Below are 56725 nucleotides of genomic sequence, written 5' to 3'. Positions count from 1 at the left end.
AGGGCGGGCTGATCTTCAACAGCCGGGATGTCACCGAGCGGGTCCGGCTCCAGGCCCAGCTCCAGCACAACGCCGAGCACGACGCGCTCACCGAGCTGCCCAACCGGGCCCTGTTCACCCGGCGGGTGCGCGGAGCCCTGGGCGGCCGCCGGGCCGGGGACGCGGGCACCGCGGTGCTCTTCATCGACCTCGACGGCTTCAAGGGCGTCAACGACCGGCTCGGCCACCAGGCCGGCGACGAACTGCTGATCCAGGCCGCCCGCCGGCTCCAGGAGTCCGTCCGCGCCGGGGACACCGCGGCCCGGCTCGGCGGCGACGAGTTCGCCGCGCTGATCCTCGGCGGCGCCGGACACGACGAAGCCGACCGGGAGCTGCTGGTCGCCGAGATCGCCGAACGGCTGCGGCACACCCTCTCCCGCCCCTACGAGGTGGACGGCGGCCGGGAGGTGCGGGTCGCCGCCTCCATCGGCGTCGCCTTCGCCGAGCCCGGGATCTCCTCCGCCGAGCTGCTGCGCAACGCCGACCTGGCGATGTACCGGGCCAAGGCCGGCGGCAAGAACCGCGTCGAGCTCTACGGACCGCACCTCGGCGACGCTGTTCCGCAGGCCGCCGCTGGGAGTGCGCGCCGGGCCCCGGTCCCGGCCGGTGCTCCTCGGCACACCGCGGCCGCCGCCCACGCGCCCACCCCGCACGCGGGCGCCCCGGTGCATTCGGGGGGCGCACCGGCGCGTACCGCCGCACCCGTACACCCCGATGCGCCCCCGCCCCTCACCACCACCCCGGTGCCCGCGGCCATCAGCACCACCGCCCTCCCCGCGGCGATCACCACCACCTCCGGGCCACCCCTCTCCACGGCACCGCACCCGGGCGCCCCGCCGGCCTCAGCCGCCCGGCCCGGCCGCACCGGGCCGGGCCGGACGACCGACGGCGGTCCCGGTCATCCGCGGGGCGGCATCCCGCGCTCGGCCGCCCGCCGCGGCGACGGCGGCCCCCGGCCGTACCAGGTCACCCAGGACCTGTCCTTCGCCCTGCTGCATCAGCCGGTGGTGGACCTCGCCACCGGGCGGATCACCGCCGTGGCCGCCCAGCCCCGGCACCGCTCGGCCCAGGGCATCCTGCTCACCCCCACCGAGTTCCTCCGGGTCACCGACCTGGCCGAGCTCGCCGAACTGGCCACCGAGGCCGCCGAGCGCGCCGCTCCACCCGCGCCCGGGCGCCCCGCCCCCGGCACGGCCGACCGCGCGACCGGGCGCCCCACCCTGTCCCCGCGCCCGGCCGGCGGCGACGATCCGGCCGCCGCCGAACGGCCCGGCGCCGCCCTGCTGGAACGGGCCGTCGCCCAGGCTGCCGAGCGGGCCGCGCTCGGCCACCTCACCCCCGTATCGGTCCGGCTGCCGGCCCGCGGACTGCTCGCCGCGGCCCTGCCGGCTGGCACCGTCGAGAAGCTGCTCACCCGCTACGGACTGCCCTCCGGATCGCTGGTCATCGAGCTGTCCGACAGCGACCCCAGACTCTCCTTCGAGGAGCTGGAACGGCGGCTCAGCACCCTGCGCCGGCTCGGCGTACGGATCGCGCTGGACGGCTTCGGCAGCGGCTACGCCGCCATCAACGCGCTGCGCAGGCTCCCGGTGGACATACTGAAACTGGACCGGGGACTGGTCGACAACGTGGTCGAGTCCGCCCGGCTGCACAAGATCACCAGCGGTCTGCTGCGCATCGCCTGCGACCTCGGCATGCAGTCCGTCGCCGACGGGGTGGACGAGCCCGAGCAGATCCACGTACTGCGCGCGATGGGATGCACCCATGGCCAGGGCGCGGTCTTCTCCGGCCCGCTGGACGAGCACCGGCTGCGCCGGGCGCTCACCCGGGGCCAGTACCCGCTGCCGCTCGGCGCCGGACTGCCCGTCCTCAGCGGCGGAACCCTGCCCGCCATGCGCTCCTACCTCACCCTTCGACCACATGATGAGACGCGTATCCCACCCACTTGACACTGACGGTGCGCCGGGGGGAGGGTCAGTGCCATGCGCACCCGAATTCTCGTACTTGGAAAGCGCGTCGGCTGAGCAGGGCCTCGACACGGCCCTGCTGACTCCCCCCGACGCGCTCCCCTCGCTTGCCTCACGGCACGAGGGGTTTTTTGTTGCACCGGCACGTGCCAGAACCGCCCGAACCCTCGCAAAACTCAGCTCAAACTCCCAGCTCAAACTCTCAGCACACACCCTCAGCGCGAAACCCTCAGCTTCGAGAAGAGAATGCCGATGACCGAGCAGGCCTCCGGGTCCCACCATCCGCAGCCGCGGGCCCGTGGCGGCGGGCAGTCCGCCACCGTCGAACACGTCACGGGTGCGCAGTCCCTCATCCGCTCCCTGGAGGAGGTGGGCGCCGACACGGTCTTCGGCATTCCCGGCGGTGCGATCCTCCCCGCCTACGACCCGATGATGGACTCGGCCCGGGTGCGGCACGTGCTGGTCCGCCACGAGCAGGGCGCCGGGCACGCGGCCACCGGCTACGCCCAGGCCACCGGACGCGTCGGGGTCTGTATGGCCACCTCCGGACCGGGCGCCACCAACCTGGTCACCCCGATCGCCGACGCCCATATGGACTCCGTCCCCATGGTCGCGATCACCGGGCAGGTCGCCTCCAAGGCCATCGGCACGGACGCCTTCCAGGAGGCGGACATCTGCGGCATCACCATGCCGATCACCAAGCACAACTTCCTGGTCACCAAGGCCGAGGACATCCCGCGCACCATCGCCGAGGCGTTCCACATCGCCTCCACCGGCCGCCCCGGCCCGGTCCTGGTCGACATCGCCAAGGACGCCCTCCAGGCCCAGACCGTCTTCAGCTGGCCGCCGCAGCTGGACCTGCCCGGCTACCGCCCGGTGACCAAGCCGCACGCCAAGCAGATCCGCGAGGCCGCCAAGCTGATCACCCAGGCCAAGCGGCCCGTCCTCTACGTCGGCGGCGGCGTCCTGAAGGCCGGCGCCACCACCGAGCTGAGGGTCCTCGCCGAGCTGACCGGCGCCCCGGTCACCACCACCCTGATGGCCCTCGGCGCCTTCCCCGACAGCCACCCGCTGCACGTCGGCATGCCCGGGATGCACGGCGCGGTCACCGCGGTCACCGCCCTGCAGAAGGCCGACCTGATCGTCGCCCTCGGCGCCCGCTTCGACGACCGGGTCACCGGCAAGCTGGACAGCTTCGCCCCGTTCGCCAAAATCGTCCACGCCGACATCGACCCGGCCGAGATCGGCAAGAACCGCGCCGCCGACGTGCCGATCGTCGGTGACGCCCGCGAGGTCATCGCCGACCTGGTCCAGGCCGTCCAGGCCGAGCACACCGACGGCAACACCGGGGATTACAGCGCCTGGTGGCGCGACCTCAGCCGCTGGCGGGACACCTACCCGCTCGGCTACGACCAGCCCGAGGACGGCAGCCTCTCCCCGCAGCAGGTCATCCAGCGCATCGGGCAGCTCGCCCCCGAGGACACCATCTACGCGGCTGGCGTCGGCCAGCACCAGATGTGGGCCGCCCACTTCATCGACTACGAGCGCCCCGCCACCTGGCTCAACTCCGGCGGCGCCGGAACCATGGGGTACGCGGTCCCGGCCGCCATGGGCGCCAAGGCCGGCATGCCCGACCGCACCGTCTGGGCCATCGACGGCGACGGCTGCTTCCAGATGACCAACCAGGAACTGGTCACCTGCGCCCTCAACGGCATCCCGATCAAGGTCGCCATCATCAACAACGGCGCCCTCGGCATGGTCCGCCAGTGGCAGACCCTCTTCTACAACCAGCGCTATTCCAACACCGTGCTGCACGCCGGCCCGGGCCAGGAGACCCCGCCCAACAAGGGCACCCGCGTCCCGGACTTCGTCAAGCTGTCCGAGGCCATGGGCTGCGTGGCGCTGCGCTGCGAGCGCCCCGAGGACCTGGACAAGGTCATCGCCGAGGCCAACGCCATCAACGACCGCCCGGTGGTCGTGGACTTCATCGTCCACGAGGACGCCATGGTCTGGCCGATGGTCGCCGCCGGCACCTCCAACGACGAGGTCATGGCCGCCCGCGGGGTCCGCCCCGACTTCGGCGACGGCGAAGACGACTGAGGACCTCCGAGACCTCCGGACCCTCCGAGAACTCTGAGAACTTCGAGGAAGCAGAGAAGCAGCCATGTCCAAGCACACGCTCTCCGTCCTGGTGGAGAACACCCCCGGCATCCTGGCCCGGATCGCCGCCCTGTTCTCCCGGCGCGGCTTCAACATCGACTCGCTCGCGGTCGGTGTCACCGAGCACCCGGAGATCTCCCGGATCACCATCGTGGTCAACGTGGAGGACCTTCCGCTGGAGCAGGTCACCAAGCAGCTCAACAAGCTGGTCAACGTCCTGAAGATCGTGGAGCTGGAGTCCAGCGCCGCCATCGCCCGGGAACTCGTCCTGGTGAAGGTCCGCGCCGACAACGAGACCCGCAGCCAGATCGTGGAGATCGTCCAGCTGTTCCGCGCCAAGACCGTCGACGTCTCCCCGGAGGCCGTCACCATCGAGGCCACCGGTTCGAGTGACAAGCTCAGTGCCATGCTGAAGATGCTGGAGCAGTTCGGCATCAAGGAACTCGTCCAGTCCGGCACCATCGCCATAGGGCGCGGCGCCCGCTCGATCACCGACCGCAGCCTGCGCGCGCTCGACCGTTCCGCGTAGACCCGCGGCCCGCCCGGTCCGTCGCACGGCGGTCCGTCCCGGGTGGCGAGACCCCCCGACCTCCCCGCACCCTCCCCCCGTACGGTGGGACGCACCACCAGAGAACCAAGGAGAAAAGAACGTGGCCGAGCTCTTCTACGACGCCGACGCCGACCTGTCGATCATCCAGGGCCGCAAGGTCGCGGTGATCGGCTACGGCAGCCAGGGCCACGCCCACGCCCTGTCGCTGCGCGACTCGGGTGTGGACGTCCGCGTCGGTCTGCACGAGGGTTCGAAGTCCAAGGCGAAGGCCGAGGAGCAGGGCCTGCGCGTGGTCACGCCGTCCGAGGCCGCCGCCGAGGCCGACGTCATCATGGTCCTGGTCCCGGACCCGATCCAGGCCAAGGTCTACGAGGAGACCATCGCCCCGAACCTCAAGGCGGGCGACGCCCTCTTCTTCGGCCACGGCCTCAACATCCGCTTCGGCTTCATCAAGCCGCCGGCCGACGTGGACGTCGCCATGGTCGCCCCCAAGGGCCCGGGCCACCTGGTCCGCCGCCAGTACGAGGAGGGGCGCGGCGTGCCGTGCATCGCCGCCGTCGAGCAGGACGCCACCGGCAACGCCTTCGCGCTGGCCCTCTCGTACGCCAAGGGCATCGGCGGCACCCGCGCCGGCGTCATCAAGACCACCTTCACCGAGGAGACCGAGACCGACCTCTTCGGCGAGCAGGCGGTCCTCTGCGGCGGCGCCTCCGCGCTGGTCAAGGCGGGCTTCGAGACCCTGGTCGAGGCCGGCTACCAGCCGGAGATCGCGTACTTCGAGTGCCTCCACGAGCTGAAGCTGATCGTGGACCTGATGTACGAGGGCGGCCTGGAGAAGATGCGCTGGTCGGTCTCCGAGACCGCCGAGTGGGGCGACTACGTCACCGGCCCCCGGATCATCACCGACCAGACCAAGGCCGAGATGAAGAAGGTCCTCGCCGAGATCCAGGACGGCACCTTCGCCAAGAACTGGATGGACGAGTACCACGGCGGTCTGAAGAAGTACAACGAGTACAAGACGCAGGACTCCGAGCACAAGCTGGAGACCACCGGCAAGGAGCTGCGCAAGCTCATGAGCTGGGTGAACGACGAGGAGGCGTAAGCCCCCGCACCGCGGCGGACCGGGACCCTCCCCGGTCCGCCGCGGTGTTTCCCCGCCCGGTGCGCCCGGTGCGCCCGGTCCGCCGCGGTGTTCGCCCGCAGGCGGGCCCCGCGCCGCCGGTTGGACCGGATGTCCAACCACGGACGGGTGATCCTTCCGCCGCGGAGGAAACGGCGGGCGCCCCCGCCACTACACTTCAAAGCCATACGCGTCAGGCCCACAGCGTCGTGCGTCTTCCACGCGGCAAGCCCCCTCCACCGCCTGCGGCCGTCGGGACGGCCGTCCGCACTGGACTTGTGAGGACCCACGTGAGCTCGTACCCCAGTCGAAAAGCCACGGTACTGATCGCCGAAGAGCTGTCGCCCGCCACGGTGGACGCGCTCGGTCCGGACTTCGAGATCCGCCACTGCAACGGCGCCGACCGCGCCGAGCTGCTGCCCGCCATCGCGGACGTGGACGCGATCCTGGTGCGCTCCGCCACCAAGGTGGACGCCGAGGCCATCGCCGCCGCCAAGCGGCTCAAGGTCGTCGCCCGCGCCGGAGTCGGCCTGGACAACGTGGACGTGCCCGCCGCCACCAAGGCCGGCGTGATGGTCGTCAACGCCCCGACCTCCAACATCGTCACCGCCGCCGAGCTGGCCTGCGGCCTGCTGGTCGCCTCCGCCCGCAACATCCCGCAGGCCAACACCGCGCTGAAGAACGGCGAGTGGAAGCGGAGCAAGTACACCGGCGTCGAGCTCAGCGAGAAGACCCTCGGCGTGGTCGGCCTCGGCCGCATCGGCGTGCTGGTCGCCCAGCGGATGTCCGCCTTCGGGATGAAGATCGTCGCCTACGACCCCTACGTCCAGCCGGCCCGCGCCGCGCAGATGGGCGTCAAGCTCCTCACCCTGGACGAGCTGCTGGAGGTCGCCGACTTCATCACCGTCCACCTGCCGAAGACCCCCGAGACCCTCGGGCTCATCGGCGACGAGGCGCTGCACAAGGTCAAGCCCTCGGTGCGGATCGTCAACGCCGCGCGCGGCGGGATCGTCGACGAGGCGGCGCTGTACTCGGCGCTGAAGGAGGGCCGGGTCGCCGGCGCCGGTCTCGACGTGTACGCCAAGGAGCCGTGCACCGACTCCCCGCTCTTCGAGCTGGACCAGGTGGTCTGCACCCCGCACCTGGGCGCCTCCACCGACGAGGCCCAGGAGAAGGCCGGTGTCGCGGTCGCCCGCTCGGTGCGCCTGGCGCTCGCCGGAGAGCTGGTCCCGGACGCGGTCAACGTCCAGGGCGGCGTCATCGCCGAGGACGTCAAGCCGGGTCTGCCGCTCGCCGAGCGCCTGGGCCGGATCTTCACCGCGCTGGCCGGCGAGGTCGCCGTCCGGCTCGATGTCGAGGTCTACGGCGAGATCACCCAGCACGATGTCAAGGTGCTCGAACTCTCCGCGCTCAAGGGCGTGTTCGAGGACGTGGTGGACGAGACGGTGTCCTACGTCAACGCCCCGCTGTTCGCCCAGGAGCGCGGCGTCGAGGTGCGGCTGACCACCAGCTCCGAGTCGCCCGACCACCGCAACGTCGTCACCGTCCGCGGCACCCTCTCCGGCGGCGAGGAGGTGTCGGTCTCCGGCACCCTGGCGGGCCCCAAGCACCTCCAGAAGGTCGTCGCGGTCGGCGACTACGACGTGGACCTGGCGCTCGCCGACCACATGGTGGTGCTCCGCTACGAGGACCGCCCGGGTGTCGTCGGCACGGTCGGCCGCATCCTCGGCGAGGCCGGGCTGAACATCGCCGGTATGCAGGTCTCCCGGCTGGTCGAGGGCGGCCAGGCGCTGGCCGTGCTCACCGTGGACGACACCGTCCCGCCGGCGGTGCTCACCGAGCTGGCCGAGGAGGTCGGCGCGACCTCGGCGCGCTCGATCAACCTGGTCTGAGACTCGTACAGACCCCTGAGGGCCCCGGAGCCGGTTGCTCCGGGGCCCTCGGCCGTCTCAGGTGGCGGCCGGGCGGTCCATCAGGTGGTCCGCCGGGCGGTCCGCCGGTACGGGGACGGGCTGTCCGCCGCCGTCCGGTGCGGGTCGCCCGCAGTCCGGGGCGCACCGCCCGTCCCGCAGCCACCAGGCCGCCAGCACCGCGCCCGTCACCAGCAGCGCCGCTCCGCCCACGGCCGCGGCCTGCATCCCGTGCACAAACGCCTCCCGGGCCGCCGACAGCAGGGCCTCGCCCGTCGTACCCGGCAGCTCCCGAGCCACCGCGATCGCCCCGCCGAGCGTCTCCCGGGCCGCGTCCAGCGCCTCGGGCGGTACGGCGGACCCCTCCTCCACCTCCCGCCGGTAGACGGCGGTGCCCAGCGAGCCCAGCAGGGCCATCCCCAGCGCCCCGCCGAACTCCTGACCGGTCTCCAGCACGGACGCGGCCGAGCCCGCCTTGTGCACCGGCGCCTCCGACAGCGCCAGGTCGGACACCAGGGCCGCGACCGCGACGATGCCCATCCCGATCACCGCGGCCCCCGTCAGCACGACCACCAGGGAGTCGGTGCCGGCCGGCAGCAGCAGCCCGAACCCGGCCGCGGCGACCAGGAATCCGGTGGTGATCACGGGACGCCGGCCGAACCGCCCCGCGGCGGCGGTCGCGGTGGGCGCGGCCACCCCGACGGCCAGCGAAGGCGCCACGCTCCACAGCGCGGCCTCCATCGAGCCCATGCCCAGCACGGACTGGAGGTACTGGGTGGTGAAGTAGGCGGAGCCCATCATGGCGCACATGGCGATGCAGTTGAGGGCCACGCCCGCCCGGTAGCCGCGACTGCGGAACAGCTCCGGGCTGACCAGCGCGTCCCCGCGGCCGCGCTGCCGGCGGACGAAGACCACCCCGACCGCCGCCCCGCCGATGACGGTGAGGGCCGGAACGGTGGCGAACCCGGAGGCGGCGAACTCCTTCAGCCCGTAGACCACCGGCAGTACCGCCGCCAGGGAGAGCACCACGCTCGGCAGATCGAACCGGCCCGGCGCGGGGTCCTTGGACTCCGGCAGCAGGAACGGCCCGAGGAGCAGCAGGAGCAGCATCGCGGGCACGTTCACCAGGAAGACCGAGCCCCACCAGAAGTGCTCCAGCAGCACCCCGCCCATCACCGAGCCCAGCGCGATCCCGCCCGCCATCGCCGCGGACCAGATGCCGATGGCCTTCGTCCGCTGGACGCCGTCCCGGAACATGGTGCGCACCAGCGCCATGGTGGACGGCATCAGGGTGGCGCCGCCGACACCGAGCAGGGCGCGGGCGGCGATCAGCATCCCGGCGCTCTCGGCGTAGGCGGCGGCGACCGAGGCGAGCCCGAACGCGGCCGCCCCCGCCAGCAGCAGCCGCCGGCGCCCGATCCGGTCGCCGAGCGCCCCCATGGTCATCAGCAGCCCGGCGAGGGCGAAGGCGTAGACGTCGAAGATCCACAGCTGCTCGGTGCTGGTGGGGGCGAGCTCGCGGCTGATGGCCGGGATCGCGAAGTAGAGGACGGAGACGTCCATCGAGACCAGGAGGAGCGGCAGGAGCAGGACGGCGAAGGCGGTCCACTCCCGTCGGCCGGCCCGTGGCGCGGCGGTCGGGGTCGGTGTCATGACCGGCAATGTACACATGTTTAAAACGCCTGTATAGGACGGATGTATAGATCCCTGAGGGGAGATGTTCGTGCAGGACAGGCGTCCGGAACGGCCGTAGGGACCCGCGGGTACGCTGCCCGGCATGGGACATCGTGAGGACCTGCTGGAAGGCGCCAAGCGCTGCCTGCTGCGGAAGGGGTTCGTCGGCACCACGGCGCGCGAGATCGTCAAGGAGTCCGGGACCAACCTGGCGTCGATCGGCTACCACTACGGTTCCAAGGACGCCCTGCTCGCCCAGGCGTATGTGGCCCTCGTGGGCGAGGTGTCCGAGGACTTCGACGGCGGGGCGGGTCAGAAGCTCACCGCCCCGCCCGGGTCGATCGAGCGGTTCGAGGAGGTGTACGCCAACATGGTGCGCACCATGCAGGACCCTGACTCGATCTGGCGGCTCAGCATGGAGGTCGTCGTGATGGGCGACCGGATCCCCGCGGTGCGCGACCATCTGGCGGCGGCGCAGCGGGAGGCGATGTCCGGCATCATCCCGATGTTCCTGGGCGGGGAGGAACCGGCCCTGGACAGCGAACTCACCGGTACCGCCGGCAAGTTCTATCTGACCCTGATGATGGGTCTGATCGCCCAGTGGCGGCTCGACCCGGAGACGGCCACCCGCGCCGAGGAGCTGACCGCCGGGCTGCGCCGGGTCATCGCCGCGGCCGGGGAGAACACGGAGAACACGGAGAACACGTAGGGCCGGTACGGGGTCAGGCGGGCGAGGGGACCTCGGGCCCCGGGCGGGCACCGGCCCGGGTGGCGCCCACCCCGGCGGCGACCACCAGGACGACCCCCGCCGCGGGGGCGAGCCCGGGCACCTGGCCCAGCACCGCCATCCCGGCCAGCACCGCCACCGCCGGCTCCAGGCACATCAGGGTGCCGAACGCCGAGACGGTCAGCCGGCGCAGCGCCAGGAACTCCAGGGTGAACGCCAGCAGCGGGCTGAGCAGCGCCAGCCCCAGCACCACCAGCAGCGCCGTCCCGTCCAGCCGGCCCCACAGCGACGGGGCGCCCACCAGCAGGCCCACGATCCCGGCCACCGGCATGGAGACGGCCAGCCCGCCCAGCCCGGTGACCCGGTCGCCCACCCGCTGGGTCAGCAGGATGTACGCGGCCCAGCAGCAGGCCGCCGCCAGCGCGTACGCCACACCCACCAGGTCCGCCCCACCCGCGTGCCAGGGCTCGGTGAGCAGCAGCACCCCGCCCGCCGCCAGGATCGTCCACACCCCCCGGCCCCGGCCGGGCCCGAACAGGGACACCGCCAGCGGGCCCAGGAACTCCAGCGCGCTCGCCGTGCCCAGCGGCAGATGGGCGATGGCCAGCATGAAGAAGACCATCATCCCGGCGGTGGCCAGCCCCAGCGCCGCGCACCAACCGAGGTCCCGCCGGGCGAGCCTGCCCCGCCAGGGGCGTACCGCGACGAAGAGCAGCAGCCCGGCCCAGGCCAGCCGCAGCCCGGCCGTGCCCAGCGCGCCGAGCCGGTCGAAGAGCGGTACCGCCAGCGCGGAGCTGAGCTGGACGGCGGACATGGCCACCACCGCCATCGCCAGACCCGCCGGAGGCCCGCCCGGGGTGGCGGGTCCGCTACGGGACAGGTCGGGGGAGGTGTTCGCGGTGGTGCCGGTGCTCATGGGCCCAGTCAATGCGGCGCCTACCGTCCGTGTCCACGTGCCGATCACGAACGTACCGTCCGGGAAATACGGACGGACGATGGAATGATGGCGGCCATGGAGACACGACGGTTGCACCTGCTGCTGGAGCTGTCCCGGCTGGGGTCGATGCGCGCGGTCGCCGAGGCCGTGGGCACCAGCACCTCGACCGTCTCGCAGCAGCTCGCCGTACTGGCCAGGGAGACCGGGGCCGCGCTGATCGAGCCGCATGGGCGCCTGGTGCGGCTCACCCCGGCCGGGCGGCGGCTGGCCGAGCACGCGGAGTCCATCCTGGCGGCGGTGGAGGCGGCGCGGCTGGACCTCGCCCCCGGGGCGGAGCCCGGCGGCACCCTGCGGGTGGCCGGCTTCGCCACCGCCATCCGGGAGCATCTGCTGCCCGTGGTCACCGAGTTGGCCGATGCCCACCCCGGGGTGCGGATCCTGGTCAGCGAGCACGAACCGGTGGAGGCGCTGCAGCTGCTCGCCGAGGACGAGACCGATCTCGCCCTGGTCTACGACTACGACCTCGCCCCGGCCGCCTTCGGCCCCGCCCTGCACGCCACCCCGCTGTGGACGGCCCCCTGGGGGCTGGGGGTGCCCGCGGCGGCCGAGGAGCCCGGCCGGCCGGCCACCTCCGCCGAGGTGTTCGCCCGCTTCCGGACGTACGACTGGATCGTGAACTCGCGCAACACGGCGGACGAGACGGTGGTGCGCACCCTCGCCTCGCTGGCGGGCTTCACCCCGAGGGTCACCCACCGGGCGGACAGCCTCGACCTGGTGCAGGGCATGATCACCGCCGGGCTGGGGGTCGGGCTGCTGCCGGCCGGCGCCCCGCTCTCGCCGGGGGTGCGGCTGGTCCCGCTCACCGGCCCGGGAGCCACCCTGCGCGCCTACGCCCTGGCCCGGCGCGGCCGGCTGGACTGGCCGCCGCTCGCCCTGGTGACGGACCTGCTGGTGCGCCGGGCGGCGGGGGAGGGGCGCTGATCGGGCGGACCGAAGCCTGGCGGAGCCGGACAGCCTGCGCCGGCGCTGCGGGATCCGGAGGAGCGGGCCGGGGACGGACCCGGTCAGGCAGGCGGAGGCGGGAGGTAGAGCGTGCGTACCGGGGTGAGGACGACAAGGGCGTCCGTGCGGCCGTTCCAGACGTGGGCATGGCCGTTGTAGCGGGGGGTCAGGTAGGACCAGGCGAGGTTTCCGGCCATCATTTCCTCCAGGGCGTCCAGATAGGCGAGCAGCCCGAGGTCTGCCCGGTTGACGCCGTCGCGCAGCTGTGCGGCGAGGTGGACGAACTCGGTCTCGACGCGGCGGACGGTGTCGGCGACGCGGTCGACGGCGCCCTGGAGGTCGCCGCCGTTGTCGGCGAGGGCGAGCTGGATCTCGTTCATGGTGTCGCCGCTGTAGAGCTCCTTGCGATAGGAGAAGAGGTCGTTGACACCGATCCAGTGGCGGGCCACGAGCACGTTGAGGCGGTTCAGCCGCAGTCGGTCACGTGTCTCGCTGAGGTCGATGCCCAGGCCGAATTCGAGGAGGGGGAAGCAGCACTCGCCGATTGAGGTGTTGCGGCAGGCCTCGTAGGTCGGCAGGTCGAGTGCGGCGAGGTCCTGGGCGAGTGCGCGTTCGACACGGCAGGCGTCGAGGAAGCCGTGCAGAGTGCGCGCGACGCGCGCCCACACCCCCTCCGGCATCAGGGGGAGGGTCTGTTCGCGCAGCAGGGAGAAGGCGCGGGTGTACGCGGTGTCCGTCGCGGGCTTCCTGCCGTCGATGACGGCGGGGAGGTCGTGGACGCCCAGTTCCCGGATGCGGGCGGGGGGAGCCGCGGCGAAGGCGTCGTCGAGGCTGAACAGGACGTCGATCCAGGCGCAGATCAGCTCCACGCGGTCCTGGCGGGCGCTGGCGTAGGTGAGCAGGTTCCACAGGCTGGTGCGGTGTTCCAGGAACGTCTTCAGCTCTTCCGGGCTGGTGTACGCGTCGTGGACGAGGTCGGCGAGCCGCGCCGTACACCGTTGTTCCAGCGCGGGGAGGCCGGGTCGTCGTCGTGCGGGCAGGAAACGGGGGAAGACCGGCATGCGGAAGGAGGGGAAATCCCGCAGCGCTTCCGGAAGGGTGGGCGCGTCCGGAAGGGTGGGAGAAGGCGATGGGGACGCGGGGGGATCGCGGTCGGGGCCGGTGCTCTGCGCGGTGGTCACCGGGTCTCCTCGGGACGGTGCCGGCGGGCGTCCTGGGACGGGGTGCGGCGGACGGTGATCAAGGGGCCGGCCTGTGGGGTGAGCAGGAAACGGGGCAGGGGCCGCAGGCGGGCGCCGGGGGGTTTGCGCAGTTGCCAGCGGCTGCTGATCGCGGCGAGCGCGAGGACGGCCTCGGTCATCCCGTAGTGCTCGCCCAGGCATGTGCGCCGCCCGCCGCCGAAGGCGGTGAACGCCTGCCGCTGGGCGGCGGTGACCTGCCCGGGCAGCCACCGGTCGGGATCCAGGCGTCCGGGGTCGGGGAAGACGGCCGGATCGCGGTGCAGGGCGTAGGGGGAGACGATCACGTCCGCCCCAGCGGGAACGGTGTGACCCGCCACCGTGGTCTGCTCCAAGGCGACGCGGCTGAGCATCCAGGTCGGTGGCCACAGCCGCAGCACCTCGGTCAGGACGCGGCGGGTGTAGGACAGCCGTGGAACGTCGGTGTGGCAAGGGGCGCGTCCGCCCAGCTCACGGTCGAGTTCGGCCCACAACTCCGCTTCCACCGCTGGGTGGTCGGCCAGTGCGTGCAGGGTCCAGGCGAGCAGCGAGGCCGTCGTCTCCACCCCCGCGGCGAGCACCGACATGATCTGGTCGCGCACCTCGGTGTCGCCCAGGGGCAGTCCTGCCTCGTCGGTCGAGGTCATCACGAGGGACAGCAGGTCGCCCCCGGGCGCCTGCCCCTGGCGGTACTGGGTGATCACCTGGCGGACCGACCGTTCCAGCTCGGCCCGCGCGTGGTCGAAGCGCCGGTTGGCCGGCAGCGGCAGACGGTGGAGCAGCGGGACCGGGATCAGCATGCGGCGGAACATGCCTTCCAGCAGCACCGGCAGGGCCGTGGCCATGGCGTCCGCCGCTTGCCGGCCGGCGGGCGCGGCGATGAGCGTCCGTGCGACCACTTGTGCCGCCAGCGCGTACATGCGCTCCTCGACGTCGAGCCGCCCGCCGGGCCGCCACAGCGCCAACGCCTCCTCCACGCACGCGGACATGACCGGCGCGAACCGGGCGACCTGCTCCCGGCGGAACGCGGGACGCATCATGGGCTGCTGGCGCCGGTGATCGGCGTTGGAGCATGTGATGATCCCGTTGCCGACCAGGACCCGAGCGGTTTCCATGAACGGACCGCCCTTGTCGAACACCGAGGACACCAGCACCTGGTGAGCGGCCTCCGCGTCATTGACCAGCAGCACTGATCGCTTGCCGATCCTGACGCCCGCCACCGCGTCACCGCTTCGGGCCTCCACCAGAAAACCCAGTGGATCCCTCGCCAGCCGGTGGGCATGCCCCACCAACGGCACGCCCCCCGCCACCGGCCGGACCTTCGAAGCCCCCACGTCCGCCCCCTCGACCAGTGCGCCACGCCCGACCCGGCATCACTGGGAGAATCCTTTCTCCGAAAGGTTCCAGCGAAGAAAGGTTCCAGCGAAGCCCTGAACCTCATGTCCCCTGCGGCCCTCGCTGATGCCCCACCCAGGGGGCGCACGGAGGCATCCACCCGGTGTGAAGGGGCGCGGTGGAGCGCTGTAGGGACCGCAGTTTGGTGAGCACGGCTTCCTGCAGAAACGGCGGATTCCGCGCGAGATGAGCACTGCGTGCGGGTGCCGATCATGAGCAGAAGGAACCGCACGGGTGTCTTTGATGGTCGCTGTGTGTAGCGGCGGTTAGCCCTTGCCTTCCGTATCCCGGGTGTTCGGCGACTGGTGGTGGGAGGAACAATGGTCCGCAGAATCGCCGGTTTGGGTAACCGGCGTTCGGCGGCTATGTTCCGCCCAGCCGGGGAGGCTCAGCGGGCAGCCCTGGTGTGTCGACCACGCGAATCCGGCGGTTCGCAGGTTCCTGAGGTGACGACCCCGACGGCCTGGGTCCAGAACATCCCAAGGGACCGTGTCGGTGAACGGTAGGCCGGAAGAACCGGGCCGGCCTCTCCGCACCCGCGCGGGTGCACGCACCACGCGTCGTCAGGGCCCGTCCACGGCCGGTCTCACTGTCGTCGTCCGGCCGGGGCGGCTGCGCCTGCACGTCGATAAGAAGGCGGCTGCGCAGCTCTCCACGACGAGCGGCTACACCCAGATCGAGAGCAAGAAGGCGATGAAGGCCCGCGGCATGAAGTCGCCGGACCGCGCGGAAGCTGTGCTCTTGGCCTTGTACGAGCCCGATCCCTTGAACAAGCCCCGACGGCGGGGCCTGCTCAACTGAAGGGTTTCAGCACGTTCGCTCGCCTACCGGGAGCGAAGCAGTCCTTTCGGCATTTGCGCGGTGAGCACCTGCCCACTCGTCTTCGAGGATCTTCTCCACTTCCGCCATACGCGCGAGCACACGGGGGTCCTGCGCGATATAACTCGGAAGTGACGTCCGGCTAGTCACCTCCGCCACCAGCACTTGTTCCACTGCCAGCCCGTAGGCGTTCGCCATGTCTGCACCGTCGATGAAGGCATTGGTGAGATCCGCGTCGTCCATCCGGGTCCCGTTGCAGTTCGCCCGATACATCTCAACCCCTGTCAGGTTCGCCCCCTCCAGGCTGGCACCTTGCAGGTATGCCCGAGTCATTCGGGCCCCGCTCAAATCGGCACCGTCCAACCGGACTCCACACAGGTCCGCGCGGTGAAAGTTGGCTCCGGCGAGGTTCAAGTCACCAAGATCGATCTTCCTGCCCGAATCCACGTGCTCAGAGCCCCCGTTCCACTCCCAGATGCTGTCGTCTGGGTGCCCGCCCGGCTGGGTCGGTGGTCCGATGAGTGCGGTCAACGCCTGCTGTACGTCTGCATCGGGCCTTGTGCGTACGGAGGCGGCCGGGATGCTGGCTACCCCACCCCTGCCGCGAGCGGCCCGACGTGCCTCGGCAATGCGCATGGATCGGGCAACTGGAGGTGCTGGGGCGGCACCGCGAGCGGCCCGGTCCCGTACGAAGGCTTTCAGTACCTGCGTCGCGTGCTCTGCCTGGCCAGGGGCATCTTGGACGATCTGCTCTAGGGCCAGGAGACCTCCGATTCGTACGTACATCTCTGCCGAGCCGAGGCGTTCCAATGCCTTAGTGAAGCGCTCAGTGACCTGGCCTCGCTGGGTGAGTCGGTAGTTGAATGCGGTGAACAGAAGGGCGATGCCCGCCCCGAAGAGGGCGAACAGCTGCACGACCGAGGTCCGAAAGCCAGTGACCAGCGCGGCCGAACCGGTGCGCAGTTCCTTGTCACTGAGGTACTCGCCGTCAGCCCACCAGGGCCCGCGCCATACAAGCAGCACCGCACAGATGGCAGCCATAGCAATCGCTACGCCTCCCAGAATCACAAGTCCCCGTTGTTTGCGCACGACTCATCTCACCGCACGAGTCCCCGCAGAGGCAACGTATTGAGGGGCGGGCTTCCTGATCTTTCCACCGAAGCACGGGCTCCTGGCGCAACTGACTGCGGTAGCGTCCTCGTGTTGTGCTTTCTACGGATCTTCATGAGCAGAGGCGGACATCGCTGATCATGAGCACTCGAGCACCAACATGACCGCGGTGTCGTGACAGTGAGTACGGGAAGACCGACCCGCCCCGGGGAGATCGTGGACAGGCACAGCCGTCCCGGACCGCCGGACCAGCCGTCCCGGACCGCCGGACCAGCCGTCCCAGGCGGTCCTACATGCATCGACCCCGACGATCGGCTCGCTCTCTATAAGCGGCGCGCGCCCATGGACGTCTACCGGTGCCATGGCCCCATGTGCGGCAGGGCTCAGCCACCTGCGGCCGAGGGGCCGAGAAACCTCGAGTCGTGGGACGGCTTCGCCCGTGTTCCACAGGGAAGTGCGCCGGACCTCGCGGCCGCCGAGCGGTGGGCAGCTGGCAGAGCATCAGAAGTCGCAAGTGTGCAGGCCACGGGACTGGCTCGCAAGCTACATTCAGGATCATGACCTACAAGTTCGGACCGAATGAGCAGTGCCTTAGGCGCTGCCGTGCAGTCCTCCCGCTGTTGCTCGCCGAAGCGGACAAGGTTGTCGGTACCGGGGTGACCGTCGCTGTCCGTGACATGTCGATGATGCCGATGCTGATGGGCTGGTGGCAATTCACCAACCGCACAGCGAAGGCGGTCGTCCGGCTCTACGACGACGGCTTCAGCGTGGAAGCCGCGCCCCTGATGAGGAACCTGATCGGTCATGCGTACGCGATGAACTGGCTCGTCGACAACGGGTGGCCGGCGCTGAGGGCTATCCGCGCGTACTCCGACGAGCACCGCACCAAGCTAGCCAACAACGTCAATGCGACATGGAACTTGCCCGACCCCGTAACGGTTGAGACAGCGCCACTCGAGTTCGCGGATGAGGCCGACGAGAAGCTGCACAAGCGGCTACTCGGCGAGCTGTCGAACTTCGACAACCTCGCCAAGGCGTACGGGACTCCGGAGATATATCCGGTGTACCGGCATCACTCTGCCTTGTCCCACACGACTGCGTACACGGCGAACCCGTTCGTAGTCGAGAAGGACGACATGTTGTACTTCGCGACGGAGCCGCAGGGCGTGGAGGTGATAGTCGAGCGATTGTGGGTCCCGGTCGCACTTCTGCAGGCTGCGAACGCGATCAGCCCTTATATCGAGGGCCACCCGATGAAGAAGACCATTGAGAAGATTGTGAACGACCTGGGCCTTCCCGCTGAGATCCTCAACCTGAAGCGGGGCGCTATCCCGGTTGCTGCGGCGCCTCAGTGACATGCAGCGAGAACCTGTCCGCATTAGCGTTTAACAAACGACGCCGACACATCCAAGTGGGTCGTGACCAGGATTACTGCTACCAGCCCGACCACTAGGAACGGCCGACTATGCCCCATAGCCGTCTTCGGCACGGTGGACATGCTCAGGCCCAGGGTGTGCTACGCCAGGGACCATGGGGCGGTTGTAGTCGAGGGGGATGGTGCTAAAGGTGTCGCTAGGGATGGGGGCGGTGTCGTTGTCAGCGATGATCAGCTGTACCCGGTCGCCGTAGGCGTCTGCGAGTGTCTTGAAGCGGTCGTAGATGCGGTTTCCGCGTTCCTGGTCGTCTGGGTTGTTGCCCAGTGCCTTGCGCGGGGAGTCGATGATCAGCAGAGAGGGGACGAGGACATCAGGGTGGGTGAGCCCGAATGCCAGTAGGGCGAGGCTGTAGGCGATGCTCACGCATGTCGTGATGCCGCCGCCGGAAGCCTGCAGGCTCTCGAAAGGATTGCCGTCGATCACCGGCAGATAGGTCTTCGGGTCGATGACCGCCGTCTGTACCCAAGGCAGGTGCAGCTCGGCGAGCAGGGTGAAGAACTCTTGGCTCAGGTCGTCTACGAGTTGGCCGCGGGCTGCGAGGGCCAGGGTGCGACTCTTGACGTCGGCCTGGACGCGCGTGCGGGTCGCCTTGAGGTCCTTGACCTCTTGGTTGATGGACCGCGCGCGAGCCCAGGCAACACGCAGCTGGGTGACGGCGTCAATGCTCGCTCCGAGCGAGGCTACGCGGGCGCTAGAACTGGCGATTGCGTCGAATCGGGGGGCGACGATGTCCCGGGTCTGCAAGTCCAGCTCCCGTCGCAGGGTGGTGGTGAGGAAGTCGGCTTGCTGGACGCGGTCGCGCGCAGCTGCAAGAACCTGTGCATCAGCTTCGCGAACAGCCTGTGCGTCCTGGAGCTGCCTCTCAAGGGCCTCCCGGGTCTGCTGGATGGCTGCAGGGTCGACGGACTCGTCCGGGGGATCGTGTTGCAGACAGACAATGCAGTGGTCCTCTTGGACCGGCCGTCCTTCCAGCCGCTGCATGCAGCGAGGGCAGACGATGAAGTCGAATGGAGACAGCTTTTCGATCGCGGACGCGGAGCGCTCCAAGCGCAGGAGATCGAGTTCGACCTGAGCGACGACTGATTCACGGGCTTCGAGCAACTCGCGTGCAGCTTCGACCTCTTGGTTGGCGTCCCTCGCGCCAGCGACGGCCCGACGGAGCTCCTGCCGGAGAACGGCATCTGCCGCGCTGCTCTCCTCCAGCTCTGAGCGCAGATCACTGAGGGTACGTTCGGCGAGGGACAGCATCTCGCGTAGCTGAACGAGTTCCGCACGGAGCGCGTCATCACTTCGTGAGTCCGACTCTCGGAGGAAGTTGCTGACGTTGTCGTGCTCAGAGGTCTTCGTCTTCATGTCCGTCAGGAGCTGTGCCGAGCGCTGCTTCAGATCCAAGAGCACGCTGTCCGTCAGTCCGAAGATGATCTCGAACAGGGCTCGGCGCATCCCGTCGAAGTAGGTCTGCTGGTGGCGAACGATCTGGGTGTCGATGTAGATCGCTTCGAGGTAGACGTAGGCGAACAGGGCCTGGAAGGTCACGTTGGCCTTGGCTGCTTTGCCTTCCCGACGCACGGGAATTGACGCACGAGGGAACCTCAAGGCGCTCAGCAGCCGGTCGGACAGGGTTGTCTGACCGGTCTCGGCGCGGATGATGAGGCTTTCGCGGAGTTCCAGTGTGACGGGGTCGAGCACGTCCACCTGGTTGCTGCCAGCTTCGCCGATCAGCCTCCGGAGCGCCAGGTGTTCGTCGCCGACGATGACCTCCGCACACACCGAGTGGACATGATCGCGCACGGCCGGCGTGAGGATGGCGTCACCGCCGACAGCATGCTTGAGCAGCATGAGAAGGCTGGACTTGCCGCTGCCGCTCGGTCCGCTGATCACGGTGGCCGGCTGGTCGAACCGGTACGTCTGCTCCGCGTCTGCGGTGGTGAGAGTTAGGGCGAGGAACTTCAGGTTGACCGCCATCAGATTTCCGTCCGCCAGGGCCTGTCCACCGCGTCGGGCAGGCGCTCATAGATGAGGTTCTTCAGGGCTGACCCCGACTTGTCGAAGTGCTTCTTCAAGAGCGCCGTGCGTTGCGAAACGAGCACCCAGTCAGGTGTCTCGGACAGAGCCGCCGAAGCCTCAGCACCTCTGGCCGTGACGCGGAACTCAGTCTGGTCGCCACCCGTGTACGTGATGAGGTCACGGGCCGCCAGGGAGCCGAGGATGCTGTAGTAGCGCTGGTCCCAAGGCCCGTACTTGTAGCGGGTCATGCGACTCTCGACGGCCCGTCGCTCGGCGGCTGTGGGCTCGGTGCCGCGGGGCCAGCCGGAGCCGTTCTCGTCAAGAAGTCGCTCCAGCATCGCCGGATAGCGAAGTAGGAAGTCGAGTTTGGCCAGTTTGGTGAGTCCCGCAAGGCCCGTGCGTGCTGTGGTGAAGCGTCCGATCAGCAGCAGGACTCTCGCCTCGTGGTAATGAGCCTCACGGCGCTCCTCGCTACGAGCCTGCACCTTGATGCGCGTCTCGGAAGCCAAACGCTCAGAGGCGTTGCTCACGATGCCTCCTCGCCGGAGATCGTGAAGACTTCGGAGAAGTAGTAGTCGCAGTCGTCGCACAGCTGATACGCCAGGCCACGAAGGTGCTTGCCGTTGATCTTGAACGGCAGGGTCACCGACATCGCTTCAGGCGTCAGTCGCTGCCTCAAGAGCCGGTTCATGCGCGCCCCATACGGCTTGCCCTCCGCCGTCTCGCTCTGGGCGTCCGCACGGCAGTCGAAGGCGGTGTCCAAGACTTCCAAGCGCATATTGGCGAGGTCGGAACTGTCTCCTGGCAATCCCGACTGGTGCTGTTTCCAGGCGACGTACCAGGCCGAGCGCAAACTCTCCGCGTGCACGATTTCATCATCGGGAACCTGCCCCTGCACCAGCTTCTTGCGGAGATTCACTCCTCCGGGAGCGACCATGGGGAGTCGACCAGGAGCGAAGGTCGGAACTGTGAGTTCGCGGTAGACGAACTGCTCGCGCACGGTGCGGGCGTACAGCGTCCGGCGAGCGATGCGCTGCTGCATCTGCACGTTCTGGAGGACCCTGCTCGGCGTCACGATGTACTCGGCCAACTGGCCACGCTCACCCTCGCCGCGGTTGGCCTGCTCGATGCGCTCGACGATCTGGCGATAGGTGGCTTCGTCGTCCACGTGATCCAGCTCCAGAGCCAGGATGGCCGGCCGGAGGAGCTGCTGCAGGTTGTGGTCGGTGATGAACTTGGACGAAGGCACGCTCTTGTAGTCGATGTGCAGCACGGCCAGGAACCGTTTGATGGTGGCGACGAAGCCGTCGGGTATGGCGATGTCAGCCATCGCCTTGGTCTCCGGCACTTCGGGGATGTGCGGGTACGGCTGCTTCCAACGAATCTTCAGGAAGTACCGCGCGATGGTCGTTGCCATCGCGTCGACGTCCGCAGTGACCTCTGGGTCTGGACCGCACATTCTCGCGAGTACAGCGGCATTGCCCTTGCCGGTGTTCAAGGCGCCGTTCGTGGTGAGGCGCAAGCGAACGTTGTCTGCGCAACCGCACGCGCGCCAGTTATTGAACAGGTGTGCCAGGCCCCCGTCCTTGCATAGATCGCCGACATTCCACAGGGTCCGGTGGTACTGGCGGTGCTTCACCGATACCAGCTCGACGGCGCCGTCCTTGAAGGCGATGGCGAAGTCCTCGTGCCACTCGCAGACGACGTACTCGATCTCGTCCCGTGTAAGCATGGCCAAGCACGCCTGAGCCGCCACTTCGGCTTGGTACCGATACAGTCGTGAGGTGTCGGTTCCTGCGTCCTCCCCGGGCGCCCGCTGAAAGATCGGATGCACGAAGTCGTCAGCGTCATCCGCTGCGTCCACTGCCACGTCGACCACAGCCACCCCCAAGCCGTACGCGCACCGCGAGCCCCGAGGGGTCGGTGAGCCGAAGATCCCTAGGCGTATCACAGTCCGCATGCGTAACGTAACCGAGTGATCGCATAATTCTGGAACGATCAGACAGTTCCGTCCGCACCAAGGACGACTGGCTCAGGACGGGCCACACGTGCGGGTGATGTCGGAGCGCGTTCCTTCCGTCGGAGAGTGGCCGCAGCAGCTCGTAGCCCATCATGCTGGTGTGAAGCGGGAGGGGGAGGCGACTCTTCGCCTCCCTCGTCTCGCCGCCTTGTTTCCCATCACCGGGGCTACGTAGCGAGCGTCGGTGCTTGATCGGCAAACTTGAGGATTTCTGTCGCCTCGCGTAGAAAGTCGGATCCGCGTGGGGTGGGGGCGAGAGGCATGGAGCTGCGGTCGATGACCTGGAAGCCTGCCGTTCTTTCGATGTAGGCGAGCCGCTGTCGTAGAGCACTGTCACGGCCGTCGTAGATGTCTCGTGCCGCGGCAGCGAAGCTGGTGTAGCCCGGGATTTGAACGATGACTCGCAGGCGGTCCAGCGCCGCCCTGCACAAAGATCCCGCGAACCGCCGGATCGAAGTCCGCCAGCAGCAGACGGGCCAACTCCAGGCGGCTCTCATAGACCACATGGCCACCCGTTGTCGCCGACGAGTAGCTTCCCGATTAGTGAGCCTGTCCGTGTACCGACCTGACCTGCCGCCACGGCACAGATCCTGCGAAGTCAGTCAGCCGGAGCTCTGATAAGGGCACTTCACGAATCGACCCGTCTTCGTGCCGGATCGATGCCGCGGGCACCCCACGTTCCCTGCGAACCTTGCTCGTGCTCCGTATAGCCACACCTGGACGGTACGGAGCACCCTCGCAGCCCAAGCTCGGAAGACCGCAAGAAGCCAACAACTGACAACTACTGAACGTCACCGATGCTCATGATCACCCGAATTTGCTCGGGCAGTGCTCATGATCCGCCGACAGTGCTCACGAAACTACGGATCCTAGAAGCGCCTCAGAGCCGGGCGGCCTTCAGGGTCATGTGCAGCAGCAGCCGGTGCTCGCCGTCGTCCAGGTCCAGGCCGGTGAGCTGCTCGACCCGGGACAGCCGGTAATAGAGCGTCTGGCGGTGGATGCCGAGGGCGGCGGCGGTACGGCCGGCCTGGCCGGCGTGGTCGAGGAACACCTCGGCGGTGCGGGCCAGTTCGGTGTGCGAGGGGGCCAGCAGTTCGCGTACGGCCGGGTCGTCGGCGGAGTGCGGGGGCAGGGCGGTCAGCAGGCGGTACGGGCCGAGGGCGGCCCACTCGGCGGTCGGGCCGAGCCGGGGTTCGGCGAGCACCGCCCGGGCGGCGGCCGCGGCCTCGCGCCAGGCCCCGTCCAGCTCGGCCGGCCCCCGGCGCGGCACCGAGACCCCGGCGGCCACCCCGGGGGCGGGGGAGATGGACCTGCTGCCGGAGGCCGGAACCGTACGGCCGGAGGTGGGCGACCCGGGAGCGGCGGAGGCGGCGGGCTGGGGGGTGGCGGCCGCTCGGAGGCGTTCGACGGCGGTCAGGGCGGGGGCGGTGGAGTCCGCGGTACGGAGCCGGATCAGCGCGGCCAGCACGGTGGCCCCGCCGTCCGGCAGCCAGGGCCGGGGCAGGGTGCAGAGCGCGGCGGTGCCCGGGGCGAGCCGGGCCGAGGGGGCGTCGGCGGCGGGCCAGGGGGCCAGGCACACCAGGGCGTGCGCCCCCTCGGCGTCCGGGCCGAGCGCGCCGCGCAGCGCGTCCACCGCCCCGTCGTACTGCCAGCCCCTCCCGGCGGTCAGCACCGCCCGCAGCTCCCGCGAGAGGTCGGCCCCGGCCCGCTCCTCGTCGGCGATCAGCCCGCCGATCCGGGCCGCCACCTCCATCGCCGAGGCCAGCCGGTCGGCGGGCGGCCCCGGGTCGGCGTCCAGCAGCCACACGTAGCCGAGCACTACGCTGCGATGGCGCACCGGCAGGCAGAGCCGGTCCCGGAACACCCCGGCCTCCGGGGCGGCCGGGATGCGGACCGGGCCGGTCGCCCGGGCGATGCCGTACTGCTCGAACCAGGCGCGCACCGCGGGGGTGGACTTCCTGGTCAGGATGGAGCGGGTGCGCACCGGGTCCATCGCGGTGTCGTCCTCGCTGTCGTGCGCGCCGAAGGCGATCAGCCGGAAGTCCCGGTCCTCCAGCGTCGCGGGCGCGCCGAGCAGCGCCGAGATCTCGTCGACCAGGTCCTGGTAGTCGCCCTTCACCACCCCAGTGTCCCACCTCTTCAGACATCTGTATGAGACACCGGGTCCGGATGCGTGACGTCTGTCGATGGTCCCGCGTTCGGGGGAAACCTACTTTTCACAGTGGTTCTCCGTGCCGTTGCGGGATGTTCGTCCGGCGAAACGATTCGTTCGCTTCTTCCGGCCAAGCAACCTCCGCGGTCCGGTCCACCCGCCCCTGTACGTCTACTCGTGTTCCGTGGAGGTGGCCCGTGCTGGGTCCCGTGATCCTCGCCGCGTCGCGCAGCGACCGGATGCGCCGTTTCGTCTCCGCCGCCCCCGGCACCAAGCAGGTCGTCGCCCGCTTCATCGCCGGCGAGACGGTGGACCAGGTCGTCCCCGTGATCGAGGACGCCGCGGCCAAGGGCCTGGAGGTCACCCTCGACGTGGTGGGCGAGGACATCACCACCCGCGAGCAGGCCTTCGCCGCCCGGGACGCCTACCTGGAGCTGATCGACCGCCTCAAGGGCCTGGAGCTCGGCACCCAGGCGGAGATGTCCGTCAAGCTCTCCATGTTCGGCCAGTCCCTGGAAGGCGGCCACGAGCTCGCGCTCGCCAACGTCCGCCCGGTGGTCGAGGCCGCCGCCGAGATCGGCACCACGGTCACCCTGGACGCCGAGGACCACACCACCCTGGACTCGATGTTCGCCATCCACGAGGAGCTGCGGAAGGACTTCCCGCAGACCGGCTGCGTCATCCAGGCGTACCTGTTCCGCACCGAGGAGGACGCCCGCCGGCTCGCCGCGAACGGCAGCCGGGTCCGGATCGTCAAGGGCGCCTACAAGGAGCCCGCCTCGGTCGCGTACCAGGACAAGGCGGAGATCGACAAGGCGTACGTCCGCATCCTGAGGATCCTGCTGGAGGGCGAGGGCTACCCGATGATCGGGTCCCACGACCCGCGGCTCATCGCCGTCACCCAGGAGCTCGCCCGCCGCGCCGGGCGCAAACTGGACGAGTACGAGTTCCAGATGCTGTACGGCATCCGCAGCGAGGAGCACCTGCGGCTCGCGGCCGAGGGCCACCGGATGCGGGTCTACACCGCGTACGGCACCGACTGGTACGGGTACTTCATGCGCCGCCTCGCGGAGAAGCCGGCCAACCTCCTCTTCTTCGTCCGCTCCATGATCACCAAGAACTGACTCGCTGATCACCAAGAACTAAGGAGTATCGGAACTCATGGACGCTGTGACCCAGGTCCCCACTCCGGTCAACGAGCCGGTCCACGGCTACGCCCCCGGCTCCCCCGAGCGCGCCCGTCTGGAGGCGAAGCTCCGCGAGCTGGCCGGGAAGTCGATCGAGCTCCCGATGACCATCGGCGGCGAGAAGCGGATGGGCGGCGGCGCGCGTGTCGACGTCGTGCAGCCGCACAACCACAAGGCCGTCCTCGGCACCTTCGCCACCGCCACCCAGGCCGACGCCCAGGACGCGGTGGACGCCGCCCTGGCCGCCGCCCCGGCCTGGCGCGCGCTCTCCTTCGACGACCGCGCGGCGATCATCCTGCGCGCCGCCGAGCTGCTGGCCGGCCCCTGGCGCGAGACGCTGGCCGCCGCCACCATGCTGGGCCAGTCCAAGACCGCCCAGCAGGCCGAGATCGACACCCCCTGCGAGCTGGTTGACTTCTGGCGGTTCAACGTCAAGTACGCCCGCGACCTGCTCGCCGAGCAGCCGCCGGCCAACTCCCCGGGTGTGTGGAACCGCCTCGACCACCGCCCGCTTGAGGGCTTCGTCTACGCGATCACGCCCTTCAACTTCACCGCGATCGCCGGCAACCTGCCCACCGCCCCCGCCCTGATGGGCAACGTGGTCGTCTGGAAGCCGTCCCCGACCCAGACCTACGCCGCCGTGCTGCTGATGGAGCTCCTTGAGGAGGCCGGGCTGCCCAAGGGCGTCATCAACCTGGTCACCGGCGACGGCCTGGACGTCTCCGAGATCGCGCTGAACCACCCCGAGCTGGCCGGCATCCACTTCACCGGCTCGACCAAGACCTTCCAGCACCTGTGGAAGACGGTCGGCAACAACATCGAGAAGTACCGCGGCTACCCGCGGATCGTCGGCGAGACCGGCGGCAAGGACTTCGTCGTCGCCCACCCGAGCGCCGACCCGGCCGTGCTGAAGACCGCGCTGACCCGCGGCTCCTTCGAGTACCAGGGCCAGAAGTGCTCCGCCAGCTCCCGCGCCTACGTCCCGGCCTCGATCTGGAACAACGGCTTCAAGGAGCAGTTCGCCGCCGAGGTCGACGGCATCACCATGGGTGACGTCACCGACCTGTCCAACTTCATCGGCGCCGTCATCGACGAGCGTGCCTTCGCCAAGAACAAGGCCGCCATCGACCGCGCCAAGGAGGACGCCTCCTGCACCATCGTGGCCGGCGGCTCCTACGACGACTCGGTCGGCTACTTCGTCCGCCCGACCGTCATCGAGTGCACCGACCCGGAGAACGAGGTGTTCACCACCGAGTACTTCGGCCCGATCCTCGCAGTCCACGTGTACGAGGACGAGAAGTACGACGAGATGCTGGCGCAGATGGAGGCCGTCTCCGCGTACGCCCTCACCGGCGCCGTCATCTCCCAGGACCGCGCCGCCGCCGCGTACACCATGGAGAAGCTGCGCTACGCGGCCGGCAACTTCTACATCAACGACAAGTCGACCGGCGCCGTGGTCGGCCAGCAGCCCTTCGGCGGCGGCCGCGCCTCCGGCACCAACGACAAGGCCGGCGCCCCGCAGAACCTGATGCGCTGGACGCTCACCCGCGCCATCAAGGAGTCGCTGGTCTCCCCGACCGACTACACCTACCCCCACATGGGCTGACGCCCCCTCGGGGCGGTCCCGCGCGGCCGCCCCACCCCCGAGCACCGCCCCCGTTCGGCCCCCCAGCCGGACGGGGGCGGTTTCCATGCCTGCCGGTCTCCCGGGCCCGTACGGGGGGCCGCCGGGGCGGTCGGGGAGCGAGGGGCGGAATGACCCGGCGGACGCGGGGTAGCAGGGTGCGGACCGGGGCGACTGCCGTCCGAGGGTGGGAGGACATGACCGCAGAAGACCGCCTGACACCTTCGCTGACGCCCCCGGGGACCCTCAGCCGACGTGCCGAGTACACCGGGGAGCCCGGCTGCATCGCCGAGGCCCGTGCCCTCTCCGACCGCTTCCTGACGGAGCTGGCGGCCGAGTGGCTCGCCGCGGTACCCGAACGCACCGCGGCCGATGTGCGCCTGGTCGTCAGCGAACTGGTGACCAACGCCGACCGTCACACCGGCGGCCCGTACGTGCTGGAGCTGGAGGGGTGCGCGCGCTGGCTGACCGTCACCGTGTACGACGCCGACTGCGCCCGCCCGGTGTTCCACCGCAGCGACCCGGGGCGGGTGGGCGGCCACGGCATGGAGATCGTGCGCGCCCTGTGCACCCGGCTGAGCGTCAAGACCATCCCGGCCGGCAAGCGGGTCCGCGCCGAGTTCGCGCTGGCGCCCGCCGCTGAGACGCCGGAGACCTCCGCGTCCGAGGCGCCCGCGCCTGGGACGTCCAGGCCTGGGGCGTCCGCATCCGGTGCCTCTGCCGCCGCCGACCGGACCGTACCCGAGCCGCGGACGGGGCCCCCGCGCCCGTACGACCCGTTCAGTAGCTACGACCGGTCGAGCCCGCCGCGCCGTCCCCCGGGGCCGGCGGAACCCTTCGGCCCCTCCGGGCCGCGCGGTACGGAGTGAGCGCTACTCCGCGACCGCCTCCGGCCCGGGGCGGCCGTGCCAGTCCAGGCACATCACCAGGGCGTCGTCCAGCGTCTCGGTGAGCCGGTGGGAGGCCAGCTCACGCAGCAGCGCGCCCGGTACCGAGGCCGCCGGGAGCAGACTGGTCGCCTGGATGCCGCGCACCAGGGCCTTGGGCGCGTACGGCTCGCTCTGCGGCGACACCGCCTGGTAGACCCCGTCGCTCACCACCAGCAGCCGGTCGCCGGGCAGCAGGTCGATCTCCTGCACCCGGTAGTCGGACTCCTCGAACATCCCCAGCGGGAACTGCGCGTCCAGCAGGACCCGTTCGACCGAGCGCCCGCGCCGCCGCCACAGCTGCGGGGAGCCGGCGTCCACCGCGTACGCCCGGCCGCTCTCCAGATCGAAGGACATCAGCAGCGTGGACACATGCATCGAGCCCCGGTACTGCGCCCAGACCGCCTGGTCGGCCAGCGCGGCCTGGTCGGCGATGTCCACGCCCGCCCGCCGGGCGTTGCGCAGGGCGTTGACCGTGAGGGTGGTCAGCAGCGAGGCCTGCACCCCCTCGCTCATCCCGTCGGTGACCGCGACGGTGAGCCCGGCGAAGTCCGACGACCAGTCGAAGTTGTCCCCGTGCACCGCGTACGCGGGCTCCAGCTGGGCGCCGATCTCGTACTCCGGCTGGGTGAAGGCCCGCCCGGAGAGGACCTGCCACTGCATCTCGGCCGCGAGCGTCAGCCGGCTGGCCCGCCGGGCGAGCTGGTACAGGTCGGTGTCCCGCTCCGCCACCAGCACCTCGTGCCCCAGCACCTCCGCCACATGGGCCAGCTCCCGGGCCACCGCGCCGGTGGAGCGCTCCGCCGGAAGCTGCACGGCCAGTACGCCGAGCCGCTCACCGCGCACGGTCACCGGCAGCAGATGGGGCACCACACCGTCCCGGGCCTGCTCCGCCCGCGGTTCCTGGCTGCCGAAGACCCGCCCCGCGGCGCTGGCGTGCAGCGGGAGGGCGCCCGCCCGGGCGTCGGCGGTGCCCACCGGCTGGAGCACGGCCAGCCCGTAGTCGGCCAGCAGCAGGGCCACGTCCGTGGCGCCGTACCAGGCCGCCAGCTGGTCGCGTACGACGTCCACCAGCGCGTGCGGGGCCGCCTCGCGCAGGGATCTCTCAAAATCCGCCATGGTGGTCACAGTCGGGTAGTGCCTTCCTCTAGGTGCGTCGTGTGGTTCGGGGTATCCGGGGTACGAGCCGTGCTGCCGGACCGGAGTGCGAGGCCGGGACGTGGGGCGGGTCCTCCCGATCCTCCCGGGCTGACAAAACGCGCCGGTGGGTGACACAGTGGATCGGTGCCCCGCTTCCCCAGTACGCCACGCCCCCACGACCGGTCGGCGGAAGACGTGTGCGCGGCTGCCGAACTCCTGGAGGTGGTCTTGGGACGTGGCCAGGAGTCGGCGCCTTCCGGGCCGGTCTCGCCTTCGCAGCTAAGGGCCCTGCTCGTCCTGGAACAGCATGACGGAACGAACCTGCGCGCCCTGAGCGATGCCCTGCACTCCCGCAGCTCCTCCGTCAGCCGCCTCTGCGACCGGCTGGGCGCCATGGGGCTGGTGACCCGGGAACCGAGCGCCACCAGCCGCCGCGAGGTCGAGCTGCGGCTGAGCGCCCGCGGCCGCGCGGTCCTCGCCGAGCTGCGCGCCGCCCGGGCCCGGGAGGTCGCGGCGGTGCTCGCCGGCATGGAGCCGGCCGAGGTCGGCGCACTGGTCAGAGGACTGCTCGCGTTCCAGAGAACCGCGCGGGCGATGGGGGACGCCGCCGGCGGGTCCGATACGGGGGACGGCCACACGGTGGCCGACAGCGCCTAGCTTCATCTCGGGCCCGCTTCCCCTTTCCCCCCCGGTGTCTCCGCCTCCGAGGCGCAGGCGCGATGACACGACGAGGGCAAGACTGTTGCCATGGGGAGAATGTTGTCAAACGGCAACAGTCGAATCTAAGGTGGGCCCGTGCGTCCTTCCCAGCCTTCCGAACGAGCCCTCCGGATCAGCGAGCGGAACGAGAGCGGTGCTCTGATCGTCGCGGTCGACGGAGAGGCTGACCTGCAGAGCGTCGAACCTCTGCAAGCCGTCCTGCAGCAGGCGGCCGACAGCGACTCCCCGCTGGTCCTGGACCTCTCCGCGGTGGGCTTCGCCGACTCCACCATGCTCAATCTGCTGCTGCGGGCCTTCTCCGAATTCGGGCCCCGGCTGCGGATCGCCGCGCCCTCGCCGTTCGTGCGCCGACTCTTCGTCCTGACCGGCGTGGACACCGTCCTGCCCCTGTACGAGGGAGTGGACGAGGCCCTGGCGGAGGTCTCCTGACGCACGCCCTCCCCAGGGGCGTGCGTCTCCCAGGACGTCAGACCCGGCGCCAGCGGGCCATCGCGAAGCAGAACACCCCGTACAGCGCCAGCCCCGCCGCCACCGCGACCAGCAGCCACGGTCCCACCGGGGTGGAGGCGAACGAGCGCAGGGTGTCGTCCACGCCCTTGGCCTGGTCCGGGTCGTAGACCCAGGCCGCGCGGACCGCGAAGCCGCCCGCCGCCAGGAAGACCAGGCCGCGCGCGATCCCGCCCGCCACGCCGGTGACATCCACCACCTGACGGGTCCGCCGGGACATCTCACCGAGCTTCAGATGCTTGTGGTACTTCCGCATCCCGGCGCGTATCGCGTTCACCAGACCGGCGATCGCGATCCCCAGACCGACCGCCCCCACCAGCCACCGGCCGGCCGGCAGCTCCATCGCCCGCGCGGTGACGTCCTGCGACTGCTGGTCGCTGGAACCGCCGCCGCTCCCGCTGCCGGCCGCGAAGGCCAGCACGGACCAGGCGACGAAGGCGTAGAACACGCACCGCCCGGCCGACAGCAGCCGGTGGCCCGTCTTGGTCCCCCACACCGCCTCGGACAGCTGCCATACCGCCATGCCCGCCAGCCCGATCCCCAGCGCCCACAACAGCACCGAGCCCAGCGGCTGTTCGGCGACCTCGGCGAGCGCCCCGCCGCGGTCGGCCTGCTTGCCCTCGTTCTCGCCGAAGGCCACCCGCAGCGCCAGCAGACCCACCAGCAGGTAGATCACGCCCTTGGCGGCGAAGCCCCAACGGCCCGCCCACTCCAGGGCCTTGCGCCCGTTGCGGCCGCGTGCGGCGCCCCGGGCCTTGCTCTGCGCCGTGCTCCATGTGCTCATCTCGTCGGCACCTCCCGTACGCCGTCTGCCCCCGAACACGCCGTGGACTCGGTGTGAACCAGCGGGAGGGAAGATGTGGGGGCGAGGAGGGAAACGCGCAGTGGCCGTGCACGGGCGGTCAGTTTGCCGAACGGCTGGGCGGTTATCCGCAGGACATGGCTGAGACGACGACGAACAAGACGACCCAGAGCCGTACGGCGACCAAGGGCCGCGCCACGAGCGCCGCCAAGGGCGCCACCCGGACCGCCAAGAACGCCTCGGAGAACGCGACCGACTCGGCCCGCTCCGCTGTCGGCAGCGGCAAGGAGAAGCTGGCCGGTATCGGCGGCGCCACCGCGGAGAAGGCCAAGACGGCCGCCACCAGTGTGCAGTCGGCGGTCGGCACCGCCGCCAAGAAGACGGTCGGCAAGGCCGGCCTGGTCTGGACGGTGGTCAAGGCGCGCAAGGTGATCGCCGCCGGCGCCGGTGCCGGAGCGGCCGCCGTGGTGGCCTCCTCCTACGCGCTGGGCCGCCGCGCGGGCCTGAACCAGCGCGGCCCGATCTCCCGCCTCACCGGCGGGCGGCTCTGAGCCCCGCAACCCCGTAACCGCGGGTCGTCCCGGCGAGGATGGCCGGTTACCGGCGGCGCACCCCTATATCCGGTGCGCCGCCGGGGCCGCGCCTGCCAGAGTGGGCACCATGAGCGACTCCCTGCGCACCGCCCACACCAGTGAACTCCCGCCCCGCACCCTGGACGCGATACGCGCCATGCTGGACACCGCCTTCGACGGCGACTTCGGTGACGAGGACTGGGACCACGGGCTCGGCGGCGTGCACGCCTGGATCCGCGACGAGCGGGGCGTGGCCGCCCACGGCAGCGTGATCATGCGGCGGGTCGCCTACGCGGGCCGCTCCCACCGCATCGGCTATGTCGAGGCGGTCGCCGTGCGCCCGGACCGCAGGCGCCAGGGCCTGGGTGGCCGGGTGATGGCCGCCCTGGAGGAGGTCATCGACGGGGCATACGCCTTCGGCGCGCTCTCCGCCTCCGACGAGGGTGCCGAGCTCTACCGGGAGCGCGGCTGGCAGCTGTGGAACGGCCGCATCGAGGCGTACGGGCCGGAGGGCACCGTCCACCTCCCCGACGAGGAGGACTCCACCTATCTGCGCCCCGCGCTGGGCCGCCCGCTGCCCGCGGCCGAGTCCGGCGCCCTGGTCTTCGACTGGCGCGACGGCGACGTGCTCTAAGCCCCTACGGGTCCCTCGCGACTACTTTCCGTACCCGGCGTGACGCTCTGGCCCAGGCTCCGTCTCAGATAGTAGGAAGTCCGAGTAACCATGGAGACAGGCGCTCCGCTTCCCCTTAGCGTGGAGTGAGCCGAATCCTTTCGCCCCGCTTCATCGAGCGGGCGGCGGTGATGAGCGCTGTGCCCCGGCAGGTGACCCCTGCGGCCCGCTCCCCGCCCCTTACGGCACCTCACGAGTCAGTGACCGCGCGCTCCCTCGCGCCCGGTCCGCCTCCCGCACGGTCTGCCCGGTCCACGGGCACGCCACGGAGCCAAGGAGTCGATCACCATGGCCGCACAGCCCACCGCCCGCCGGGTCCGCCACGTCTCCCGCACCACCGACGCCGACCGCCGCAACGCCGCCGCCGCGCTCCAGCGCGCCCTGGACCGCCGCGACAACGGCGGCGACACCGGCCACCACCCCACCCGCTGACCCCGGCCGCACGCTCCCGCTGTCCAGATGGCGGAACGCCGGTGTCAGGCAATGGGACGGGAAGTAGGGTGCCGACATGTCACGCAGCATCAGTCTCGCAGTGGTCCCCGGTGACGGCATCGGCCAGGAGGTCGTGGCCCAGGGCCTGAAGGTCCTGAGCTCCGTCCTCCCGCAGGATGTGAAGCTGGAGACCAAGGAGTACGACCTCGGCGCCGGCCGCTGGCACCGCACCGGGGAGACCCTCCCCGACAGCGAGCTGGAGTCGCTCAAGGCGCACGACGCCATCCTGCTCGGCGCCATCGGCGACCCGACCGTCCCGGCCGGCATCCTGGAGCGCGGGCTGCTGCTGAAGCTGCGCTTCGCGTTCGACCACTACGTGAACCTGCGCCCCTCCCGGCTCTTCCCGAACACCGCCACCCCGCTCGCGGGCCGCCCCGACATCGACTTCGTGGTGGTCCGCGAGGGGACCGAGGGCCCCTACACCGGCAACGGCGGCTCGCTGCGCACCGGCACCCCCGCCGAGGTCGCCACCGAGGTCAGCGTCAACACGGCGTACGGGGTCGAGCGGGTGGTCCGGGACGCCTACGAGCGCGCCCAGGCCCGCCCCCGCAAGAAGCTCACCCTGGTCCACAAGAACAACGTCCTGGTGTACGCGGGCCACCTGTGGAAGAACATCTTCGACCGGGTCGGCACCGAGTACCCCGAGGTCACCACCGACTATCTGCATGTCGACGCCGCGACGATCTTCTTCGTCACCCAGCCGGCGCGCTTCGACGTCATCGTCACCGACAACCTCTTCGGCGACATCCTCACCGACCTCGCCGCCGCCGTGACCGGCGGTATCGGCCTGGCCGCCTCCGGCAACATCAACCCCACGGGCGACTTCCCGTCGATGTTCGAGCCGGTGCACGGCTCCGCGCCCGACATCGCGGGCCAGGGCAAGGCCGACCCCACCGCCACGGTCCTCTCCGTCGCCCTGCTCCTGCGCCACCTCGGCCTGGACGCCGAGGCGGTCCGCATCGAGGAGGCCGTCGCCGCCGACCTGGCCGAACGCGACGGTACGGCGCCCCGCACCACCGACGAGATCGGCGACGCGCTCGCGGTACGCGTAGCGAGCTGACCCGCCGCTGACACACCTCCCACCAGCCGCCGGGTCGCCCCACCAGCGCCCGGCGGTTTCTCCTGTGCGGCCCCCGGGTGCCACCATCGAACCCTGGACCGCACACCACCGTCCCGCACCACCGCATCCGCTCCGACGGCGGCCCGGGCCCCGGCCCGTACCGCCCCGGGGCCCCTCCGGCCCTTTCCGGCACACCGCTCCCCGGGCGATAATCGAACGCGGGGCCGCGGCATGCGGGAAAGCTCGGACGTCCTAGCAGGTGCAGCGGCGTGAGCGCGGTCCGCCACACACAAAACGGTGAAGGACGAAAGCACTCATGACGACGACGCCCACGATCGAGCTCAAGCCCTCTTCGAACCCGCTGTCCGACGCGGAGCGCGAGGCGATCCTGGCCAACCCCGGTTTCGGCCGCCACTTCACCGACCACATGGTGACCATCCGGTGGACCGAGGGCCGCGGCTGGCACGACGCCCAGCTCACCCCGTACGCCCCGCTGTCCATCGACCCGGCCAACATGACCCTGCACTACGCGCAGGAGATCTTCGAGGGCCTCAAGGCCTACCGCCGCCCCGACGGCTCGATCGTCACCTTCCGCCCCGAGGCCAACGCCGAGCGCTTCCAGCTCTCCGCCCGCCGGCTCGCCATGCCCGAGCTGCCCGTGGAGACCTTCATCGCCGCCTGCGACGCGCTGGTCCAGCAGGACAAGGCATGGGTGCCCGCGCACGGCGGCGAGTCCTCCCTCTACCTGCGCCCCTTCATGATCGCGGCCGAGGTCGGGCTGGGTGTCCGGCCGGCCAACGAGTACCTGTTCCTCGTGATCGCCTCGCCGGCCGGCCCGTACTTCCCCGGCGGCGTCAAGCCGGTCTCCGTCTGGCTCTCCGAGAACTACGTCCGCGCCGTCCCCGGCGGCATGGGCTTCGCCAAGACCGGCGGCAACTACGCCGCCTCCCTGCTCGCCCAGGCCGAGGCCGCCGCCAAGGGCTGCGACCAGGTCGTCTGGCTCGACGCCCTGGAGCACCAGTGGGTCGAGGAGATGGGCGGGATGAACCTGTACTTCGTGTACGGGGACAAGATCGTCACCCCCGAGCTGACCGGCTCCCTGCTCGCCGGCATCACCCGCGACTCGCTGCTCAGCGTCGCCAAGGACCTCGGCTACACCTCCGAGGAGGGCCGGATCTCCACCGAGCAGTGGCGCCGGGACAGCGAGAACGGCACCCTCACCGAGGTCTTCGCCTGCGGCACCGCCGCCGTGATCACCCCGGTCGGCTACGTGAAGTCCGAGGGCGGCGAGTGGACCCAGGGCGACGGCGGCCCCGGCACCGTCACCATGGCCCTGCGCAAGGCGCTGCTCGACATCCAGACCGGCGCCGCCGAGGACGTCCACGGCTGGACCCACGAACTGGCCTGAGCGGCACACGGCAGCCGGGCCGCCCGCCGCATCCGACGGCGCGGCCCGGCGCCTGCCTTCCTCCCGGCCCGGCGCCTGCCTTCCTCCCGGCCCGGCGCCTGGCTTCCTCCCTTGCGCCTGGCTTCCTCCCGGCCCGGCGCCTGCCGTCTTCCCGGCTCGCGCGATGAGTTCGCGGGCCCGCGGCGGTCTACTCATCGGACGACCCACCGCGAGGGCGACGACGAGTCGCCACCAGGAGGACGACGCGATGACCACGCATCCGGCCCGGGTGACCTGCGACCTCTCGATCTCCGTCGACGGATACGCGGCCGGGCTCGGCCAGACCGAGCAGCGTCCGTTCGGTGAGGACGGGGGTGACGGCTGGGGCGACCGGCTGCACTCCTGGATGTTCGAGACCCCGGAGCAGCGGCAGCACCAACTCGACCGGCTGACGGAGGTCGGCGCCTTCATCATGGGGCGCAACATGTTCGGGCCGGTACGCGGCGCCTGGGACCGGCCGTGGAAGGGGTGGTGGGGCGAGAACCCGCCGTACCACGCCCCGGTCTTCGTCCTCACCCACCATCCGCGCGAGCCGCAGCCCATGGAGGGCGGCACCACCTTCCACTTCGTCACCGACGGCATCGAGTCCGCCCTGCGGCAGGCCCGCGAGGTGGCCGGAGAGCGGAACGTGTCGATCCACGGAGGTGCGACCACCGTCAACCAGTACCTCGCCGCGGGTCTGATCGACGAGCTGCGGCTGCACATCGTGCCGTTCACCCTCGGCGCCGGCACCCGCCTCTTCGACGGAGTGCCGTCCCTTGATCTCGAACAGCTGGAGTCGCGGGCAGCGAACGGGGTGACCCATGTGACCTATCGCGTGCTGCGCTGAGCGGAGCCCAGGTCAAGGGCCTGCCCCGCCGGACTCCGCCCACCCGGGGTCAGCACCCCGTACACCACCCCGCCCACCAGCCCCGACAGTACGAAGCTGCAATCCACCCCGCCGGTCAGGGCCAGCAGCGGCCCCTCGTACAGCGGGGTCCCCACGGCCAGCAGACCCACCGCCGCGCCCACCAGCCAGGCCGCGGTGGCCCGGGGGTGCCAGCCCGCGCGGTACCAGTAGCGCCCGCCCCGGGCGCGCCGGTTGTAGACCTGGAGCGCCTCCGGGTCGTACGCGCCCCGGCAGCGGATGTGCCCCATCAGGGTGATCACCGCCCAGGGCGTGCCCAGCGCGGTGAGCAGCAGCACGAACGAGGTCATCGCGGACTGCGCGTCCCAGGAGAAGTGCCCGGCGAAGACGAAGGCGGTGGCGACCACCGCGACGGCCAGCGTGGCCCCGGTACGGCTGGCCCGGGGCACGATCGCGTCCAGGTCGAGCCCCATCGAGTAGAGCATCAGCCCCGCGTTGCCCACCGAGCCCGCGGTCGCCGCCAGCAGCAGCGGCACCAGGTACCAGGTGGGGGAGGCGGCGACCAGCGGCCCCGCGTAGTCGCTGCCCGCCCGGGCGGCCAGCGCGGTGAACGTACCGAACAATTGCGGCACCAGCAGCCCGAGCAGCAGCCCTACACACGTCGCCCGCCATACCGTGCGCGGGGAGTGCCGCAGGGGTGAGACATAGCGGGTGTAGTCGCCGAGCAGGGTGATGAAGGCGATCGGCCCGCTCAGCCCGGCCGCCACCGCCGACAGCGTCCAGGTCGGCCAGAAGGAGCCCAGCAGATACGGGGTGTCCGGCGGCGGCGCCGTGGTGAAGTCGCCCGCGTAGGCCGCCAGGCCCACCGCGAGCAGCAGGGTCATCCCGACGGCCAGCACCCGGCTCAGCCGCAGCAGCAGCCGGTAGCCGTACACCGCGGCGACCGCCGTACACCCCGCGAGCAGCGCGTACACCACCCCGTGCGCCGCCCCGCCGTCCGGCAGCCCCACCAGCCGGGCGAGGGTCCCCACCATCACATCGCCGCCGATCCACAGGGTCAGCGCGGTGTAGCCGAGGGACAGCAGCAATCCGACCACCGAGCCGACCAGCCGGCCGCGCACCCCGAAGAACGCGCCGCTGGAGGTGGAGAGGTTGGTGGCGGTACGCAGGGAGACCAGCGCGAGCGGTGCGGTCACCGCCACCCCCACCACCGTCCCGGCCACCACCGAGGTCACCGCCGGCCAGAGGCCGAGCCCGAAGGAGACCGGCAGCCAGCCGAAGACGATCACCCCGAGGCAGAGGTTGGAGCCCAGCAGGATGGCGATCAGATCGCGCGGCCCACTGGTCCGTTCCGCCTCGGGGATGGTGTCGGTGCCGCGCTGTTCAAGGACTGGGGACATGGGCGTCCTCCCTGCCGGGTCTCGTTCTCCGCTGAGGCGACTTCGCTGTGTTAGAGCGACGCTCAATGTCGGCCATCGGTCACCGCCCCGTCAATGGTTTGCCGTTATTCCTCGCGAAAGTTTCCGCCCGCCCGACGCGGATGTTGCCGCAGCTTGACCATCCCTGCCCTATGGTTAGAGTGATGCTCTAACAGCTCGGCGTGGAACGGGAAGGCGTGGTGGACGTGCGACTGACCCCCACGGAGCGCGACCGGCTGCTGGACTTCGGCGCGGCCGAGCCGGCCCGGGCCCGCCGGGCGCGGGGCCTGCGGCTCGATGTCCCCGAGGCCGCCGCCCTGATCGCGGACACCGTCTGCGAAGCGGCCCGGGTCGGCGACGTCCAGGCGGACTCCCGCAGCGGCCTGGTCACCCTGGACGGCGACCCGCTCAGCTCCGAGCCGGCCGAATCCGTCACCCTCAACCGCCGCTACTTCCTCTGACACCCCATCTTCTGCTGCTGCAAAGGACCGACTCATGTTCCGCATGCCCGCCGAATGGGCCCCGCACGAGCGCACCTGGATGGCCTGGCCCGGCCCCAACCCGACGTTCACCAGCGAGGCCGAGCTGCGTGAGGCCCGCGAGGCCTGGGCGTCCGTGGCCCGCGCCGTACGCCGCTTCGAGCCGGTCACCGTGGTGCACGGCCCCGGACAGGCCGACGAGGCCCGCGCCTTGCTCGGCCCGGACGTCGACCTGGTCGAACGCGACCTGGACGACGCCTGGATGCGGGACATCGGCCCCACTTTCGTCACCGACGGGCCGCGGCTGGCCGCCGTGGACTGGGTCTTCAACGGCTGGGGCGCCGCCGACTGGGCCCGCTGGGAGCACGACTCCAAGATCGCCCGCCAGGTCGCCGACCTCGCCGGAGTCCCCGTACACGCCAGCGACCTGGTCAACGAGGGCGGCGCCATCCATGTGGACGGCGAGGGCACCGTACTGCTCACCGACACCGTCCAGCTCGGCCCCGAGCGCAACCCCCGGTGGACCCGCGAGCAGGTCGAGACCGAGATCCACGCCAAGCTCGGCACCACCAAGGCGATCTGGCTGCCGCGCGGTCTGACCGGCGACTACGGGATGTACGGCACCCGAGGCCATGTCGACATCGTCGCCGCCTTCGCCCGCCCCGGCACCGTCGTCGTCCACACCCAGCCCGACCCGCGCCACCCCGACCACGAGCTGTGCCGGTCCAATGTCGAACTGCTGCGCCGCCAGACCGACGCCCAGGGCCGCCCGCTGGAGGTCATCGAGATCCCCGCCCCCACCGTCCTCCAGGAGGACGGCGAGTGGGTCGACTACTCCTACATCAACCACTACCTCTGCAACGGCGCCGTGATCCTCTGCGCCTTCGACGACCCGCGCGACGAGGAGGCCGCCGCGATCTTCCGCCGGCTCTTCCCGGACCGCGAGGTCGTCCTGGTCGACGCCCGCGCCATCTTCGCCGGTGGGGGCGGTATCCACTGCATCACCCAGCAGCAGCCGGCCGTCTGACCCCGCGGCCCCCGGGGGCGGCCTACCCTCAGGCCGTCCCCGCCCATCGGGTACAACGTACGGATGACCACCCCCGCCCCCGTTTCCCTTGCCTCCCCCGTCTCCCTCAGAAGGACGGCCGCCGTATGACCCCCGCCGCCCGGCGGCGCAACAGCGCCCCGCCCCGTGAGGCGCTCCTCGCCGCCGCCATGGCGATGATCGCCGAGCACGGTCTCGACGGGCTCACCATGGCAGGCCTCGGCCGCGAGGTCGGTATGAGCAGCGGCCACCTCCTGTACTACTTCCGCACCAAGGACGAGCTGCTGCTGCAGACCCTGGAGTGGAGCGAGGGCCGGCTCGGCGCCGAACGCAGCGCCCTACTGTCCCGGGGGACGGTGCCGGTACGGGAACGGTTGCTGGCGTATGTGGACCTGTACGTGCCCGAGGGGCCGCGTGACCCCCACTGGACGCTCTGGCTCGAAGTCTGGAACCGCTCCCAGTACGCCGACGCGGACGCCCACGCCCGCCAGGCAGCCATCGAGCGGGCCTGGCACCGCGACCTGGTCGCCCTGCTCGCCGAGGGCATATCGCGCGCCGAACTGCGCCGGGTCGACCCCGACCGCATCGCCGCCCGGCTGCGCGCCCTGCTGGACGGCTTCAGTGTGCATGTCGCCGTCGGCATCCCCGGCGCCGGTCGGGAGACGGTCCTCACCCACGTCCACGACTTCATCGACGACACCCTGCTCCCCGCCCCTGTCCCCGAGCTGCCCGCATCCTGAGACCCATGTCCACCCCCCACCCACCCTGTGGCACACTACCCACGTGCTTGCTACCGCCGTGATTATGGGCAGCAGCGCGCCGGTCCGCCGTGACCACTGAACCCGCGGAAACCCCCGCGGCAGTGGACACCGTGTCCCAGACCCGCGCGCAGACCTCTCGCATCCGCGAGGGGTCTTTTCGTTTTCCGGCCCCAACCCGCCGGAGGACGCCAGCGCGCGAGAATGGGGGCAGGTGGAGCCCGCCCTTCCGGTGCCGGTGCCGGTGGCCGTACCAACGCCTTGGCCGACACCCCAGCCGACACCCGCGCCGGCCCGGACCTCCGGAGCCACTTCCCACAGGAGCCCACACCGCCATGACCACGGAGACCGCAAGTCCCACCCCCGCCACGCCCCGCCCCCACGACGACTTCCATGTCTTCGACACCACCCTGCGCGACGGGGCCCAGCGCGAGGGCATCAACCTCACCGTCGCCGACAAGCTGACCATCGCCCGCCATCTGGACGAGTTCGGCGTCGGCTTCGTGGAGGGCGGCTGGCCCGGTGCCAACCCCCGTGACACCGAGTTCTTCGCCCGCGCCCAGCAGGAGATCCGGTTCAAGAACGCCCAGCTGGTCGCCTTCGGCGCCACCCGCCGCGCGGGCACCACCGCCGCCGAGGACCCCCAGGTCAGGGCCCTTCTCGCGTCCGGCGCTCCCGTCATCACCCTGGTCGCCAAATCGCACGACCGGCATGTCGAGCTGGCCCTGCGCACCACCCTGGACGAGAACACCGCCATGGTCCGCGACACCGTCTCCTACCTGGTCGAACAAGGGCGCAGGGTCTTCGTCGACTGCGAGCACTTCTTCGACGGCTACCGCGCCAATCCCGGGTATGCCAAGGCGGTCGTCCGGGCCGCCGCCGAGGCCGGCGCCGAGGTCGTCGTCCTCTGCGACACCAACGGCGGGATGCTCCCGGCCCAGATCCAGGCCGTGGTCGCCACCGTGCTCGCCGACACCGGGGCGCGGCTGGGCATCCACGCCCAGGACGACACCGGCTGCGCGGTCGCCAACACCCTGGCCGCCGTGGACGCCGGCGCCACCCATGTCCAGTGCACCGCCAACGGCTACGGCGAGCGGGTCGGCAACGCCAACCTCTTCCCGGTTGTCGCCGCACTGGAGCTGAAGTACGGCAAGCGCGTCCTGCCCGAGGGCGCCCTGGCCGAGATGACCCGGATCTCCCACGCCATCGCCGAGGTCGTCAACCTCTCCCCGTCCACCCACCAGCCCTACGTCGGCGTCTCCGCCTTCGCCCACAAGGCCGGGCTGCACGCCTCCGCGATCAAGGTGGACCCGGACCTCTACCAGCACATCGACCCCGAGCAGGTCGGCAACACCATGCGGATGCTGGTCTCCGACATGGCCGGGCGCGCCTCCATCGAGCTGAAGGGCAAGGAGCTCGGCATCGACCTGGACGGCGACCGCGAGCTGGTCGGCCGGGTGGTCGAGCGCGTCAAGGAGCGCGAGCTGGCCGGCTACACCTACGAGGCCGCCGACGCCTCCTTCGAGCTCCTGCTCCGCGCCGAGGCCGAGGGCCGCGCCCGCCGCTACTACCGTACGGAGTCCTGGCGAGCCATCGTGGAGGACCGCCCCGACGGCACCCACGCCAACGAGGCCACCGTCAAACTGTGGGCCAAGGGCGAGCGCATCGTCGCCACCGCCGAGGGAAACGGCCCGGTCAACGCGCTGGACCTGGCCATGCGCGCCGGCCTCGAACGCATCTACCCCCAGCTCGCCAAACTCGAACTGGTCGACTACAAGGTCCGCATCCTCGAAGGCCGCCACGGCACCCAGTCCACCACCCGCGTGCTGATCGCCACCACGGACGGCGAGGGCGAGTGGTCCACGGTCGGCGTCGGCGAGAACGTCATCGCCGCGTCCTGGCAGGCCCTGGAGGACGCCTACACCTACGGCCTCCTCCGCGCCGGCGTGGACCCCGCCGAGTAGACCCCGGCGTCCAGGACCCGACCGACGATACGCGGGCCTCTGTAGTTTCTCTCCCCGGGTCCCATATCCCCCCTTTACCTCCCATTGGCGTACTGTCGATGCTATGAGGACCAGGCCGTTCACCCTTCTGTCGGCCGTGGCAGGGCTGACGCTGCTGCTGATCCTGGCCCTGGCCCCCAGCGCGGGGGCCAAGGCCACGGACCTGTCCGACGTGGCCCGGGCGCTGAAACAGAGCCCGGTGTACGTCCACCCCGACGCCGCCGACCAGCTCTCCACGTCCCAGGCGGACGCCCTCGCCGACAAGATCACCAAGGCCGACAAGCCCCTCTTCGTCGCCGTCCTCCCCGCCAACGCCCAGTTCCCCCCCGACGGCCTCCTGCAGAACCTCCGCACCCAGACCGGAGTCACCGGCCTCTACGCCGTCCGGCTCGGCGACCGCTTCGCCGCCGCCTCCGACCGCGCCGTGATGCCCACCCAGTCCGTCCGCAACCTGGTGGACTCCGTCCGCGCCCCCGGCGCAAACGCCAACACCGAGCTGACCAACTTCGTCGACCAGGCCCTCCCCCAGACCCGCGGCTCCGCCCCCAGCACCTGGAGCGGCGTCCCCGACAACGGCCCCCGGGCCCCCGTCGCCGGCCTGATCACCATCGGCGCCCTCGCCGCGGCCGCCGGAGCGACCGCGCTCACCGTCTCCACCCGCCGGCGCCGCCGCCAAGAGCGCGAGGACCAGGAAGCCCTGGCCAAGCTCCGCACCGTCGTGGACGAGGACATCACCTCCTACGGCGAAGAGCTGGACCGCCTGGACTTCCACCCCGGCGCGGCCTCCGCCGACGACGCCATGCGCCACGACTACGAACACGCCCTCGACTCCTACGACAGGGCCAAGTCCCTGATGGACCAGGCCCGGCACCCCCGCGACGTCCGCGGAGTGACCGAGGCCCTAGAGGACGGCCGCTTCTCCCTGGCCGTCCTGGCCGCCCGCCGCGAGGGCCGCCCGCTTCCCGAGCGGCGGGCGCCGTGCTTCTTCGACCCGCGCCACGGCCCGTCCACCACCAACGTCGAATGGGCACCGTCCGGCGGCCAGACCCGCGAGATCCCCGTCTGCGAGGCCGACGCCACCCGCCTCGCCGAGGGCCGCGACCCGATGGCCCGCACCGTGGACACCCCCGACGGCCGACGCCCCTACTGGGAGGCCGGCCCCGCCTACGGCCCCTGGGCCGGCGGCTACTTCGGCGGCGGCCTGCTCCCCGGCCTCCTGGTCGGCACCATGCTCGGCTCGATGCTCCACACCCCCGCCTACGCCGCGGACTACGGCGGCGCCGGCTTCGAGGGCGGCGACTTCTCCGGCGCCGACTTCGACTCCTCCTCCTTCGGAGGCAGCGACTTCGGCGGCGGCGACTTCGGCGGAGGCGGTGGTTTCGGCGGCGGCGACTTCGGCGGCGGCGGCTTCTGAGGTGCCCTCCGCCGAGGCCTACGAAAAGCAGGTGCGGGAGACCGCCCACTCCTGGTCCTCCGCCATCACCGCCAACGACCCCACCCGCATAGCCGCCCACATGGCCGACGACTGGACCATCGTCTCCGCCTCTGGCCCCTCCCCCCGCGACCACTTCCTCTCCCTGGTCGCCTCAGGCCGCCTCACCCACTCCGCCATGGACACCATCACGGAGCCCCGCATCCGCATCCACGGCGACACCGCCATCCTCACCGCCCGCATCACCAACACCGCCCATTTCGACGGCCAGACCTACCCCGCCGACGAATGGACCACCGACATCTTCGTCCGCCAGCCGGACGGCCACTGGCTCTGCGTCCTCACCCACATCACCCCGGTTGTCGAGTGACAGCCATGACCGGGCCGTGGCCGAGCGGTCGGCGGGGACCCCGCATGCGCGGGGACCAGCGCCGCCAGGCTGCGCGCCCGCTCCTCTGCCAGGGACCACCCCCGAATGCGCGGGGACCAGCCTGTGTCCTGCGACAAGATGGCCGGCTTGTAGGGACCACCCCCGCATGCGCGGAGCCACCAGGGGGTCGCGCATCGCGGCGCGGGACCACCCCCGCACGCGCGGGGACCAGCTCCCCGACCGGGTCCACCGAGACGTCAGCCGAGGACCACCCCCGCATGCGCGGGACCAGACCGAGGAACACCGCGTAGACCGCGACAGTCGGGGACCACCCCCGCATGCGCGGGGACCAGGCGAGGGTCACCGTCATCGAGGAGCCGCCCCCGGGACCACCCCCGCATGCGCGGGGACCAGGTCGTCCTGCACTGGACGCTCCCCGGCCGCCCGGGACCACTCCCGCATGCGCGGGGACCAGGGGGCGCGACCTGGGCCTTTACTCGGCGGGGACCTGGATTCCTCGCACTTTCGCCGATCGCGACATAAGGCCCATAGCCCCCACTTGCCCTCCTTCTCCGTCGGTCGAGCATCAGGTAAAGCGCTTAGCGTACGTCCGTCATGCCACATCGCGGGCGACCACGCATCGGTGCAGTCAATCAGCATCTCAGTTTCACTAAATTCCGGAATCACCCCCCCACTTGACTGCTCCCCGCGCACACGAGGATGACCCCCAGCCCTCGGTGTCGAACCGGAAGCCCGAGTCTGTTCCCCGCACAAGCGGGGCTGCCTCACTCCGCTCAGTGACCGGGGAGGGAGTCCAGCCGTGCCCGTGGTGGTGGTCCTAGCGGCGGGACCGGTTGGGGGATGGTGGGGGTGAATCCGTTTTGGTGGGAGGGGCGGGTGGGGACACGACGTGGCATGGGTGACTACGACAACTCGATCATGGTGGCGGTACGACCCGAGCGGCTGTTCGCGTACCTGTCCGACGTGCAGAACCTGCCGCACTACATGCCTCGGCTGACCTCGGCGCGCCCGCACGGGGGTGACCGGGTGACGGTGACCGCGCACATCGACCCGCCGGACGCTCCGGAGCAGGACGTGACCAGCGAGGCGTGGATCCGGGTGGTGGAGGAGGGCAAGAGCCTGGAGTGGGGGGCGCCGGGGCCGCATGACTATCGCGGGCGGCTGCATGTGGAGGCGGGGGACTCGGCCGACAGCTCGCGGCTCAGCGTGGAGCTGCACACGGACGTGACCGAGGGGCAGCAGGTGGACCATGGCCTGGAGGAGGCGCTGAGCGGGATCAAGCAGGCGGTGGAGGCTGCCGAGCGCTGACAGGGCGGGGGAGGGAGCAGGCGCCCGACCTGTTCGGGGCTCGTCCGATCTGTTTCGGGGCGAGCCCCGCCCGCCTACTTCTGGGCGGGCGCCGGGGTCCAGGGGGTCTTGGCCATGAACGGCTTGCGGAGCACCGTGCCGGGCGCGGAGAGCGCGGCCTTGATCGCCTCGGGCGGGACCGTGCCGGTGGGGCGGGTCGGGAGGCGGCGGTAGCCGTGGGCGCGGATCAGCTCCTTGGCCGCCGACCACGTCTTCGCGGCGACGGCCACCTCGTCCAATGCCTCGCAGGCGTTGCCGGGAGCGGCGAGGGCGGCGTAGCCGATGACCGGCCCGCCGCTGCCGACCCGGACGTAGCCGCTCACGCGGTGGGCGGGGCCGAGGGGAGGGGGAGGAAGGTGGACCAGGCGGTGGGGGAGAGGGTGAGCATGGGGCCGGCCGGGTTCTTGGAGTCGCGGACGTGGATGGCGCTGGGGTGGGCCGCCACCTCGACGCAGGCGCCGCCTTCGTCGCTGCTGTGGCTGGACTTGTGCCAGTCGTAGGCGACTTCGATGCAGTCGCCGCCCTCGTCGCCGCTGTAGCTGGACTTGAACCACGAAAGTGCCGGTGTCATGCCTCTCCTGCCAGATCGTCCAGCAGGCCCTTGGTGTCCTCGGTGTTCAGGGCCTGGGACCGCAGCATCCCATATTTCTGCTGGAGGATGCTGACCTCGGCGGGGTCCTGGATCAGGAAGCTGACCCGTTGGCCTTCGATGTAGGCCAGCTGCTGGTGGTCGTCGGTTTCCAGGAGGACGAAGGAACCGTTCAGGCCGGCGTGGGTGTGCCGTTTGCGCGGCATGATCTGGAGGCTGACGTAGGGGAGGTCGGCGATCCGGCGGAGGTGGCGGACCTGCTCCCGGGTGACCTCCGTGCCGCCCAACTCACAGTCGAAGATGGACTCTTCGATGATGAAGCTCATGGTGGGAGGGCTGGGCTTGCGGTCGAAGAGTTTTTGGCGGTCGATGCGGTCGGCGTGGTGCTCTTCCCGCTCCTCGGGGGTGTAGGGCGGAAATCGGGAGTCGAAGAGGGCGGCGGCGTAGGCGTCGGTCTGGAGGATGCCGGGGATGGCCTGGTTCTGATACGAGGAGAGGGCTCGGGCGGTGGCTTCCAGCTCGATGAAGTCCTGGACGAAGGCGGGGTAGCGCTCTTTGGCGGGGACGCGGGAGACGCCGACGGCCAGGACGCCGTTGGTGCCGAGGACGTCGTCCAGCTCCTGGGCGCGGTCGATCCGGAGCGGGCGGCGGCCCTGCTCGATGGAGGCCAGCGTCTCTGGGGAGATGGAGAGCTTGGCGGCCAGTTTGGGCTGGCTCAGCCCGGCCGCGCGGCGCAGTTGGGCGAGTTGGGCGCCGATGAGGTGCCAGGAGGTGACCTTGTCGCTCTTCTGCTGGGGCTTCGCGGGCTTGCCCGACTTCCGTGAGGAGTGCATGGTCAGCCCTCTTCCCATCCGGCGGCGTACGTGACGCATTCTCATCCCGTACAAACGCGATGTACGGGATGACGTGCTGTTCCAGACTAGTCACCGAAGGTGACAGTGGGAGGGTGATCCACGAATCCGAACTTCCCTACCTCCGCGAGGCGTTCTACCAGCGTGAGCGCCGGTCCGTCCCCGCTGCCCGCCGCTTCACCAACGAGGCCCTTGACGCCTGGGGCATCAAGGGCGATCGCACCGGCGACATCGTGCTGTGCGTGAGCGAGTTGGCGACCAACGCCCTGCTGCACGGCGTACCGCCGGGCCGCGGCTTCCGGCTTCATCTGCTCCGGCCGGAGGGGAGCGAGGTGGTACGCGTGGAGGTGCACGACAGCGGGGGCGGCGAGGTCCGGCAGCGAGAGGCCGGGCAGGGCGACGAGTCGGGGCGCGGGTTGATGCTCGTCGCCGCGCTGGCGGACAGTTGGGGTGTGGGGGAGCGGTCGCCCGGCAAGATCGTCTGGTGTGAGTTCCACCAGGGGAAGGGCACGGGCTGAGGGAGTCAGTCGCCCTGGCCGGCGCTGCCGATGGGGCCGAGCTTGACCGGGTTGCCGCCGCCCTCGGTCACGGGCAGGGAGGCGGCGCCCGGCCAGGCGAGGGTGACCGACTTGGTCTCGTCCGGCGGGGTCACCACCAGGCCGGTGATACGGACGCCGGAGCCGCCCGAGTCGTTCATCGGGTAGCTGACGGCGAAGGACACCGACTTGCCGTTCTTGAGGACGTACGGGTCGGCCTTCTGGCCGGTGCGCTCCGCGGACAGCGACCCCGCGTTGGTCTTCAGGTCGACGCCTGCGTACGCCGAGAGGGAGCAGTCCCGGCCGCCGCCGTTCTTCAGGGTCACCGCGACCAGGCCCTCGCGGTCACCGCCGATGGTGCTGTCCTGCGCGGTGATCTCCAGCTCATCGGTGCGGCACTTGCCGACCTTGCCGTTGGTGCTCCCATCGCTGGAGTCCGCCTCGGGGGAGCTTGTGCCATCGGAGGGGGAGGGAGTTACGGAGGAGGAGGGGGAGGTGGTGGGGAAGTCGGAGGGGCCGGAGGTGGGCGCCGAGGTGGGGGTGCCGGACGCGGGGCTCTGGGCCGTGCCGCCGTCGTTGTTCTGGCAGGCGGTGAGCGAGAGGCCCGCGACGGCGGCCAGGGTTACGAGGGTGAGCTTGCGAACGCGCATCGGTGTGTCCTCGGTGTCGTCGGTCGGTGCCGGGTGAGCGGTTACGACTGGCAAGACCGGTGCGGCTCTGTCGGCGTTCCGACAACTGGCGGCTAATACATTCCTGTTACATGCAGGGCGGGGGTCAGGGGGTGGCGGCTTGGTGGCGGAGCAGGGCGTCGAGGGAGTCGATGATCCAGGCCCAGGACTGCTCGGGGTCTACGGGTGTGTGGTCGAAGCCTCCGGCCGTCTCCAGGCTCACATAGCCGTGGAAGACGCTGCCGAGCATCCGGACCGCGTGGGTCTGGTCGGGCTCGCTCAGGTCGTAGCCGCGCAGGATGGCGCGGGTCATCTGGGCGTGCCGGACGCCTGCGCTGGCGGCTGCCGTCTCGGGGTCGAGCCGGAGGCGGGCGGCGGCGTAGCGGCCCGGGTGCTCCTTGGCGTAGTCCCGGTAGGCGTTGGCGAAGGCGGCCAGGGCGTCCCGGCCGGCGCGCCCGGCCAGCGCCTCGGCGACCCGGTCGGCCAGTTCCGCGAGGGCGAACAGGGCGATCCGGGTCTTGAGGTCCTGGGAGCTCTTCACATGCGAGTAGAGGCTCGCCACCTTGACGTCGAACTGCCGGGCGAGGGCGGAGACGGTCACCTGGTCGAAGCCGACCTCGTCGGCCAGCTCCGCACCCGCCCGGGTCAGACGTTCCGCGGTCAGCCCTGCTCGCACCATGGCCCTGCCCCACTCTCCCTCGTGCAGGTCATCTTGCAGCGCCTATAGGGCTTGGGCAAACGGCGAACGGTGAAGGGGATGGAGACCCGTAGGCGTCAGGGGGCCGTTGCCGTGCGGGATACGGGGATCCAGAGGGCCGCGTCCGCGTGGGTGCCGTTCTCGGTGAGGTGAACGCTCAGCAACTCCGGGCCCGGGCGGCTCTCGTAGGGGTTGGAGGGGAACCACTGGGTGAACACGTCCCGCCAGATGGTCTGGAGGGTCTTGGGGAAGGGGCCGGAGCTTTCGAAGACGGCCCAGGTGCCCGGTTCTACGGGGAGTGAGGACATGTCGTGGGGGATGGGGGACCCCATGCCGGCCGCCGCGGCTTGGTGGTAGTCGAGTTCGGTGCCCTCGGCGCGGCCGGGGGACAGCTGGTCGCTGACGCCCAGCAGACCGCTCGGCTCCTGGTCGGAGAGGGCCTCGATGCGGGCCAGGGTCTCCTGACCGAGGCTGCGGATGAACTCGGCGATGGCGGGGTTCACCCCCTGGTGCACGAGGGGGACCCGGGCCTTTCGCCCCACGAGCTGGAACGCGTCCTTCTCGACGATCCGGTACCGCATGCTGCTGCTCCCTTCGACGACGAGGCGGAAGGACATCCGGGGCTGGGCGCGCAGTGCCGCGCCGGTGCGCCGCGCCTCGCCGGGGCCGACCCCGTGCACGGCGCGGAACGCCCGGGCGAAGGCCTCGCCGGAGCCGTAGCCGTAGCGCACCGCGACCTCCAGCAGCGTCCGCTCGCCGGCCAGCACCTCGGCGCCGGCGATCGTCAGCCGCCTGCGGCGTACGTACTCCGACAGCGGCATCCCGGCGAGCGCCGAGAACATCCGGCGGAAGTGGTACTCCGAGGTCGCCGCGATCCGGGCCGCCTCGACCGCGTCCAACGGGCGGTCCGGTTGCGCGCGGATACGCGTCTCGACGTACTCCATGGCCTGGTTCAGGCGCTCCAGCATCCGGGGGCGGTCCTTCCGACTGTCGTCTGTGTCTGTGGCTGTTGTCGGTGCCTGCTTTCGGTGATGACGGTAGGGAGGGGGAGGAGGGGTGGGCCCGATGATTCCTGCCCGATGCGGTCGGGTCCTCGGGGAGCGGGGGAGCGGGGGAGCCGAAACCGGGTGGTGGGGGTGGGGGAGGGGTTCTTACGGTGAGGGGATGGGACGTGTGGGATTTGAGCAGCTGGTCGCCGAGGCGGCGGCCGAACCGGTCGAGGGCTGGGACTTCTCCTGGCTGGACGGGCGGGCGAGTGAGGCGCGGCCGTCTTGGGGCTATCAGCGGCTGCTGGGTACGCGGCTGGCGGCGGCGGACGCGGTGCTGGACCTTCAGACCGGCGGCGGCGAGGTGCTGGCGGGGGCGCTGGACGCGGCAGGAGGGCGGCCGTCCGTACTGGCTGCTACGGAGAGGTGGGCGCCGAACGCGGCGAAGGCGACCGAGCTGCTGGGGCCGCGTGGAGTGGTCGTGGTGGCGACGGGCGAGGAGCCGCCGCTACCGTTCGCGGACGGGGCGTTCGAGCTTGTCAGCAGCCGGCATCCGGCGACGGTCTGGTGGGAGGAGATCGCTCGGGTGCTGCGGCCGGGCGGGGGGACGTATGTCGCGCAGCATGTGGGGCCGGAGTCGGTGTTCGAGCTGATCGAGTTCTTTCTGGGGCCGCTCCCGGAGGAGGTGCGGCGCGCGCGGCATCCGGAGGTGGAGGCCGCGAGGGCGCGGGCGGCCGGGCTGGAGGTGGTGGACCTGCGGACCGAGCGGCTGCGGATGGAGTTCCGCGATGTCGGCGCGGTGGTCTGGTTCCTGCGGAAGGTGATCTGGCTGGTGCCGGACTTCGCGGTGGAGCGGTACGAGGCGCGGCTGAGGGACCTGCACGCTCTCATCGAGGACGCAGGTCCCTTTGTCGCGTACTCCTCCCGCACCCTGGTCGAGGCGCGAAGGCCCTGACCGGCGGGAGACGGCACGGGCTCATGCCTTACGCGTTGTCGGTCTTGCGGATGGCGGAGATCTCGAAGGTGAGCTTGATCTTGTCGCTGACCAGCACGCCGCCCGTCTCCAGGGCCGCGTTCCAGGTCAGGCCCCACTCGGAGCGGAGCAGCGCGGCGGTGCCCTCGAAGCCGACGCGCTCGTTGCCGAACGGGTCCTTGGCGGAGCCGTTGAACTCCAGGTCGATGGTCAGCGGCTTGGTCACGCCCTTGATGGTGAGGTCACCGGTGAGCCGGTAGTCGTCGCCGCCCACGATCTCGGCGCCGGTCGAGCGGAAGGTCATCTCGGGGAACTGCTCGGCGTCGAAGAAGTCGGCGCTGCGCAGATGGCCGTCGCGGTCGGCGTTGCCGGTGTCGATGGAGGCGATCCGGACGTCGATCACGGCGCTGGAGGCCGCCGGGTTGGTGCCGTCGAGCTTCAGGGTGCCGTCGAAGTCGGTGAACGAGCCGCGGACGTTGGTGACCATGGCGTGCCGGGCGGTGAAGCCGACGCTGCTGTGCGCTGGGTCCAGGGTGTATTCGCCGGTCAGCGCGGCGAGGGCCGGGTCCACGGCGGAACCGGAAGCGGAGCCGGAGGGGGTGGTGGCGGTGTCGGTGGTGCGGTTGAAGAGACCCATGGGGATGCACTCCTTCAGAGAGTTCCGGGTGTTTCGTTGAACGTTCAACGAAGTGGACTGATGCCGACTGTAGTCCTCTCAGGTTCAAGTTTCAACCACTTCTTGGCGGCTGTCCTGCGGAGGGATGGGGAGGGGCGTCATTGGTGCGCCCTCTGGCGGATGGTCCGGCCTCTGGCGTACGCGCGTAGAGCTGCGGCAGCATGCCTTCCGCACCGCTCGGTGCACGTACGGGTCCGGTCAGTGAGCCCAGGGAGACAACCGTGAAGCTCCGCTCCGTTCTCACCGCGTTCGCCCTTGTCCTCGGTGCCCTCTTCGCCCCCGGCGTCGGCGTCCTCGCCGGTGCGACCGAGGCGCACGCCGCCACCAAGATCAGCCATGCCACCGCGACCTCGATGTTCCGCGCCTCCGGGATCACCTGGTCCTCCTCGGGGGCCTGCTCCAACCGGAACAACCCGACCTGCACGTCCTTCGACCAGCTCAACCGGGCTACCGCCCAGGGCGCGCAGACGCTCAAGAGCGCCAGCGGCTGCGGCCTCAACATCACCGGAGGCACGGAGACCGGCCACGCGAGCGGCACCTACTCGCACTGGAACGGCTACAAACTGGACTTCGGCAAGGCGACCTGCCTCACCAACTACGTCAAGAACACCTTCACCTACATCGGTGTCCGGGGCGACGGAGCGCCCCAGTGGCAGTCCGGCGCCGGGAACGTCTACGCCGACGAGGGCAACCACTGGGACGTGACCTTCTACAACTGCGGCGGCTGCTGACCCGGGCTCCCGGCCCCGGGGCCCGGCCCACGGTGACCTCGGTAGGGGTCGCGGATCGAAAGAGCGGGCAGGTTTCGGCTCTAGCGGCCGGCCGCCGAGTGCCACTCGCGGCGGAGGAGGCCGAAGACCCAGGAGTCGGAGACTTCGCCGTCGACGACGCAGTCCTCGCGGAGGGTGCCTTCGCGGACGAAGCCGAGCTTCTCCAGGACCCGGGCGGACGCCGCGTTGCGGGTGTCGGTCTCGGCCTGGACGCGGTTCAGGTCCAGAGTGTCGAAGGCCCACCGCAGGACGGCGTGCGCGGTCTCCGTGGCGTAGCCGTGGCCCCATGCGTCGGCATCGAAGACGTAACCCAGGGACGCGCTGCGGAAGTCCGGGTCCCAGCGGGTCAGGCCGCACCAGCCGATGAACGCGCCGTCGGAGACGCGGTCGACGGCCACTCGCGTTCCCGTGCCTTCCTCCTCGATCGTCCGGCAGCTCGCCATGAAGCGCTGGGCGCGGGCCGGTTCGGTCCACGGCGGGGAGTCCCAGTAACGCAGCACGTGGGCGCTGCTGTGCAGCGCGTAGAGCGGCCCCGCGTCGGCGTCGGTGAACGGCCGCAGTCGCAGGCGGGCCGTGTGCAGCTCGGGAGTGGGCAGTGCCATACGGGGCATCCTGCCGCGTCACGCTCGCCCCGACCATCCGTTTGTCCGGACGGTCGGGGGCGCGCACGCCCCCGGTGACACCGGACCTGCACGTGCGGCGTTGACGGTGAGCTCTCGGCGCTTGGACTTCTCGGCGGCCCTTGTTGGACTGCGCTGCGCCCCGGCTGCCCGTTCCGTTGACCCGCTCGCCGCCCGGGCGTTACCCACATGTCCATGTCCCCACGAACCCGTGCGGCGGGCGCGCTCGCCGCCGCCCTCGCCGTGCTGCTCGCACCCGCCGGGCCAGCCGCCGCCGTGTCGCCGGTGCCCGCGCCCCCGGCCGGTGCCGGTGCCGTCCTTCCCGCCGCCGCCACGGTCACCCTGCGCTCCGCCCGGCTCGATGTGGCCGTCGCCCGCGACTTCCCCCGGGTCGTCTCGTACACCGACCGGGGCACCGGGGCCCGACTGCTCGGCAGCACCCGCCCGGTCACCGAGGTGGTGCTCAACGGCACTCCACACCCCGTACGGGTGACCAACCCCATCGTGCGCGGCGCGAGCGCCCGATACACCCTCGCCTTTCCCGACCTGCCGGGGGTGGAGCTGGACGCCGCGCTGAGCGTTGCCGGGCGGGCCGTGACCTTTCGGGTGACCGCCGTCCGGGACACCGAGGCCTTCCGGGTGTCCACCCTGGACATCCCCGGGCACGACCTGGTGTCCGTCGGCTCCACCGAGCCCGGCGCGGGGACCGCGTTCACCCGGCTCGACCCGGACTCGACGCGTACCGCCGATGTGTTCGGCGCGGTGACCGACGCCACCCCGGCCGAGCCCGCCGCCACCGGGGCCTCGTACGCCCTGGTCAACACGGACCGGCTGGCCGCCGCCGTGGAGTCCAACTCCAGCTACGACAAGCCCGCCGGGCCCACCGGCGGTGACGACGCCCGGTTCTGGCATCAGGCGCGCCGGGCGGAGGGCGGTTCGGTACGGGTGGGGGTGTGGTCCGGGCAGTGGACCTACCGTGGTGCGGGCGCCCCCGAGCCGGAGCGCGGGGCGGACCTGCCGTGGGCCAAGGTGGTGGTCACCCCGGACGCCAACGGCGACCGGAAGACCGACTGGCAGGACGGGGCGGTCGCGTTCCGGACCATCGGGGTACGGGCCCCCGGCAGCGAGGCGACACCCGATCGGGTGATCACCCATATCCCGTTCAACTTCGCCAGCCAGGCCACCCACCCCTTCCTGCGCACCCTGGACGACGTCAAGCGGATCTCGCTCGCCACCGACGGGCTCGGCCAGCTCGCCGTGCTCAAGGGGTACGGGGCCGAGGGCCATGACTCGGCCCACCCGGACTACGGCGGCAACCACAACCAGCGCGCGGGCGGCCTCAAGGACCTCAACGCCCTGCTGAAGGCAGGAAAGGAGTGGGGCGCCGGCTTCGGGGTGCACGTCAACGCCACCGAGTCGTATCCGGAGGCCCGGGCCTTCGACGAGAGCCTGGTCGACAAGACCAAGCCTGGTTGGAACTGGCTCAACCAGAGCTACTACATCGACCAGCGCCGCGACCTCAACAGCGGGGACCTGGCCCGCCGCTTCCGGCAACTGCGCCAGGAGACCGACCGCAACCTGAACTTCCTCTACATCGACGTCTACTACACCCACGGGTGGATCGCCGACGAGACCATGCGGGCCGTGCGGGCGCAGGGCTGGAACGTCGGCACCGAGTGGGCCGACAAGTTCGAGCGGGACTCGCTCTGGTCGCACTGGGCCAACGACCTGGACTACGGCGGGGCCACCAACAAGGGGCTGAACTCGCGGATCATCCGGTTCATCCGGAACGGTGAGAAGGATGTCTGGAACGACCATCCGGTCCTCGGCCAGACCGCCTTGGAGGACTTCGAGGGCTGGACCGGCGAGAACGACTTCACCGCCTTCACCGCCAATGTGTGGGAGAAGAACCTGCCCGCCAAGTACCTCCAGGGGGAGAAGATCGTGCGCTGGGAGGAGGGGGCCGGTGATACGGACATCACCTTCACGGGGGGTGTGCGGGGCACGGTGGAGGACGGGCGGCGCACCTTCTACGAGCACGGCCGCAAGGTGCTGGACGGGGACCGCTACCTCCTCCCGTGGGACGGGGACGGGGACGGGGACGGCGGCGGGGGCGGTGCGGCGAGCGGCGGGCGCAAGCTCTATCACTACAACAAGGGGGGAGGAGAGAGCAGTTGGCAGGTGGGGGCGGGGAGTGGGCCTTATGCCGTGTATCGGCTGACCGACAACGGGCGGGTGCGTACCGGCACCGTGCGGCCGGATGCGGAGGGGCGGATCACCCTCACGGCTGAGGCCCGTCAGGCCTATGTCCTCTACCCGGGCAGGGCACCCGCGCAGAGCGCCCCCCGATGGGGTGAGGCCACTCCGGTCGCCGACCCGGGGTTCAATGACGCCCGGCTGGCCGGATGGACGACCACGGGCACGGTGGCGCGTGACACCGACGAGCTGGGGCGCAACAGTGCGCTGGTGAGCGGTTCGGCGCCGGGCGGGGTGCGGCAGAAGATCACCGGACTCCGGCCGGGCAAGCGGTACACCGCCTCGGCCTGGATCGAGGTCGAGCCGGGGAAGAGCCGGGAGACCAGGCTGACGGCGGGCGGGCGGACGGTCGCCCTGGAACGCTCCCCGGTGGTCAACACCATCGGCGCCTCCGACTGGCACGGCACCCGGATGCAGCGGGTGAAGGTCGGGTTCACCGCCTCGGCGCGCGGGACGGCGGAGCTGGCCGTGAGCACGGTGGGAGGTGGCGGTGGGGCCCGGGTGCGGGTGGACGATGTCCGGGTCGTGGAAGGGGCTCCTACACAGGAGACGAAGGCCGAGGACTTCGAAGCGGTGGACCAGGGGTGGGGGCCGTTTGTGAAGGGCGGGGAGGGGCGGGCCAACGACCCGCGCACCCACTTGGCCCGCCGCAACGCCCCGTACACCCAGGCCGGTTGGAACGGGAAGGCAGTGGACGATGTGCTGGCGGGGGAGTGGTCGCTGAAGTCCCATGAGGAGAACGTCGGGCTGGTCTACCGCACCGCGCCCTGGACGGTGCCGATGCGCACCGGCCACCGCTACCGGGTGGAGTACGGCTACCAGTCCAGCCACCCGGGCGCCTATGAGTGGGTCACCGGTTACGACCGGGTGGACGGCAGCTCCGCCGAGACCCGCCGTACCCCCATCCCCGAGCAGCGGTCCACCACCCGTTTCGGTGAGACGGTGGACGCGGCCTGCGGGGACGCCTTCACCGGGCTGCGCAAGCGGGCGGACGCCCCCGAGGGCGCAGACTTCGTGCTGGACGACTTCACCGTGACCGACCTCGGGCCCTCCCCGGCCACCCCGGCCTGCGGCACCCTGGCACTCTCCGCGCCGACCGCCGCGCTGGAGCCCGGGCGGCCCCACCGGGTCACCGCCGCCTACACCAACGACGAACCCTCCGCCGTGAGCGGAGCCCGGGCCGCCCTCACCCTCCCGGCGGGCTGGACCGCCGAGCCGGCCGGGCCGGTCGAGCTGCCCACCGTCCAACCCGGCGCCACGGCCACCGCCGCCTGGCAGATCACCCCGCCGGCGGACGCCGCGTACCGGACGTACGAGCTGCGGGCCGAGGTGCGGTACGGGGGTGGGGGAGGCGAGCGTACGGTGTCCGCCACCGCTCCCGTACGCACCCTGCCGCCTCCGCCGACCGCCGACGCCTGGGCGAGTGACCTCGACTGGGCCTCGGGGAGCAGCGGTTGGGGGCCGGTGGAGCGGGACCGGTCCAACGGGGGCACCGCAGCCGGGGACGGCGGCCCGCTGCGGATCGGCGGCACCGAGTACGCCAAGGGGCTCGGCACCCACGCCCCGGCGACCCTCCGCTACTACCTGGGCGGCCGGTGCACCTCGTTCACCGCCGAGGTCGGGGTGGACGACTCGCAGGGCAGCCGGGGCACCGTACGGTTCTCGGTCCTCGCCGACGGAGAGCGGAAGGTGCTCTCGCCCACCCTGACCAACGCCGCCCCGGCCTGGTCCCTGAGCGCCGACCTCACCGGCGCCCAGTACGTCGACCTGGTCGCCGAGGACTCCGGCGACGGCAACGGCAACGACCACGCCGACTGGGGCGACGCCCGCTTCCACTGCGGGGGTTGAGCAGCCCTCCGGCGGGAGAGACCGGCTCGCGGGGCGGACCCCCCACCGCCCCGCCCGCCAGGCCCGCGCCGAACGCGTCAAGCTCCTCGCCGAACTGGGCCTGGAGGGCAAGGAGCGCGGTATGCCCGGCGAACTGTCCGGCG

49 protein-coding genes and 2 pseudogenes (1 of these 51 cut by a window edge) are annotated in these 56725 nt (G+C 70.9%); 31 read left to right on the top strand and 20 right to left on the bottom strand.

From position 1 onward, the window contains the following. The 5 genes from ABZ945_RS16535 to serA form a co-directional block, all read left to right on the top strand. On the top strand, window positions 1-1988 hold the 3' portion of the coding sequence (locus ABZ945_RS16535) for an EAL domain-containing protein (protein WP_361269628.1). The gene continues 1390 nt to the left of window position 1, outside the view; 1988 of the gene's 3378 nt are visible here — the last part of the coding sequence; its start codon lies beyond the left edge, outside the window; it ends in the stop codon at window positions 1986-1988. Between the two features lie 264 nt (window positions 1989-2252). Next, complete coding sequence (locus ABZ945_RS16530; protein WP_361269404.1) at window positions 2253-4106, top strand: acetolactate synthase large subunit; 1854 nt, start codon at window positions 2253-2255, stop codon at window positions 4104-4106. Between the two features lie 64 nt (window positions 4107-4170). Next, window positions 4171-4695: an acetolactate synthase small subunit gene (gene ilvN, locus ABZ945_RS16525; protein ID WP_248635136.1), complete on the top strand. Its 525-nt coding sequence runs from the start codon at window positions 4171-4173 to the stop codon at window positions 4693-4695. 121 nt (window positions 4696-4816) lie between these two features. Next, window positions 4817-5818 carry a ketol-acid reductoisomerase gene (ilvC, locus tag ABZ945_RS16520; protein WP_361269401.1) on the top strand — a complete coding sequence of 334 codons (1002 nt, stop codon included), beginning with the start codon at window positions 4817-4819 and terminating at the stop codon, window positions 5816-5818. A 308-nt stretch (window positions 5819-6126) separates the two neighbouring features. Continuing rightward, complete coding sequence (gene serA / locus ABZ945_RS16515; protein WP_361269398.1) at window positions 6127-7728, top strand: phosphoglycerate dehydrogenase; 1602 nt, start codon at window positions 6127-6129, stop codon at window positions 7726-7728. Between the two features lie 57 nt (window positions 7729-7785). Here the strand turns inward: serA and ABZ945_RS16510 are convergent, their stop codons facing one another. After that, window positions 7786-9399: an MFS transporter gene (locus ABZ945_RS16510; RefSeq protein ID WP_361269395.1), complete on the bottom strand. Its 1614-nt coding sequence runs from the start codon at window positions 9397-9399 to the stop codon at window positions 7786-7788. A 124-nt stretch (window positions 9400-9523) separates the two neighbouring features. Here ABZ945_RS16510 and ABZ945_RS16505 point away from each other — a divergent pair, with 124 nt between their 5' ends. Next, window positions 9524-10129, top strand: a complete 606-nt coding sequence (locus ABZ945_RS16505) for a TetR/AcrR family transcriptional regulator (RefSeq protein WP_361269393.1) — start codon at window positions 9524-9526, stop codon at window positions 10127-10129. 13 nt (window positions 10130-10142) lie between these two features. On the opposite strand, the gene ABZ945_RS16500 is transcribed toward ABZ945_RS16505, so the two are convergent. Then, on the bottom strand, window positions 10143-11063 hold the full coding sequence (locus ABZ945_RS16500; protein ID WP_361269390.1) for an EamA family transporter: 921 nt from the start codon (window positions 11061-11063) through the stop codon (window positions 10143-10145). A gap of 96 nt (window positions 11064-11159) precedes the next feature. On the opposite strand from ABZ945_RS16500, the gene ABZ945_RS16495 reads away from it, so the two are divergent. Continuing rightward, window positions 11160-12065, top strand: a complete 906-nt coding sequence (locus ABZ945_RS16495; protein ID WP_361269388.1) for a LysR substrate-binding domain-containing protein — start codon at window positions 11160-11162, stop codon at window positions 12063-12065. Window positions 12066-12148: 83 nt separating this feature from the next. Here ABZ945_RS16495 and ABZ945_RS16490 read toward each other — a convergent pair whose 3' ends face one another. Continuing rightward, window positions 12149-13267, bottom strand: coding sequence for a hypothetical protein (locus tag ABZ945_RS16490; protein ID WP_361269385.1), 1119 nt, complete (start codon window positions 13265-13267; stop codon window positions 12149-12151). Further along, window positions 13264-14592: a cytochrome P450 gene (locus ABZ945_RS16485; protein WP_361269625.1), complete on the bottom strand. Its 1329-nt coding sequence runs from the start codon at window positions 14590-14592 to the stop codon at window positions 13264-13266. The genes ABZ945_RS16490 and ABZ945_RS16485 overlap by 4 nt, the downstream gene beginning before the upstream one ends. Before the next feature lie 595 nt (window positions 14593-15187). On the opposite strand from ABZ945_RS16485, the gene ABZ945_RS16480 reads away from it, so the two are divergent. Then, the gene (locus ABZ945_RS16480) at window positions 15188-15499 is read left to right on the top strand and encodes a hypothetical protein (protein ID WP_361269383.1); all 312 of its coding nucleotides are present in this window, start codon (window positions 15188-15190) and stop codon (window positions 15497-15499) included. Window positions 15500-15505: 6 nt separating this feature from the next. On the opposite strand, the gene ABZ945_RS16475 is transcribed toward ABZ945_RS16480, so the two are convergent. Beyond that, window positions 15506-16558, bottom strand: coding sequence for a pentapeptide repeat-containing protein (locus ABZ945_RS16475; protein ID WP_361269381.1), 1053 nt, complete (start codon window positions 16556-16558; stop codon window positions 15506-15508). Between the two features lie 626 nt (window positions 16559-17184). Between ABZ945_RS16475 and ABZ945_RS16470 the strand changes: the two genes are divergently transcribed. Then, window positions 17185-17982: a DUF5677 domain-containing protein gene (locus tag ABZ945_RS16470; protein WP_361269379.1), complete on the top strand. Its 798-nt coding sequence runs from the start codon at window positions 17185-17187 to the stop codon at window positions 17980-17982. Window positions 17983-18090: 108 nt separating this feature from the next. Here the strand turns inward: ABZ945_RS16470 and ABZ945_RS16465 are convergent, their stop codons facing one another. The 4 genes from ABZ945_RS16465 to ABZ945_RS16450 form a co-directional block, all read right to left on the bottom strand. Next, window positions 18091-20028, bottom strand: a complete 1938-nt coding sequence (locus ABZ945_RS16465; RefSeq protein ID WP_361269376.1) for an AAA family ATPase — start codon at window positions 20026-20028, stop codon at window positions 18091-18093. Continuing rightward, a complete protein-coding gene (locus ABZ945_RS16460) occupies window positions 20028-20600 on the bottom strand; it encodes a hypothetical protein (RefSeq protein ID WP_361269374.1) in 573 nt (190 codons plus the stop codon). The genes ABZ945_RS16465 and ABZ945_RS16460 overlap by 1 nt, the downstream gene beginning before the upstream one ends. Continuing rightward, window positions 20597-21955, bottom strand: a complete 1359-nt coding sequence (locus ABZ945_RS16455) for a dsDNA nuclease domain-containing protein (RefSeq protein WP_361269372.1) — start codon at window positions 21953-21955, stop codon at window positions 20597-20599. Before ABZ945_RS16455 ends, ABZ945_RS16460 begins: the two co-directional genes overlap by 4 nt. 1015 nt (window positions 21956-22970) lie before the next feature. Further along, window positions 22971-24209: a helix-turn-helix domain-containing protein gene (locus tag ABZ945_RS16450; RefSeq protein WP_361269369.1), complete on the bottom strand. Its 1239-nt coding sequence runs from the start codon at window positions 24207-24209 to the stop codon at window positions 22971-22973. Window positions 24210-24439: 230 nt separating this feature from the next. Between ABZ945_RS16450 and ABZ945_RS16445 the strand changes: the two genes are divergently transcribed. The 3 genes and pseudogenes from ABZ945_RS16445 to ABZ945_RS16435 form a co-directional block, all read left to right on the top strand. After that, complete coding sequence (locus tag ABZ945_RS16445) at window positions 24440-25366, top strand: proline dehydrogenase family protein (protein ID WP_361269367.1); 927 nt, start codon at window positions 24440-24442, stop codon at window positions 25364-25366. A 37-nt stretch (window positions 25367-25403) separates the two neighbouring features. Then, complete coding sequence (gene pruA / locus ABZ945_RS16440; RefSeq protein ID WP_361269364.1) at window positions 25404-27035, top strand: L-glutamate gamma-semialdehyde dehydrogenase; 1632 nt, start codon at window positions 25404-25406, stop codon at window positions 27033-27035. A gap of 215 nt (window positions 27036-27250) precedes the next feature. Further along, window positions 27251-27685 (top strand): annotated as a pseudogene (locus ABZ945_RS16435) (ATP-binding protein); the annotation flags it as partial. 240 nt (window positions 27686-27925) lie between these two features. Here the strand turns inward: ABZ945_RS16435 and ABZ945_RS16430 are convergent. Further along, window positions 27926-29098 (bottom strand): PP2C family protein-serine/threonine phosphatase, encoded by a 1173-nt coding sequence (locus ABZ945_RS16430; protein WP_361269362.1) that lies wholly within the window; start codon window positions 29096-29098, stop codon window positions 27926-27928. Between the two features lie 165 nt (window positions 29099-29263). On the opposite strand from ABZ945_RS16430, the gene ABZ945_RS16425 reads away from it, so the two are divergent. Next, on the top strand, window positions 29264-29776 hold the full coding sequence (locus ABZ945_RS16425; protein ID WP_361269359.1) for a MarR family transcriptional regulator: 513 nt from the start codon (window positions 29264-29266) through the stop codon (window positions 29774-29776). A 138-nt stretch (window positions 29777-29914) separates the two neighbouring features. Beyond that, window positions 29915-30268, top strand: coding sequence for an STAS domain-containing protein (locus ABZ945_RS16420; RefSeq protein ID WP_361269356.1), 354 nt, complete (start codon window positions 29915-29917; stop codon window positions 30266-30268). 37 nt (window positions 30269-30305) lie between these two features. On the opposite strand, the gene ABZ945_RS16415 is transcribed toward ABZ945_RS16420, so the two are convergent. Then, complete coding sequence (locus ABZ945_RS16415; protein ID WP_361269353.1) at window positions 30306-31130, bottom strand: DUF1206 domain-containing protein; 825 nt, start codon at window positions 31128-31130, stop codon at window positions 30306-30308. 155 nt (window positions 31131-31285) lie between these two features. Between ABZ945_RS16415 and ABZ945_RS16410 the strand changes: the two genes are divergently transcribed. The 6 genes from ABZ945_RS16410 (at window position 31286) to ABZ945_RS16385 (ending at window position 36221) form a co-directional block, all read left to right on the top strand. Further along, complete coding sequence (locus tag ABZ945_RS16410; protein WP_361269350.1) at window positions 31286-31699, top strand: hypothetical protein; 414 nt, start codon at window positions 31286-31288, stop codon at window positions 31697-31699. 109 nt (window positions 31700-31808) lie between these two features. Further along, the gene (locus tag ABZ945_RS16405) at window positions 31809-32354 is read left to right on the top strand and encodes a GNAT family N-acetyltransferase (protein ID WP_361269347.1); all 546 of its coding nucleotides are present in this window, start codon (window positions 31809-31811) and stop codon (window positions 32352-32354) included. Between the two features lie 327 nt (window positions 32355-32681). Continuing rightward, a complete protein-coding gene (locus ABZ945_RS16400; RefSeq protein ID WP_361269345.1) occupies window positions 32682-32825 on the top strand; it encodes a hypothetical protein in 144 nt (47 codons plus the stop codon). 76 nt (window positions 32826-32901) lie between these two features. After that, window positions 32902-33945 carry a 3-isopropylmalate dehydrogenase gene (locus tag ABZ945_RS16395; protein ID WP_361269342.1) on the top strand — a complete coding sequence of 348 codons (1044 nt, stop codon included), beginning with the start codon at window positions 32902-32904 and terminating at the stop codon, window positions 33943-33945. A 316-nt stretch (window positions 33946-34261) separates the two neighbouring features. Beyond that, on the top strand, window positions 34262-35353 hold the full coding sequence (locus ABZ945_RS16390) for a branched-chain amino acid aminotransferase (RefSeq protein ID WP_361269340.1): 1092 nt from the start codon (window positions 34262-34264) through the stop codon (window positions 35351-35353). 247 nt (window positions 35354-35600) lie between these two features. Beyond that, the gene (locus ABZ945_RS16385; RefSeq protein WP_361269337.1) at window positions 35601-36221 is read left to right on the top strand and encodes a dihydrofolate reductase family protein; all 621 of its coding nucleotides are present in this window, start codon (window positions 35601-35603) and stop codon (window positions 36219-36221) included. On the opposite strand, the gene ABZ945_RS16380 is transcribed toward ABZ945_RS16385, so the two are convergent. After that, window positions 36203-37639, bottom strand: a complete 1437-nt coding sequence (locus ABZ945_RS16380) for a cytosine permease (protein ID WP_361269334.1) — start codon at window positions 37637-37639, stop codon at window positions 36203-36205. The two genes, ABZ945_RS16385 and ABZ945_RS16380, sit on opposite strands and share 19 nt — an antisense overlap. 224 nt (window positions 37640-37863) lie before the next feature. Here ABZ945_RS16380 and ABZ945_RS16375 point away from each other — a divergent pair. From ABZ945_RS16375 to ABZ945_RS16345, 7 genes and pseudogenes are all read left to right on the top strand, one after another. Beyond that, window positions 37864-38013 (top strand): annotated as a pseudogene (locus ABZ945_RS16375) (urease subunit gamma); the annotation flags it as partial. A 139-nt stretch (window positions 38014-38152) separates the two neighbouring features. Further along, window positions 38153-39163: an agmatine deiminase family protein gene (locus tag ABZ945_RS16370; RefSeq protein WP_361269332.1), complete on the top strand. Its 1011-nt coding sequence runs from the start codon at window positions 38153-38155 to the stop codon at window positions 39161-39163. A gap of 125 nt (window positions 39164-39288) precedes the next feature. Continuing rightward, window positions 39289-39921 carry a TetR family transcriptional regulator C-terminal domain-containing protein gene (locus tag ABZ945_RS16365; protein WP_361269329.1) on the top strand — a complete coding sequence of 211 codons (633 nt, stop codon included), beginning with the start codon at window positions 39289-39291 and terminating at the stop codon, window positions 39919-39921. Window positions 39922-40274: 353 nt separating this feature from the next. After that, window positions 40275-41903 carry a citramalate synthase gene (gene cimA, locus ABZ945_RS16360; RefSeq protein ID WP_361269327.1) on the top strand — a complete coding sequence of 543 codons (1629 nt, stop codon included), beginning with the start codon at window positions 40275-40277 and terminating at the stop codon, window positions 41901-41903. 103 nt (window positions 41904-42006) lie between these two features. Further along, entirely contained in the window at window positions 42007-43356 is a 1350-nt protein-coding gene (locus tag ABZ945_RS16355) for a hypothetical protein (RefSeq protein WP_361269324.1), read from the top strand. 31 nt (window positions 43357-43387) lie between these two features. After that, entirely contained in the window at window positions 43388-43744 is a 357-nt protein-coding gene (locus tag ABZ945_RS16350; protein ID WP_361269321.1) for a nuclear transport factor 2 family protein, read from the top strand. 915 nt (window positions 43745-44659) lie between these two features. Further along, window positions 44660-45073 carry an SRPBCC family protein gene (locus ABZ945_RS16345; protein ID WP_248635106.1) on the top strand — a complete coding sequence of 138 codons (414 nt, stop codon included), beginning with the start codon at window positions 44660-44662 and terminating at the stop codon, window positions 45071-45073. A gap of 74 nt (window positions 45074-45147) precedes the next feature. On the opposite strand, the gene ABZ945_RS16340 is transcribed toward ABZ945_RS16345, so the two are convergent. From ABZ945_RS16340 to ABZ945_RS16330, 3 genes are read right to left on the bottom strand one after another with little or no spacing between them, the layout of a single operon-like run. After that, window positions 45148-45435, bottom strand: a complete 288-nt coding sequence (locus ABZ945_RS16340) for a hypothetical protein (protein WP_361269318.1) — start codon at window positions 45433-45435, stop codon at window positions 45148-45150. Next, on the bottom strand, window positions 45432-45683 hold the full coding sequence (locus ABZ945_RS16335) for a DUF397 domain-containing protein (RefSeq protein ID WP_361269315.1): 252 nt from the start codon (window positions 45681-45683) through the stop codon (window positions 45432-45434). The genes ABZ945_RS16340 and ABZ945_RS16335 overlap by 4 nt, the downstream gene beginning before the upstream one ends. Beyond that, on the bottom strand, window positions 45680-46534 hold the full coding sequence (locus tag ABZ945_RS16330; RefSeq protein ID WP_361269312.1) for a helix-turn-helix transcriptional regulator: 855 nt from the start codon (window positions 46532-46534) through the stop codon (window positions 45680-45682). The genes ABZ945_RS16335 and ABZ945_RS16330 overlap by 4 nt, the downstream gene beginning before the upstream one ends. Window positions 46535-46647: 113 nt before the next feature. Between ABZ945_RS16330 and ABZ945_RS16325 the strand changes: the two genes are divergently transcribed. Further along, window positions 46648-47070 (top strand): ATP-binding protein, encoded by a 423-nt coding sequence (locus ABZ945_RS16325; protein ID WP_361269309.1) that lies wholly within the window; start codon window positions 46648-46650, stop codon window positions 47068-47070. 5 nt (window positions 47071-47075) lie between these two features. Here the strand turns inward: ABZ945_RS16325 and ABZ945_RS16320 are convergent, their stop codons facing one another. The 3 genes from ABZ945_RS16320 to ABZ945_RS16310 form a co-directional block, all read right to left on the bottom strand. Next, a complete protein-coding gene (locus tag ABZ945_RS16320; protein ID WP_361269306.1) occupies window positions 47076-47738 on the bottom strand; it encodes a DUF4232 domain-containing protein in 663 nt (220 codons plus the stop codon). A gap of 124 nt (window positions 47739-47862) precedes the next feature. Further along, the gene (locus ABZ945_RS16315; RefSeq protein WP_361269303.1) at window positions 47863-48435 is read right to left on the bottom strand and encodes a TetR/AcrR family transcriptional regulator; all 573 of its coding nucleotides are present in this window, start codon (window positions 48433-48435) and stop codon (window positions 47863-47865) included. 95 nt (window positions 48436-48530) lie between these two features. After that, window positions 48531-49421 (bottom strand): AraC family transcriptional regulator, encoded by an 891-nt coding sequence (locus ABZ945_RS16310; protein WP_361269300.1) that lies wholly within the window; start codon window positions 49419-49421, stop codon window positions 48531-48533. A 196-nt stretch (window positions 49422-49617) separates the two neighbouring features. On the opposite strand from ABZ945_RS16310, the gene ABZ945_RS16305 reads away from it, so the two are divergent. Continuing rightward, a complete protein-coding gene (locus ABZ945_RS16305) occupies window positions 49618-50394 on the top strand; it encodes a methyltransferase domain-containing protein (protein WP_361269297.1) in 777 nt (258 codons plus the stop codon). 28 nt (window positions 50395-50422) lie between these two features. Here ABZ945_RS16305 and ABZ945_RS16300 read toward each other — a convergent pair whose 3' ends face one another. Beyond that, window positions 50423-51049 carry a YceI family protein gene (locus ABZ945_RS16300; protein WP_361269294.1) on the bottom strand — a complete coding sequence of 209 codons (627 nt, stop codon included), beginning with the start codon at window positions 51047-51049 and terminating at the stop codon, window positions 50423-50425. 260 nt (window positions 51050-51309) lie between these two features. On the opposite strand from ABZ945_RS16300, the gene ABZ945_RS16295 reads away from it, so the two are divergent. Then, window positions 51310-51819: a hypothetical protein gene (locus tag ABZ945_RS16295; RefSeq protein ID WP_361269291.1), complete on the top strand. Its 510-nt coding sequence runs from the start codon at window positions 51310-51312 to the stop codon at window positions 51817-51819. A gap of 80 nt (window positions 51820-51899) precedes the next feature. On the opposite strand, the gene ABZ945_RS16290 is transcribed toward ABZ945_RS16295, so the two are convergent. Then, on the bottom strand, window positions 51900-52460 hold the full coding sequence (locus ABZ945_RS16290; RefSeq protein WP_361269288.1) for a GNAT family N-acetyltransferase: 561 nt from the start codon (window positions 52458-52460) through the stop codon (window positions 51900-51902). Window positions 52461-52673: 213 nt separating this feature from the next. Here ABZ945_RS16290 and ABZ945_RS16285 point away from each other — a divergent pair, with 213 nt between their 5' ends. Next, window positions 52674-56582, top strand: a complete 3909-nt coding sequence (locus ABZ945_RS16285) for an endo-alpha-N-acetylgalactosaminidase family protein (protein WP_361269285.1) — start codon at window positions 52674-52676, stop codon at window positions 56580-56582. Window positions 56583-56725: the final 143 nt, after the last annotated feature.

Origin of the sequence: Streptomyces sp. NPDC046887 (genome assembly GCF_040644755.1) — a bacterium.
Lineage (GTDB): Bacteria > Actinomycetota > Actinomycetes > Streptomycetales > Streptomycetaceae > Streptomyces > Streptomyces lichenis.
Note: the sequence above shows the minus strand (reverse complement) of the source record. Positions and strands in the feature narration are given on the sequence as shown.

What these genes read in the sequence shown, in the direction of transcription:
- ABZ945_RS16470 (WP_361269379.1), top strand. Translation starts at nt 17,185, where the DNA reads ATGACCTACAAGTTCGGACCGAATGAGCAGTGCCTTAGGCGCTGCCGT.
- ABZ945_RS16465 (WP_361269376.1), bottom strand. Translation starts at nt 20,028, where the DNA reads ATGGCGGTCAACCTGAAGTTCCTCGCCCTAACTCTCACCACCGCAGAC.
- ABZ945_RS16410 (WP_361269350.1), top strand. Translation starts at nt 31,286, where the DNA reads ATGGCTGAGACGACGACGAACAAGACGACCCAGAGCCGTACGGCGACC.
- ABZ945_RS16415 (WP_361269353.1), bottom strand. Translation starts at nt 31,130, where the DNA reads ATGAGCACATGGAGCACGGCGCAGAGCAAGGCCCGGGGCGCCGCACGC.
- ABZ945_RS16370 (WP_361269332.1), top strand. Translation starts at nt 38,153, where the DNA reads ATGTTCCGCATGCCCGCCGAATGGGCCCCGCACGAGCGCACCTGGATG.
- ABZ945_RS16365 (WP_361269329.1), top strand. Translation starts at nt 39,289, where the DNA reads ATGACCCCCGCCGCCCGGCGGCGCAACAGCGCCCCGCCCCGTGAGGCG.
- ABZ945_RS16345 (WP_248635106.1), top strand. Translation starts at nt 44,660, where the DNA reads ATGGGTGACTACGACAACTCGATCATGGTGGCGGTACGACCCGAGCGG.
- ABZ945_RS16380 (WP_361269334.1), bottom strand. Translation starts at nt 37,639, where the DNA reads ATGTCCCCAGTCCTTGAACAGCGCGGCACCGACACCATCCCCGAGGCG.
- ABZ945_RS16305 (WP_361269297.1), top strand. Translation starts at nt 49,618, where the DNA reads ATGGGACGTGTGGGATTTGAGCAGCTGGTCGCCGAGGCGGCGGCCGAA.
- ABZ945_RS16475 (WP_361269381.1), bottom strand. Translation starts at nt 16,558, where the DNA reads ATGGCTGCCATCTGTGCGGTGCTGCTTGTATGGCGCGGGCCCTGGTGG.
- ABZ945_RS16300 (WP_361269294.1), bottom strand. Translation starts at nt 51,049, where the DNA reads ATGGGTCTCTTCAACCGCACCACCGACACCGCCACCACCCCCTCCGGC.
- ABZ945_RS16385 (WP_361269337.1), top strand. Translation starts at nt 35,601, where the DNA reads ATGACCACGCATCCGGCCCGGGTGACCTGCGACCTCTCGATCTCCGTC.
- ABZ945_RS16495 (WP_361269388.1), top strand. Translation starts at nt 11,160, where the DNA reads ATGGAGACACGACGGTTGCACCTGCTGCTGGAGCTGTCCCGGCTGGGG.
- ABZ945_RS16310 (WP_361269300.1), bottom strand. Translation starts at nt 49,421, where the DNA reads ATGCTGGAGCGCCTGAACCAGGCCATGGAGTACGTCGAGACGCGTATC.
- ABZ945_RS16390 (WP_361269340.1), top strand. Translation starts at nt 34,262, where the DNA reads ATGACGACGACGCCCACGATCGAGCTCAAGCCCTCTTCGAACCCGCTG.
- ilvN (WP_248635136.1), top strand. Translation starts at nt 4,171, where the DNA reads ATGTCCAAGCACACGCTCTCCGTCCTGGTGGAGAACACCCCCGGCATC.
- ABZ945_RS16400 (WP_361269345.1), top strand. Translation starts at nt 32,682, where the DNA reads ATGGCCGCACAGCCCACCGCCCGCCGGGTCCGCCACGTCTCCCGCACC.
- ABZ945_RS16330 (WP_361269312.1), bottom strand. Translation starts at nt 46,534, where the DNA reads ATGCACTCCTCACGGAAGTCGGGCAAGCCCGCGAAGCCCCAGCAGAAG.
- ABZ945_RS16500 (WP_361269390.1), bottom strand. Translation starts at nt 11,063, where the DNA reads ATGAGCACCGGCACCACCGCGAACACCTCCCCCGACCTGTCCCGTAGC.
- pruA (WP_361269364.1), top strand. Translation starts at nt 25,404, where the DNA reads ATGGACGCTGTGACCCAGGTCCCCACTCCGGTCAACGAGCCGGTCCAC.
- ABZ945_RS16505 (WP_361269393.1), top strand. Translation starts at nt 9,524, where the DNA reads ATGGGACATCGTGAGGACCTGCTGGAAGGCGCCAAGCGCTGCCTGCTG.
- ABZ945_RS16320 (WP_361269306.1), bottom strand. Translation starts at nt 47,738, where the DNA reads ATGCGCGTTCGCAAGCTCACCCTCGTAACCCTGGCCGCCGTCGCGGGC.
- cimA (WP_361269327.1), top strand. Translation starts at nt 40,275, where the DNA reads ATGACCACGGAGACCGCAAGTCCCACCCCCGCCACGCCCCGCCCCCAC.
- ABZ945_RS16530 (WP_361269404.1), top strand. Translation starts at nt 2,253, where the DNA reads ATGCCGATGACCGAGCAGGCCTCCGGGTCCCACCATCCGCAGCCGCGG.
- ABZ945_RS16395 (WP_361269342.1), top strand. Translation starts at nt 32,902, where the DNA reads ATGTCACGCAGCATCAGTCTCGCAGTGGTCCCCGGTGACGGCATCGGC.
- ABZ945_RS16510 (WP_361269395.1), bottom strand. Translation starts at nt 9,399, where the DNA reads ATGACACCGACCCCGACCGCCGCGCCACGGGCCGGCCGACGGGAGTGG.
- ABZ945_RS16315 (WP_361269303.1), bottom strand. Translation starts at nt 48,435, where the DNA reads ATGGTGCGAGCAGGGCTGACCGCGGAACGTCTGACCCGGGCGGGTGCG.
- ABZ945_RS16430 (WP_361269362.1), bottom strand. Translation starts at nt 29,098, where the DNA reads ATGGCGGATTTTGAGAGATCCCTGCGCGAGGCGGCCCCGCACGCGCTG.
- ABZ945_RS16290 (WP_361269288.1), bottom strand. Translation starts at nt 52,460, where the DNA reads ATGGCACTGCCCACTCCCGAGCTGCACACGGCCCGCCTGCGACTGCGG.
- ABZ945_RS16355 (WP_361269324.1), top strand. Translation starts at nt 42,007, where the DNA reads ATGAGGACCAGGCCGTTCACCCTTCTGTCGGCCGTGGCAGGGCTGACG.
- ABZ945_RS16335 (WP_361269315.1), bottom strand. Translation starts at nt 45,683, where the DNA reads ATGACACCGGCACTTTCGTGGTTCAAGTCCAGCTACAGCGGCGACGAG.
- ABZ945_RS16405 (WP_361269347.1), top strand. Translation starts at nt 31,809, where the DNA reads ATGAGCGACTCCCTGCGCACCGCCCACACCAGTGAACTCCCGCCCCGC.
- ABZ945_RS16285 (WP_361269285.1), top strand. Translation starts at nt 52,674, where the DNA reads ATGTCCCCACGAACCCGTGCGGCGGGCGCGCTCGCCGCCGCCCTCGCC.